This window comes from Pseudomonas brassicacearum, assembly GCF_003732265.1.
GTDB classification, from domain to species: Bacteria; Pseudomonadota; Gammaproteobacteria; order Pseudomonadales; family Pseudomonadaceae; genus Aquipseudomonas; species Aquipseudomonas brassicacearum_D.
On sequence record NZ_MOBK01000003.1, the window covers coordinates 57,672 to 115,342 of the forward strand.

Sequence of the window (57,671 nt, forward strand, 5' to 3'; positions counted from 1 at the left end):
GCTGCGTTGCTGGCACGAGGCAAGGCCTGCTGTTTCGAGATCGGCGAACTGAGTGGCACCCATCATGGCAATGCCCTGATGACGGCGGCCGGGCTGGCGGTACTCGACAGCGTGCGGGACAAGGGTTTTCTCGAGTATGTCAGGGAAACCGGGCAGCACCTGCGTGAAGGCCTCGGGCGTCTGGCTCATCGATATGGTCACGGCGAATTGCGTGGGCAAGGTCTGCTTTGGGGGCTGACGCTGTCGGACGATTCGGCCGACGCCGTAGTCAGTGCCGCGCGGTACGAAGGCCTGTTGCTCAACGCCCCGCAACCCGACTGCCTGCGCTTCACCCCCGCACTGACGGTCAGCAACGCCAACATCGACGAAATGCTCCTGCGCCTGACCCGCGCCTTCTCCCGTGTGCGCACCGCGCAATTGCGGTGCCGCAAAGGGATTGCGGTCTGATCAGACCTGTCTCACACACATTCCAGAACCGTCTCGCGGTAATAACGCATCGCCCCACGTTTGATTCTTTTCGCGTGGGGCGTTTTTTTGTGTGCAAAGCACAGCGAAGTTTTGGCTGAAGGGGGGAAGGGACTGAACCCTGACGAACGGCACAGGTCGATTAACTGTAGGGCTCACACGAGCCACTTCCAATCAGGAGCTGCCCCCATGGACTTTATTCGAATCATCATCGCCATTCTGTTGCCGCCATTGGGTGTGTTTCTGCAAGTCGGTTTCGCCGGGGCGTTCTGGCTGAATATTCTGCTGACGTTGTGCGGTTATATTCCGGGGATCGTGCATGCGGTTTATATCATCGCCAAGCGCTGAGCTTGGCGGCGTCAGGTAGATCGCTTTCGCGAGCAAGCCCGCTCTCACATTTGAAATGCATTCCAATGTGGGAGCGGGCTTGCTCGCGAAGGGGGCGCCACAATTTCCGGATTGATCTCAGACTTCAGTCCACCAACTCCATCACCCGCCGATAAAACAACCACTCCTGCTCCAGCGCATGCGCCTGATTGCTCGCCTTGCGAAAGCCATGGCGTTCGTCCGCGTAGTAATGCGCTTCAACCAGAATGCCGTTGTCCTGCAGCGCAGTAACCATATCGCGGGTCTGTTGCGGCACGACCACCGCGTCCAGTTCCCCTTGAAAGAAAATCACCGGCACGCTGATGTTGCCCGCATGCAGCAGCGGCGTGCGCGCGGCATAGCGCTCGGCGTCCTCCTGCGGATCGCCGATCAGCCAGTCCAGATAATCGCCTTCGAATTTATGCGTTGCTCGCCCCAATGCCACGGGATCGCTGACGCCATACAAACTGGCACCTGCGCGGAAAACCTTCTGAAACGCCAGCGCACACAACGTCGTATAACCGCCGGCACTGCCGCCGCGGATAAACGCTTTTTCACCGTCGACCAATCCACGTTCGGCGAGATGGGCGACCACTGCGCAGGCGTCTTCTACATCGACGTCGCCCCAACTCAAATGCAGCGCCTGCCGATAGGCCCGGCCATAGCCGCTGCTGCCTCGATAATTGAGATCGGCGACGGCAAAGCCGCGTTGCGCCCAGTATTGAATGCGTGGGTCGAGCATCGGGTAGCACGCCGACGTCGGGCCGCCGTGGATGAACACCACCAGCGGCGGTTTTGCGTCGCCGGTCATCGCTGGATAGAAGAAACCGTGGGCTTCACCTGAGCCGCTCGGGTAACGCAGGGTTTGCGGGACGCTGATCTGTGCGGCGGGCAACGGTGCAACCCCGCCGGCCAGTACCTTGACCTGGCGGCTGGTGCGGTCGATGGCGATCACCGCCGACGAACTCACCGGTGATGCGGCGATGCAGTAAATGAATTGTTCATCCAGCGCCAGATGGCGGAAGCGACTGTAGGCACCGGTGAAATTTTCGACGGTCTCACCGCAAAGGCCCAGTCGGCCAAAACCTTCTTCGGTCCAACTGGCCAAGTAGTTGTCTTCACCCAAAGGCAGCCAGGTGCAACCTCCTAGTTGCCAAGGCGCCGGCCCATGATCGGCTGCGGCACAGGGCAATGGGCGCAAACCGTCTGCAGATTCCACCCATGGCTGCCAAAAACCGCCACGGTCGGTCAGACAAAGCAGTCGACCGCTGTCATCGAATCGAGGTTGTTGCAGCGACTCTTGAACACCTTCGCCAGACACGCATCGTGGCGACGCAAATCCGCCATCGCTCTGACGTTCGGCAACCATCAGCCGCGTCGCGGTCCAGGGCTGATCCGGCCGGCTCCATTCGATCCACGCGAGGCGCTGCGAGTCCGGGCTCAAGGTCGGCGACGCGTAGAAGTCGGCACCTTCTGCCAACAGGTGACGCGTGCCGTCCTTCACATCAATCGCCACCAATCGATGCCGTTCGCGGTTCTCTTCAACCGCCAGAACCTGGCCGTTGGCGAATTGCAGATCGCCGTAACGGCAATCGCCTGAGGTCAGCCCTTCAGGCGTTTCACCCGTCAGCGATTGCCGATACAGCTGCTGGTCCGCCTCGTTGACGAAAACGATCCCGTCATCGGTCAGGCAAAACGCGCCGCCGCCGTATTCGTACACCCGGCTGCGTACGCTGAAACCCGCGGGTGTCAGGCAATGTGCCTGGCCATCGCGCCAATGCCAGATCCGGCACGCGCCGTCTTCAGGTCGGTACTCGTTCCAGAACAAGCCATTGCGACCGACCTGCAACTCGGCGAAATCGACACCGGCAGCGACGGCTTTAGCCGCGCTGAAGGGCTCAGCTTTTTGCGATGAGGCGTGAGTTTCGTTCATTGCGAAAGGCCAGTTGTTCGATGGTCTGGGTCGCGTGCTCGGCTTCTTCGCGGGCCTTGAGGATCACGCCGTGATGTTCGGATTTGCTGCACACCGGGTCGGCGTTACTCGCATCGCCCGTGAGCATGAACGCCTGGCAGCGGCAGCCGCCGAAGTCCTTTTCTTTCTCGTCGCAGGAGCGGCACGGTTCGGGCATCCAGTCGTAACCGCGAAAGCGGTTGAAGCCAAACGAGTCGTACCAGATGTGTTGCATGCTGTGGTCGCGCACGTTGGGAAACTGCACTGGCATCTGTCGGGCGCCGTGGCAGGGCAGGGCGGTGCCGTCCGGCGTGACCGTCAGAAAGATGCTGCCCCAGCCGTTCATGCAGGCTTTCGGGCGCTCTTCGTAATAGTCCGGCGTGACGAAAATCAGCTTGCACGGATGCCCTTCGGTTTCGAGCTTGGCGCGGTATTCATTGGTGATGCGTTCGGCGCGGACCAGCTGTTCCTTGGTCGGCAACAGGCCGACCCGGTTAAGCTGCGCCCAACCGTAAAACTGGCAGGTGGCGAGCTCGACGAAGTCCGCTTCAAGCGCGATGCACAGCTCGATGATGCGGTCGATCTTGTCGATGTTGTGCCGGTGGGTGACGAAATTCAGCACCATCGGATAGCCGTGAGCCTTCACCGCGCGGGCCATTTCCAGCTTCTGCGCAAAGGCCTTTTTCGAGCCGGCCAGCAGGTTGTTCACTTGCTCATCGCTGGCCTGAAAGCTGATCTGGATGTGGTCCAGGCCGGCCTTTTTGAAGTCGCTGATTTTCTGCTCGGTCAGGCCAATGCCGGAGGTGATCAGGTTGGTGTAGAAACCCAGTTTGCGCGCTTCGGCGATCAACTCGGCGAGGTCCTGGCGCACCAACGGCTCACCACCGGAAAAGCCCAACTGCGCCGCGCCCATCTCCCGCGCTTCGCGGAACACCTTGATCCACTGCTCGGTGCTCAGCTCTTTGCCTTGCTCGGCGAAGTCCAGCGGATTGGAGCAGTACGGGCATTGCAACGGGCAGCGGTAGGTCAGCTCGGCCAGCAACCACAGCGGCAGGCCGATTTCCGGTTTGGGCGGTAACGTGCCTGACACAGAATCAGGCAAGTTCGATCCAGTGCTGAGCACGGGCGACCTCCATGAATTGCTCGATGTCTTCACCGAGCTCGGGCACGCCGGGGAACTGCTCGTCCAGTTTGGCAATGATCGCCGCGACATCGCGTTTGCCGTCGATCAAACCGCCGATCAGCGCGGCGCTTTCATTGAGTTTGATCATGCCTTCCGGGTACAGCAGCACATGGCCTTTTTGCGCTGGTTCGTACTGGTAACGGTAGCCGGTACGCCAGGTCGGGGTCTTGCTGCGGTCGAAACTCATAAGGTGATTCCTTTGTGCCAGACCCGTTGCTCGGTCACGCTGTGATACGGCGGGCGTTTCAGTTCGTAGGCCATGCTCATGGCGTCGAGCATGCTCCAAAGAATGTCCAGTTTGAACTGGAGAATTTCCAGCATGCGCTCCTGGCCTTCCCGTGTCGTGTAGTGCTGCAAGGTGATCGCCAGACCGTGTTCGACATCGCGGCGCGCCTGGCCCAGGCGAGTGCGGAAATACTCGTAGCCGGCCGGGTCGATCCACGGGTAATGCTGTGGCCAGCTGTCCAGGCGCGATTGGTGGATCTGCGGTGCGAACAGTTCGGTCAGCGAGCTGCTGGCGGCTTCCTGCCAACTGGCCCGGCGGGCGAAGTTGACGTAGGCATCGACGGCGAAACGCACGCCGGGCAGGACCAGTTCCTGGGAGCGCAGTTGATCCGGGTCGAGGCCTACCGCTTGGCCCAAACGCAGCCAGGCTTCGATGCCGCCGTCTTCGCCGGGAGCGCCGTCGTGGTCGAGCAGGCGCTGGATCCACTCGCGACGGATCTCGCGGTCCGGGCAATTGGCGAGGATCGCGGCGTCTTTCAGGGGAATGTTCACCTGATAGTAGAAGCGGTTGGCGACCCAGCCCTGGATTTGCTCGCGGCTCGCCCGACCGTCATACATCGCCACGTGGTAGGGGTGATGGATGTGGTAGTAGGCGCCTTTGGCGCGCAGGGCCGCCTCGAATTCGGCGGGGGACATTGGGGTGTCAGTCATTGCAGTTCTCCGGAAAACAACCGGTGGATTCTTGGGTGTCAGGACCGGCCTCATCGCCAGCAGGCTGGCTCCCACAGTTGATCGCATTCCCCTGTGGGAGCCAGCCTGCTGGCGATAGACCGCGCAGCGGTCTCGATGTCCTACAACACAATACTCATGCCGTCATACGCCACTTCAACACTCCGCCGAACCAGCTCGGCACGCTCCGGCGAATCCTCATCCAGAATCGGATTGGTGTTGTTGATGTGGATAAGCACCTTGCGCTGCTTGGGCAATTGCTCCAGCACTTCCAGCATGCCGCCAGGTCCGTTCTGCGCCAGATGGCCCATTTCCCGACCGGTGCGGGTGCCGACGCCACGGCGCTGCATTTCGTCGTCGTCCCACATCGTGCCGTCCACCAGCAGGCAATCACTGCCGGCCATGATCTCCAGTAGCGGCGCGTCGACCTTGCCCAGCCCCGGTGCGTAGAACAGCTTGCCGCCAGTGCTCAGGTCTTCAACGATCAGGCCGATGTTGTCGCCGGGGTGCGGGTCGAAGCGGTGTGGCGAATAGGGCGGGGCGGCGCTGCGCAGGGGCAGCGGGGTGAAACGCAGGTTCGGGCAGGCCGCAATGGTGAAGCTGCGGTCGAGTTCGATCCGGTTCCAGTCCAGCCCGCCATTCCAGTGGGTCAGCATGGTGAACAGCGGAAAACCGGTGCTCAAATCTTCATGGACCATGTCAGTGCACCAGACCTGATGCGGACACCCTTCGCGCAGGCTGAGCAGGCCGGTGGTGTGGTCGATCTGGCTGTCCATCAGGATGATCGCGCTGATGCCGGTGTCGCGCAGGGCCCGGCCCGGTTGCATCGGGGCGAAACTCTGGAGTTGGGCGCGAATGTCCGGCGAAGCGTTGCACAGCACCCAATTCACGCCATCATCGGAAATGGCGATGGACGATTGGGTCCGCGCCTTGGCGTTCAGGCTGCCATCGCGAAAACCGGCGCAGTTCACGCAGTTGCAGTTCCACTGGGGGAAACCGCCGCCGGCGGCGGAACCTAGAATCTGGACAAACATGGCCGCTCCATCATTCGAAAACTGAAAATAAAAACGCCTCGGCGAGCCGAGGCGTTGGCACTGCGATACAAAAAGATTAGCGGCTTGCGAAGTACATGGTGACTTCAAAGCCGATACGCAGGTCGGTGTAAGCGGGTTTGGACCAGGACATGGGAGCGCTCCTTCAGGTGATGGGACAGTTGAGATCTATACATATAGTCCACCTCCAGCCGGAGATGTTCAGATAGTTAGGTTGCTATGTTACTCAAAATTACAGGGCGGTTGCCCGTGAAACTTTGAGAAAGCTAATTGCAGCGCCTGTAATGATCATTTTGTCACTTGCCAAACCGAGCTCGGGCTTGGGCCGCTGGCCAGGCAGCGCCATCCGCCGAGCGCTTGATTCAATCGCTGTGCGGCGCCCAATAGTGCATTGCGGTCGATCAGCAGAATTGTTTCAGGCAGGCGCTCCAGACAATCCGACGAGTGGCCAGCCAGTTTGCCCTGCCACAGCAGTTCGGCTGCCTGAGGGACGGGCAGGGTGTTCAGGTCGAATTGGTCTGCCAAAGACTGGCGTTGAGCGGTTAGCGTCGCCTCGTCCATGCCTTCGATCAATCCTGGCAAGTCGCTTAGAAAGTGTTCGATGTGTTCCAGCAAGCCTGCCGGTGCGACGCTCGGTGATTGCACGCCGAACAGTATCCCGGTCTGCCCATGGATCTGGCGCAAGGAGCTGAACACGGCATAACCCAGTTGCAAATCCACCCGCAGGCGCTGATAGAACGGCGTCTGGCACAGGTGCGCGAGCAGCCGGCAGGCGGCTTCGTCGGTGACGTCCTGCGTGGCGGTCGGACAGAACAGTAACAGCGCGTGTTCGCTGGTACCGGTGTCGACAGTTGTCCACAGGCGCTGCGCGTTGATCGAGGGCGGCGACGATGGTTGATCCGCAACACCGGGCACGCGGCTCAGCGCCAAACCCATCGCCGCTTGTGTCTGTGCCGACAGGCCAACGGCCAGGCCTTCCCAGCGCGCGCTCGACCAAATCTGCTGCCAATCCCCTGAATCAGCAGCAGGTTCAAGACAAAGACCAGGCAGTGCCTTTAGCAGTTGCTTGATCGGCATCAATGGGGCGCTTGGCGGTTCAGCCTTTGAGAGTCCGTGTGTTGTCAGCTCTTTCAAGGCGTGTTCGAGGACAGTTGGCATCGGTGCCTGTAGCCCGGTCATCTTCAGCAGCCATTCATTGCCTGAGGCGCTGAAGGAAAAGTCGACACCGGCCTGACGCGCATCTTCGCGCAAAGGCTGCAACTGGTTTTCCAGGCTCGACTGAAGACTGGCGAGAGGCGTGAAGTCGAGTCGCCAGCGCAGATATATCGCGCCTTCATCGGTATTATCTGGCAGCGCCGAACTGAACTGCATCGGGGAGTTTTCGCGACGACTGCGCGAGCGGTCCTGGGCAAACGTGCGCAGACCACGGTGTTTGCTGGTCTGGCCGCGAATCAGCCCGGCATTGGCCGCGGGCGCTTCGCTGCGTAAAAACGGATTCGGCGTCGGCAGTTGCCATTCGCCGCTGAAGTTATCCACAGCACCGATTTTCTTCAGGATGTCTTTCAGCGCTATAACGCCCTGTTCCGATAACCCTGTTTCCAGCTGCTCGGCGTCCCGCTGAGCCAGTTGCAAGGCACCGCTGACCTGCTGTTGGCGTTGCAACAGGGCGGCGTATTCTTCGCGCAAGCCGGCCCAGTCTTGATGGGAGGCAAAGAAGCCCAGCCAGTCGAGAAGCTTCTGGCGAATCACGCTTTGCGATTGAGTAGTGATGAACTCGATGTGCAGCAAGGCTTGCCCGGCGAATTGATACAGCGGCGCAGCTTTGAGGCTGTCAGCCAGGCCTTGTTCTCGCAGCGTTGCCACCAGTCCGCCGGGTTTCGCGGCGTTCAGCCAATGGCACAGAAATGCCAATGCCTCAGACGATGACTCAGGTAACGCTTCGAACGCGAACAGAAGATCCAGCCGACGCTCGCCAGTCTGTTGATAAGTCGTTTGCGAAGCGTTCATCAGCGCTTCAGGTGCGTGTTGCGGGACTCGTTGCCCGACGGGAATCCCGGTGCCAAAACCCTGAGCCATCTCACGCAGCTCATCGAGAGTTTGCGGCCCGGCCAGGCTCAGGGCCATCTGCCCGGTCTGATAAAACCGCTGATGGAAATCCTGCAGCGCTTGCTGAAACTCAGGCTGCGGCACCGGCAGGCTGTCGCGGTTGCCGGCATGAAACCCGCGCAAGGGATGCGTCGATGAAAGCCCGTCGAACAACGCCGATTGCTGTTGTGCCAGCGCATCCTGCGACCAGGCGACAAATTCCGCATGCAGCACTTCCCGCTCCCGCAACTGATCGTCCGGATTCATACGCGGATGAGCGAGCATGTCTGACAGACGCTCCAGCCCACCGGCAAACACCTGAGTCGGCAGCTCGAAAAAGAAGTCGGTCGTGCGCTCACTGGTTCGTGCGTTGACTTGACCGCCATGACCCTGAACGTAGGCCATCAGCCCTTGCCCGGCAGGAAAGCGCTCCGTCCCCAGAAACAGCAAATGCTCCAGAAAATGCGCCAGACCGGGCCACGCCAGGGGCACATCGTGACTGCCCGCCGCAACGCGCAGCACCGCCGCGCAGCGCTTCAAATTCGGGGCATGACGCAGCGTCACCCGCAAGCCATTGGCCAGGGTTTCAGTGTGGGGGCGAGGGTGATTCAGCGCAGGCATGAGCACTTCCAGTACAGAGAAGCGCTAATGCTAGCGGATTACAGGGGATCAGCGCTTGTTAAGGTCGCCGTAAAGCTCGGGACGGCGATCGATCAAGTAGCGATTGGCGGCGCGTGAGTCGGCCATCAATTGACGATCCAGTTCGCCGACAATCAGCGCTTCATCCAGCCCGGCCTGAGCGATGCGACTGCCATCCGGTGCGGCGATGCTGCTCTGGCCGCAGTAGTGGATCTCGCCTTCATGACCGCAGTAATTGGCGTAGGCCACGTAACACTGATTCTCGAAAGCGCGGGCGCGGACGGTGACGTCGGCGACAAAGTCGAAGGGAATCATGTTCGCCGTCGGCACCAGGATCAGCTCGGCACCGGCCAGGGCCAGGCGCCGGGCGTTTTCCGGGAACTCCATGTCGTAGCAAATAAGGAAGCCGAGCTTCCAGCCGTTGAGCTCCACCAGCGGAAAATCATCCTGTCCGGCGCTGAACATCGAGTGATCGAGGTCGCCGAACAAGTGTGTCTTGCGGTAGTTGCACAAGCGCTCGCCGTGGGCGTCGATCAACTGCACGGCGTTGTAGATCTGCCCGTCCTCGGTGCGCTCCGGATAGCCATACAAAATGGCAATCCCGGCTGTCTTGGCAATGCGCGCAATCTGCTGCGCCGACTCACCGTTGTGCACCTCGGCGAGGACGCTGACCGCATCGACGCCGATGTTGTAGCCGGTCAGGAACATCTCCGGCACCACCAACAGGTCGGCGCCTGTCGCTTCCTGGGCCAAATGCTGTAGGCGTTGCAGATTGCCGGCGACATCCAGGGGCAGCGGTGGACATTGGTAAAGGGCTACGCGCATTTCGGATTCCTCTTACTCGGGCAGGGCGATCGGACCGATCTCGTTGAACACATCACCTGGACCCGGGTTCTCGGCGTGAGTTTCACCGCCAAAGTGTTTCATGATGCCCCACACGGCGTTGAGCGAGGTCTGCACCGCGCCTTCAACCCAGGCCGGCGTCCATGAAACGTCGTCGCCGGCGATGAAAATCCCGCGTTGCTCGGCCGGCATGTCGTCCTGCATGAAGTGCGCGTACATGCGCTGGTTGTAACGGTAGTGGCCGGGCAGGGCGCCTTTGAAAGCGCCGAGGAAATGCGGGTCGGCTTCCCACGACACGGTGATCGGATCGCCGATGATGCGTGCGGCGATGTCGACTTTCGGGTAGATCTTCTTCAACGCGTCCAGCGCCAGTTTCACGCGTTTTTCCACCGGGTGCGGGAGCATCTTCAGCGCGTCGCTCATCCACGAGTACGACAGGCAAATCACGCCGGGCTTGTCGTCACCGTTGTCGAACAGATACGTACCACGGGTCAGGCGGTCGGTGAGGGTCATGCTCATCAGGTCGCGGCCGGTTTCCGGATCCTTGTCCTTCCAGAACGGGCGGTCGACCATCACGAAAGTCTTCGACGATTGCATGTAGCGGGTGCGGTCGAGGGCCATCCACATTTTTTGCGAGAACAGGGTTTCATCGCATTCGATCTGGGTGGTCAGCAGCCAGCTCTGGCACGTGGTCAACACCGCAGCGTATTCGCGGGTGTCGCCGTTGTTGTCGGTGACCGCGAAACGACCGTCAGCAGCGTGGGCGATTTTTTTAACCCCGGAGCGCGGCGCGCCTCGGTGCAAAGACTTGAGACTGGTGCCTTCGGGCCAGTGCACGCAGCGTTCCGGCACATGGCGCCAGATGCCTTGCGGGACTTGCTCGACGCCGCCGACGACCAGATGCTGGTGATCGTCGCAGTTGGTCATCACCACCCGGAAAATTTCCAGCATCGAGTTCGGGAAGTCAGAGTCCCAGCCGCCGGTGCCGAAGCCGACCTGACCGAACACTTCGCGGTGATGGAACGACAGTTTGGCGAAGGCTTTTGAGGTCGCGACGAAGTCGTAGAAGGTGCGGTCGTCCCACAGCGGAACCAGAGTGTTCCACAATTCTTTGAGGCGCGGCACGTCACGATCACGAATCGCTTGCTGGATATCGGCGAACTGTGAACCGGCTTCCAGTGCATCCGCCCAGGCGTCAGCCACTTCCTGGAACAGTGCAGGAAGATCCGCCAGTTTCTGTGCGTAATGGGTTTTGCCTTCGATGTCGATCACCGTGCTGCCCGACGCGGGCGTCAGCGGGTTCGGAAAAGGCTTGGTCTGCAGGCCGAGCTTGTCGACGTAGTGATAGAACGCGGTAGACGATACCGGGAAGCGCATTCCGCCCAATTCGGCGACGACTCCATCGGTTCCGTTGAACGCCTGGGAGCGCAGACGACCGCCCATCTTCGAGGCTTCGTAGACGACCGGTTTCAAGCCCAGCTTCATCAACTCGTAGGCCGCCACCAAACCGGCGATGCCCGCGCCGACGATCGCCACTTCGGCACCATGGTTGTGTGCAGGAATGCTGCCCAGGCCAGCCGGGTGTTCGATCCAGTCGTCGAAGGCGAACGGAAAGTCCGGGCCGAAAATGGTGACTGGTTTCTTACCGTCTGCAGGATGGCGATTGTTCTTGTTCATGGCTGACCTTGCTGGCGACCCGACGCAGGATGCGCGTCTGAGTATAGGAAAAGATGGCAGCCATTCTAGTGAGCGTAGAACACGTTAATAAGACGCAATGTGTCGTCGTTTTGCTAATTGTTTTATCAGAATGACGATTGAATGCTACACACCGTCAATGTGGGAGCCGAGCTTGCTCGCGATGAGGCCCTCCCAGACACCAAAGAGCTATCGGCAAAAACTCAAACCGGCTGCCCCCGATCAATCTTGCTACTCAAAATAATCGAGGTCGTCGTCTTCTCCACCCCATCGACACAGCCGATCTGATCCAGCAACTGATCCAGCTGCTCTGGCGAGTCAGTTCGCAGCCACGCCACATAATCAAATTCGCCACTCACTGCACACAGCTGCTGAACCTGCGCCATCGCACTGAGCCGACGCAGCACTTCTTTGCCCGAGCGCGGTTGCACGGTAATCCCGACGTACGCCTGCAATCCACCATCCACCACGCGCTGACCGAGGCGCACACCATAACCGGTGATGACCCGGGTCTTTTCCAGTCGTGCCAGACGCGAGGTGACGGTCGTGCGAGCGATGCCCAATTGCCGGGCCAGCATGGCCACGCTATCGCGGGCGTTGATCTGCAGGGCGGCGATCAACTGGCGGTCGATCTCGTCAAGAACGGGTGGGCGTGTGTCTGGCAAGGGGCGTCTCCGATGGCGTGGAACAATGGTTGAACATGTTACAGGGTCGTTCGACGAGACGCTTGTGGGCGATATTCGAACGAGACTGTGTACCGTTCAGAACATTTGTAGCTGCGACAAATTGCCATAAGTAACTAGGTAGTACATCATTCCGCGCTTGTCACAAATGGGGAAAATTTCCGACATGAATAATTCTGGGGCTGCCGGCGGCGGCAAATGGCTGTTGCGCGGTCTGGGTGTGCTGATTGCCTTGATCGGGCTCGGCCTGGCAGGTGGTGGCGGCTATCTGATTGCGCTGGGCGGCAGCGCTTACTTCTTGCTGATGGGCCTGGCGATGTTGGTGTCCGGGCTGATGATTGCCCGTTGCAAGCCGCAAGGCGCGTGGCTGTATGGTCTGGCGTTGATCCTGACGGCGATTTGGGCGGTGTGGGATGCCGGTTTCGACTACTGGCCGCTGGTGTCGCGCGTGTTGACGTTCGCCGTGATCGGTCTGGTCGTTGCGCTGATGTATCCGACGCTGATGCGTGCTTCAGGCGCGACGGCGGGCCGCGGTGCCTATGGCCTGGCCGGTATCCTGGGCGTTGGCGTCGTCGCAACGATGGCCTACATGTTCGTGCCGACGCATGTGGTCAAAGCCTCCACCGAGCCGGCGGTAACGCCGGTGACACCAGGCACAGAGCAGAAAGACTGGGCACATTGGGGCAACACCACCGCCGGCAATCGCTTTGCCGCGCTGGACCAGATCAACAAAGGCAATATCGACAAGCTGCAGGTCGCGTGGACCTTCCATACCGGCGACGTCCCGCAAAGCACCGGCGCCGGTGCTGAAGACCAGAACACCCCGCTGCAAATCGGTGACACGGTCTACACCTGCACCGCCTACGGCAAAGTCTTTGCCCTGGATGCCGACACCGGCGCCCAGCGCTGGAAGTTCGACCCGCAAGGCACCGCGCCGAACTGGCAGCGCTGCCGTGGGCTGGGTTATTCCGAAACTCCGCCGTCCTCGGACATCCAGCCCACTGCCTGTACGAAACGTCTGTTTCTGCCGACCGGCGACGCCCGTCTGATCGCCATCAATGCCGACACCGGCAAGCCCTGCGAAGAGTTTGGCAACCACGGCACAGTCGACCTGACAACGGATATGGGCGAAGTGAAGCCGGGTTATTACCAACAAACCTCGACCCCGTTGGTCGCCGGTAACGTGGTGATCGTCGGCGGCCGCGTGGCTGATAACTATTCCACCGGCGAGCCGCCAGGTGTGGTCCGCGCCTATGACGTGCGCAGTGGCGAACTGGTGTGGGCGTGGGATCCGGGTAACCCAAACACCACCAAGCGCCCGCCGGCCGGTGAGACCTATACCCGTGGCACGCCGAACGTTTGGTCGGCCATGTCCTATGACGCCAAGCTCGGTCTGGTGTACCTGCCAACCGGCAACGCCACCCCAGACTTCTTCGGCGGACAGCGCACGGCATTCGATGACAAATGGAACTCGTCTATCGTCGCTATCGACGTGAAGACCGGTCAGGTGCGCTGGCACTTCCAGACCACTCACCACGACCTCTGGGACTTCGACCTGCCAGCCCAGCCGCTGCTGTACGACGTGCCAGACGACAAGGGTGGCGTGCAGCCAGCCTTGGCGCAAGTGACCAAGCAGGGCGAGATTTTCCTGCTCAATCGCGAAACCGGCGTACCGATCGCCCGCGTCGAAGAGCGTCCAGTGCCGCAAGGCAATGTCCCCGGCGAACGCTATTCACCGACCCAGCCGTTCTCGGTGGACATGCCGTCAATCGGTAACAAGACATTGACCGAGTCCGACATGTGGGGCGCCACGCCGTTCGATCAACTGATGTGCCGCATCCAGTTCAAAGGCATGCGCCACAAAGGCGTCTACACCCCGCCAGGGCTTGATCGCGCACTGCAATTCCCGGGCTCGTTGGGTGGCATGAACTGGGGCAGCGTTTCGGTGGACCCGAACACGAATTACATGTTCGTCAACGACATGCGCCTTGGCCTCGCCAACTACATGATCCCGCGCAACAAGATCGCCGCCGGGGCCAGTGGTATTGAAATGGGTGTGGTGCCGCAGGAAGGCACGCCTTTTGGTGCGATGCGCGAACGTTTCCTCTCGGCAGCCGGCATTCCGTGTCAAAAACCACCCTTTGGCACCATGTCCGCCATCGACCTCAAGACCCACAAACTGATGTGGCAAGTCCCGGTTGGCACCGTGCAAGACACCGGTCCGCTGGGTATCCGCATGCATTTGCCAATCCCGATTGGCATGCCGACGCTGGGCGCGTCACTCGCGACCCAGTCGGGGCTGTTGTTCTTCGCCGGGACTCAGGATTTTTACCTGCGTGCGTTTGATACCGGCAATGGCAATGAGATCTGGAAGGCGCGTTTGCCTGTAGGTAGCCAGTCAGGGCCGATGACGTACGTTTCGCCGAAGACTGGCAAGCAGTACATCCTGCTGACGGTGGGCGGTGCGCGTCAGTCGACGGACCGTGGGGACTATGTGATTGCGTATGCGTTGCCCAGGTAGGGGCTGAATCGCAGAAACGAAAAAGCTGTGCCATTCGCACACAAAAAAGCCCGGCATTTTCGCCGGGCTTTTTCGCAGCATTCATATTCAAGCGCATGCATTGCCTTGGTTATGCCATCCGCCTTCAAACTCCAGATTCAGCTTGTAGAGGTCGTGGTCCAATTTGTTGATGGTATTGATAGCTGCCATCAAATCCGCCTCGCCAGTTTTGGCTTCGAGATAAAGCCCCCTCAAGTAGCGGTCGTTCACCATTGGGATTTTGTCGGTTTTTTCCCAGATCGCTACAGCCTGGCTCGTCAAACCAACGATTTCAGCGAGGCTTTCTTGAGACAGCCCAAGTTCTTTCCTGAGAAATCGGAACTCAGCCCCTGTCAACACAGAAGTCTTCTCGGCGATGGCCTTGCCGATGACGTCATGTAAGCCTTTCACATCGGTGATGGCGACGGACTCGCCATACGCGGTCTCTTTCACCACGAAGCCGTTGCTAAGCCATACATTTGGCAGGCCGCTCTCTACGTAGTGGTACATAAAACTCACCCCTTCTTTTGTATCGTGGTCACCCGAGAAATGTCCCGTCGTCATCAACGTCGATCGCGCCGACGACCTGGAGAGGTGACCCAGCTCTAAACCAGGAAATAGTAAACCTCCAATCACCCCCCGGTTGCTGAAACGGCCCTTCGGTGATCTGCCCCTTGCCCAGACAGTCCATCACATCCGGCATGCTCACACCTCGCTCAATCATCCTTGCCTTGGCATGCGGAGAGTAGAAGATGCGTTCCGATACCTCCGAAAGCCCGCGTATTATTTCGAGAGCTTTCTTTTTTGGCAGTGGAAAAGGCAGTAGGAGGCTCATTGGTTTTCTATAGTATTTATAGGTTGAGTCATCCTAAAGTTCAAGGCTGGTTTGTCAAATTCCGTTGTATGTCTGGGAATGTCGCTACTGCGTTGGCAAGCCCACGTGGGCGCTTTGTAGACGTGTAAGCTGGTTTTTAAAGGAAAAAACTTAGGGGCGCCTGAACGCCAGACACGAAAAAGCCGCGCATCAGCGCGGCTTTTTTATTTGGTGGGCCCACACGGACTTGAACCGTGGACCAAAGGATTATGAGTCCTCTGCTCTAACCAACTGAGCTATAGGCCCTCAGTAGGCCGCGGATTATAGCGACGGTTTCTCGGCTGTGCTATCCGAAAAATCCGATACGGCAATACGAAGAAACGTCGCGGCGAATTCGTCGGCGGGCAGAGGCGGGCTCACGATGTAACCCTGGATCTGTTCGCAGCCTTCGGCGGCGAGGAATTGCTGTTGGGCCAGGGTCTCCACACCCTCGGCGATGACAGTGAATTGCATGCTGCGGCCCAGGGCGATGATCGCGCGAACGATCGCCGCATCATGCGGATCGTCAGGCAGGCCGCGGACGAACGACTGATCGATCTTGAGAATATCCAGCGGCAGGCGCTTGAGGTAGCTCAAGGACGAGTAGCCCGTCCCGAAGTCGTCGATGGCCAACTGCACGCCCAGCTGTTTGAGTTGGTGCAGCACCGCCAGCGCTTCTTCGGCCTGGCTCATGATGAAGTTTTCGGTAATCTCCAGTTGCAGAAAACCGGGCTGGAGATGGCTGTCCTTGAGCAGTTGCTCGATCCGTCCCAGCAGGTTGGGTTGACGTAGTTGGGCGCCTGCGAGGTTGACCGAGAGCGGGCCGAGGCATTCATACACCTGATTCCACTCGTTCATTTGCCGGCAGGCGGTTTCAAGCACCCAATCGCCGATTTGCAGAATCATGCCGTTTTCTTCGGCCAGCGGAATGAAGTGTTCCGGCGGCACCATGCCGAAGGTCGGGTGATGCCAGCGAATCAGCGCCTCGGCGCCTACCAGGCGATGGTCTTCGAGGCTGATTTTCGGCTGGTAGTGCAAAAACAGTTCGTTGCGCTCGATGGCGCGGCGCAATTCATGTTCCAGCGCCACCCGTTCGCTGGCCTGTGCGGTGAGGTCGCGGGTGTAGCTTTCGACCCGGTTACGCCCCTTGGCCTTGGAGCGGTACATCGCAGCGTCGGCGTTCTTGACCAGCGTGGCGACGTCGCAGCCGTCCTTGGGATACAGGCTGGTGCCGATACTGGCGCTGATGAAGAACTCGTGTTCACCGGCCTGGAACGGCGCCCCGAAGCAATTGAGCAGCTTGGTCGCGATATTGTCGGCGTCGCTGTTCTGTTGCAGGCCCGGCAGCAGGATGATGAATTCGTCACCGCCCAGGCGCGCGACGGTATCGATGTCGCGCAACTGCTCTTTGAGGCGCACTGCGATGCCTTTTAGCAGCAAGTCGCCGACCGGGTGGCCGAGGCTGTCGTTGATGTGTTTGAAGCGGTCCAGGTCGAGGAACAGCACGGCGCCCTGGCCGCCATTTTCCTGTTGGGTGTTGAGGGCGGTCTGCAGTCGGCTCTCGAACAGTGTGCGGTTTGGCAGGCCGGTCAACGGGTCGTGATGCGCCTGATAATCGAGTTTGGCCTGCGCGTGTTTGAGGCTGGAAATGTCGGCGAACACCGCCACAAAGTGGGTGATGAACTTGTCCCGATTGCGCACGGCGCTGATGGTCAGCCAACTGGGGTAAAGCTCGCCATTCTTGCGGCGGTTAGAGATCTCGCCTTGCCAATGACCTTCTGCGGTCAGTTGGTGCCACATCGCCGCATAAAACGCGCTGTCGTGAAGGCCGGAGGCAAGCAGGCGAGGAGTGTGGCCCAGTGCTTCGCTCTCGCTATAGCCGGTGATCTCGGTAAACGCACGGTTGACCGCACTGATGTGCTGTTGGGTGTCGGTGATCAGCACCCCCTCAGCCGTGCTTTCGAACACGGTGGCGGCCTGTTGCAGCTTTTCCTGCATCAGGTGCCGCTCGGTGATGTCACGGGCAATGGTCAACATGCAGTCTTCATCGCCGATAGGTAATGGGCGGCTCGACACCTCGCAGAGACGAATCTGCCCGTCGCTGCGGCGGATATGGCAACTGAAGTCACGGACGAAACCATCCCGGTGCAGCAGGTCGAGCATCTGTTTGCGTTCGTTGAGGTTGACCCATATCCCGAGATCCAGGGCCGATCGATCAACGGACATCGCGCTGTTGAAACCGGTAATGCGGCTGAAACCTTCGTTGACCTCCAGCAGCAACCCGTCGCTCTGCCTGGACAGCAACAAACCATCCGGGGAGGCGTGGAAGGCCTTGGCAAATTTCTCTTCGGAGGTTTGCAGTTGTTGCTGGGTTTCCTTGAGCTGGCTGATATCACGCACCACCACGACCAAGGCTGGGGTGGTGTCGAGATCGAAAGGCTCGGCGGAAATCAGGCCGGTGAACACGTGGCCGTTACTGCGGCGAAAAGGCATCTCCAGGTTGCGGATGCTGCCGGCCTGCAATCGCTGCAACAAACCCGGCCCGACGCCGGGGATGCCCCAGATGTTGAGGTCGGTGGCGGTCTGGCCGATGACGTCTTCGGCCCTGAGGCCGATTTGCTCTTCGAACGCTTTGTTCACCTCCAGCAGGCAACCGTCGGACAGTCGCGCGATCACCAGGATGTCCGGGCATTGCTGGAAGACCGAAGCGAATTTTTGCTCGGACAGACTCAACGCTTCTTCTGTGCGTTTGGCATCGCTGATATCGATCATCAGCCCGCGCATGATCGGTTCGTGGCCATGCTCGATCAGGCTGACGATATCGCGCACCCACAGGCAGCGACCGTCGGCGGTGATGACCCGGTAATCGACGCTGTGATCGCGCCCGGCCAGTACTTCGTGATCGCAAAAAGACTGGGCTCGCGTCAGGTCCGCAGGATGGATGATGTTGCGCCAGAAGCCCGGAATCAGCCAATGAGACAGGGGATAGCCGAGGAGATCTTCGGCATGGGGTGAAACGTAGCTGTAGGTGAAATCACTGATTCGTGCTTCCCAGGCGATGGCCGACAAACTCTCGACCAGCCCGCGATAGTGGTACTCGCTGCTGCGCAGTTCCTGTTCCAGGTCGACCCGGCGAGCAATTTCAGAGCTCAGGCGGCGGTTGATCCGGATCACCACAGCCAACATGACCGTCAGAAACAATAGCCCCGGCAAGCCGTAAACCAGCAGATCCGACCAAAAGGTTCGATGATCGAGGACATTGCCCACCCAGTGTTCCTGAATGGCGCTGATTTCACTCGGGCTCATGTCCGCCAGCACTTTGTCCAGAATGCCGACCAGTACCTTGTTGCCGGGAGGCACGGCCATTGCCAGTTGATAGCGGTAGGGGGTTTCACCGCTGACATACAGCCCATCGAGCTTGAGCTGGCGAAGGCTCCAGACGCTGGAAGCGAGATCGCCCACCACCGCGTCCACTTCATCGGTGGCCAGTGCCTGCAAAGCCGAGCTCACATTGGGCATCGGCACCAGATTCAGGTCCGGGTGGTGGGTGCGCAACAGCTCGTGGGGCGCATAGTTTTCCACCACGGCGATCTTCAGCCCGTAAAGGTCTTCGAGTTTGTGCGGCTGGGCACCGCCGACATGGGCCAGGATGACAATGGGGAAGTCGAGGTAGGGGCGCGTAAACGACAGGTACGACTGGCGCTCCGGGGTCGACATGATGCCCGGTAAAACGTCCAGCTTGCCTTGCTTGGCCTGTTCCAGCACGACCGTCCAGCTAACCGGCTCGATGGGCGTGAGCTTGATGGCCAGCCGTTGGCGGATCACATTGATGTAGTCCGCCGCCAGACCCTGATAAAGGCCCTGTTCATCGCGGAACTCAAATGGCGGCCAGGACGCGTCAACACCCAGGCGCAAATCCGGGTGTGCGCTCAGCCAGCTACGTTCGTCGTCAGTCAGAGTCAGCGCGCCAGCCGTTGCGGTCCAGGTCATCAGCGACAGCAAAAAAAGCACGGTCGGCAGTCTGGGCATAACGGTCTCGTTATGGCTCGGGGGAATGTTTCGAGTGTAGACGGGCTAGGCGGTAGGGGGGAGGTGCGAGGAATTTAATCTGCATAAAGCAAAACCCCCGGCCTGGGCCGGGGGTTCTGTTATTACTCGTCGAGGAAGGAGCGCAAATGCTCGCTTCTCGTCGGGTGGCGCAGCTTGCGCAGTGCCTTGGCTTCGATCTGACGAATCCGTTCACGGGTCACGTCGAACTGCTTACCAACCTCCTCAAGGGTGTGGTCGGTATTCATGTCGATACCGAAGCGCATGCGCAGAACCTTGGCTTCACGGGCAGTGAGGCCGGACAGGACTTCGCGAGTCGCTTCTTTAAGGCTCTCAACGGTGGCGACATCGATTGGCGACTGCATGGTCGAGTCTTCGATGAAGTCACCCAGATGGGAGTCTTCGTCATCACCGATCGGGGTTTCCATGGAGATCGGCTCTTTAGCGATCTTCAATACCTTGCGGATCTTGTCCTCAGGCATTTCCATGCGTTCGCCCAGCTCTTCCGGGGTCGGTTCGCGACCCATTTCCTGCAACATCTGCCGGGAAATACGGTTGAGCTTGTTGATCGTCTCGATCATGTGCACCGGAATACGGATGGTGCGGGCCTGGTCGGCGATCGAGCGAGTGATCGCCTGACGGATCCACCAGGTGGCATAAGTCGAGAATTTGTAGCCGCGGCGGTATTCGAACTTGTCTACCGCTTTCATCAAACCGATGTTGCCTTCCTGGATCAGATCGAGGAATTGCAGACCGCGGTTGGTGTACTTCTTGGCGATGGAGATCACCAGACGCAAGTTCGCTTCAACCATCTCTTTCTTCGCGCGGCGGGCCTTGGCCTCACCGATCGACATGCGACGGTTGATGTCCTTGATCTCGGCGATCGTCAAACCGGTTTCGGTTTCCAGCGCGGTCAGCTTCTGCTGGCAACGAACGATGTCCGGTTGCAGGCGACCAATGGCTTCAGCGTATTTGCTTTTGCCTTTGGCCAGTGCATCGGTCCAGCTTTCGTCAACTTCGTTGCCCGGGAACTGGCGCAGGAAGTCGGCACGCGGCATGCGGGCATCACGAACGCAAAGTTGCATGATCGCGCGCTCTTGCTGACGCAGACGATCCAGGGCACTGCGAACACGCTCGACCAGGCCTTCGAATTGCTTCGGAACCAGTTTGATCGGCATGAACAGCTCAGCCAGGATCAACAGCTCGGCGATTGCCAGCTTATTGCCACGACCATGCTTTTTCAGCGCCTTGCGGGTGATTTCCATCTGATCGGAGACAGCGCCAAAACGCTGGGCTGCGATGACCGGATCCGGACCGCTTTCGGCTTCTTCTTCGTCATCCGTTGCTTCGGCGTCATCGTCGTCGGTGTCGTCATCCGCTTTCACGGCTTTCGGATCGATCGGCGGCGGCACTTCTGCAGCAGGCGGCGCAATGCCGTCGTCCGGGTCGATATAACCGCTCAGGACGTCGGACAGGCGGCCACCTTCGGTGGTGACGCGAGTGTACTCGGAGAGAATATGATCAACCGTGCCAGGGAAGTGCGCAATTGCGCCCATCACTTCACGGATGCCCTCTTCAATACGTTTGGCGATTTCGATTTCGCCTTCACGTGTGAGGAGCTCTACCGTACCCATTTCACGCATGTACATGCGCACTGGGTCGGTGGTGCGACCAATGTCGGTCTCGACCGCTGCCAACGCTGCTGCTGCCTCTTCGGCCGCGGCTTCGTCGGTATCGGCGTCGGCCAGCATAAGGGAATCCTTATCTGGCGCAACCTCGAATACGTTGATCCCCATGTCGTTGATCATGCGGATGATGTCTTCCACCTGTTCCGGATCTGAAATATCCTCCGGCAGGTGGTCGTTGACCTCCGCGTAAGTCAGGTAACCCTGCTCACGACCAAGTGTGATCAACTCTTTGATACGAGACTGCTGTTGCGCTTTTCCGGACATAACACCCTATCCACTGAAGGTCTTGGCGGGCAAAAAACAAGCCGAGGATTATACCTGAGCTATGACCTCACGCGCCAGTTGAGGTCGGGTTTGATACAGCCATATTGCGTTTTAATAGGTCGCGCATCTGATTTGCGATCTGATTTGCTTCCTCCGGGGTCAATCCCGGCTGTCTGGCTTTCCTGATAAGTACTTCCAGGCTATCCGTGTGTTGAGCGGCCGATAACCTAGTAATGGTGTCTAAAAACTGTTGTTCAAGGTTATCGCCTGCAATCAGCCATTCCTTTTCTGCCAGCGCTTTGAGCAATCGTCCCTGTTCGGTCCCGTGCCAGCGCGCCATTAGCTGAATTGAGTTTAGCTTAGGATTTTTTTGCACCGCCTCGATCAGGGCCACGAGCAGTTGTGCGTAGGTGTTGCTCTCATTGGCAAAATGGTTGGCGGTTTCTACCCGGCCAGCCAGGTCCGGATGATGAATGAGGGTGCGCAGCGCGATCAGCGTGGGCGCTTCGACAGCAATCGGTGTGCGCGGGGCGCTCGGTTGATCACGATCGCCGCGTTTACCATTCTTGTCCCACGGTTTCTTGTCCCACTTCTTGCCGCCGGCGCCGGGTTTCTTCGGCGTCCACTCCTGCTGCGGCACATACATTTCTTGTGACTGCGGCTGATGGTAGTCGCCGTAGTCCGGCATGGCGTCGTAATCCATGCCGGGGTCGTAAGCCGGCGGCGCGTCCTGAGGGGCGCTTTGCACCAGTTGGCTCACCGCTTCGCCACTGAGGCCGGTAATTTCGGTCAGGCGTTGACGCATCAGGATGCGCAGGTTTGCGCCGGGGACTTTGTCGATGAGCGGCGCGGCGAGGGTGGCCATGTGGGCCTTGCCCTCCAGCGAACGCGGGTCGGACTCTTCGGTCAGCTGCTGGAAGAAATAGTCCGCCAACGGCTGGGCGTGCTGGTTGATTCGCGCGCGGAAGGCGTCCGTGCCTTCGGAGCGGACCAGCGTATCCGGGTCTTCGCCTTCCGGCAGGAACAGAAAACGTGCGCGCCGCCCGTCTTGCAGGCAGGGCAGTGTCGCTTCCAGTGCTCGCCAGGCGGCATTGCGGCCGGCCTGGTCGCCGTCAAAACAGAACAGCACGTTGGGAACGACGCGAAACAGTCGCTTCAAGTGCTCTTCGCTGGTGGCGGTGCCCAGCGTCGCCACGGCATTGCGCAGGCCTTGCTGGGCGAGGGCGATGACGTCCATGTAGCCTTCGACGACGATGATTTCGTCGAGGTTGCGGTTGTTCTTGCGTGCTTCATAAAGGCCGTAGAGCTCCTGGCCTTTATGGAATACCGGAGTTTCCGGTGAGTTCAGGTATTTCGGCTTGTCGTCGCCCAGTACCCGGCCGCCGAAAGCGATGATGCGCCCGCGGCTGTCGCGAATCGGGAACATCACGCGATCGCGGAAGCGGTCATAGCGTTTGCCGGTTTCGGCGTTCTCGATCAGCAGGCCGGCATCGACCATGGCTTTTTGTTGCAGGGTGTCGCTGCTCAAGTGTTTGAACAGGTTGTCCCAGCCCGGCGGAGCAAAGCCGAGGCCGAAGTCGCGAGCGATCTCGCCGGTCAGTCCGCGACCTTTCAAGTAATCCACAGCGGCTTTGCGCGATGGATGGCTTTTCAGTGCCTGACGGTAAAAGTCGGCGGCGGCGGTGAGCAGCGGATACAACGGCGAATCGGTCGGTTGCCGCGGTTTGTGCGGCCGGCCGCTTTCTTCGCGGGGGATTTCCATGCCGGCGGCTTTGGCCAGTTCCTCGACGGCCTGGACGAAATCCAGGTTGTCGTGGTCCATCATGAAGCCGAGGGCGTTACCGCCAGCACCGCAACCAAAGCAGTAATAGAACTGTTTGTCTGGGCTGACGCTGAAAGACGGGGTTTTCTCTTTGTGGAACGGGCAGCAAGCGGTGTAATTCTTGCCGGCCTTTTTCATTTGCAGGCGCGAGCTGACCACATCGACGATGTCGGTGCGGTTCAGAAGGTCGTCAATGAAGCTCTGGGGAATTAGCCCGGCCATGGCGTTCTCGTCATCTGCGCTGAAAGGGACCTATAACGAAGTGCGGCCGAACGCGGGTCGTTGCTTGAGGCGCGCAAAAGATGCGGCTCGACCGGTGTCGTCTGCGTAATCGCTATCGGGGAGTGTATCTGCCGAAAATCCACTGACGTTAATACCAATCAGTAATCGACTGTTTGAAAGTGTTGCGCTGAATCCGCTGCGGCCTGTCGATGGCCTCGGATAGCTCAATAAGCGGGCACGCAAGCAGGTGCCTTGGGCTGATCGTCGTGAGAGGAATCAGTGGGTGTGCTCGTCAGTAGCCTTGGAAGGCTCGTCAGAAAAGACGTGCACCGCTGGCAAAAGAGCCAGGTCTGACGCTGTGAAGCAGATTTGTCTCGGTCGCGTCTGCGGCTTCGACGGTGAAGCATCAAGCGTTTTACGCAAATGCCATTAGCCCGGCTTGGAGCCGGGCTTGGCAGAAGCTTGCTACGATCGTCTGTGTATTAGTACAGACGAACGGCGCGGCGCTGTTCGCGCTGAACTTTCTTCGCGTGACGCTTAACAGCGGCTGCTGCTTTGCGCTTACGCTCAGAAGTTGGCTTCTCGTAAAATTCGCGGCTACGAACTTCAGCCAGTACACCGGCTTTTTCGCAGGAGCGCTTGAAACGACGCAGAGCTACGTCGAAGGGTTCGTTCTCTTTTACTTTGACGGCTGGCATCCAGAGCTACCTTCATTCATTACCGGGGTCAACATCCTCGCGGCAAAAGAGCACTTGAAGACGTCGGTTTTTAAGGGTTGCGGATGTTAACCCCTCATCGCTTGGAATGCAAAGCCTCTGATCGAAAACCGCTGGTCGGGGCATCACGTGGCGACTATTATGCGCGCCTTCGAATTCAGCCTAAACAAGGCGCAAACCCATGCTAGTACTGGGATTAGAAACCTCCTGCGACGAAACCGGTGTCGCATTATATGACAGTGAACGCGGGCTGTTGGCCGACGCACTGTTCAGCCAGATCGACCTGCACCGTGCCTATGGTGGCGTTGTGCCGGAGCTGGCCTCGCGCGACCACGTCAAACGCATGCTGCCCTTGATTCGTCAGGTGTTGGCCGAAGCTGACTGCGTGCCGACCGAGATCGACGCCATCGCGTATACCGCGGGTCCTGGCCTGGTCGGCGCGTTGCTGGTGGGCGCATCCTGTGCTCAGGCGCTGGCCTTTGCCTGGGGCATTCCGGCCTTGGGCGTGCACCACATGGAAGGCCACTTGCTGGCGCCGATGCTGGAGACACAACCACCAGAATTCCCGTTCGTCGCTTTGTTGGTGTCCGGCGGCCATACGCAGCTGGTTCAGGTCGACGGAATCGGCCAGTACACGCTGTTGGGTGAAACGCTGGACGACGCTGCCGGTGAGGCTTTCGACAAGACCGCGAAGATGATGGGGCTCAATTATCCGGGCGGCCCGGAAATCGCGCGCCTGGCCGAGCAAGGCGTTGCGGGACGATTCACGTTTCCGCGTCCGATGTGCGACCGCCCGGGCCTGGCATTCAGCTTCAGCGGCTTGAAAACCTTCGCGTTGAACACCTGGCAGCAAAGCGTCAGCGCCGGGGACGACAGCGAACAAGCCCGTTGCGACATCTCTCTGGCGTTCCAGCAGGCCGTGGTGGAGACTTTGACCATCAAGTGCAAGCGAGCCCTCAAACAAGCGGGCATGAAGCGCCTGGTCATCGCTGGGGGCGTCAGTGCCAACAAGGCACTGCGCACCTCGCTGGAAAAAATGCTCGGTGACATGAAAGGCGATGTGTTTTACGCCCGTCCGGAGTTCTGCACTGATAATGGCGCGATGATCGCGTTTGCCGGATGCCAGCGCTTGCAGGCCGGCCAGCATGAAAGCCTGGCCATCAGCGTTCAGGCACGCTGGCCGATGGAGCAATTGTCGGCGCTGTGATGAGCCGCGCGCACGTCCGGTATTTAAAAATGCCGTTCGCGCCCGGCAAACAGGTCGCGTAGATTGCCGCGATGACGCCAGACAATCAGCCCGGTGAGCACGCTCATGGGCAGCAAGGCCGCCGGTTCCTGCCAGGCAAGCAATGGCAGGGTCAGCGGTGTGGCGATCAGTGCCGCGAGTGAGCTGGTGCGGGTCAGGTAGAACGTCAGCAGCCAGGCGCAGACCGCCAGCAGTGCCGCCGGCGGGTAAAGCCCCAGCAGCATGCCGGCAGCGGTGGCGACACCTTTGCCGCCGCGAAAGCGGAAGTACACTGGAAACAGGTGGCCGATGACGGCGCAGATGCCGATCCAGGCCTGTTCTTGCAGCGAAAGACCGGCAAGAGCGGCGATCAGCACCGGCAGCAAGCCTTTGCAGACATCGCCGAGCAAGGTCAGGACGGCGAGTTTTTTGCCGGCCAGGCGCAACATGTTGGTGGCACCGGCATTGCCCGAGCCACTCATTCGCGGATCGGGATTCCCGGTCAGGCGGCTGAGCAAAATGGCGAAGGACAGAGAGCCGAGCAGGTAGGCGAGGATCGCCAATAACCAAAACATGCTAACTATTCCGGGCGAGGACGCCCTGATTCTAACGGCGCATTGCGCCCTTGTCGTGCAGCGGAGAAAAGTGCTTGGACAGAGTGTTTATCGAGGGCCTGGAAGTCGACACCGTGATTGGTGCCTACGACTGGGAGCGAGGCATCCGACAGTGCCTGCGTCTTGATCTGAGCTTCGCCTGGGACAATCGCCCAGCCGCCGCCGGTGATGACCTGACCCTGGCGCTCGATTACGCGAGCGTTTCGTCGCGCATCCAGGCGTTTGCCGAGCAGGCGCAGTATCAATTGGTCGAGACCTTCGCCGAGCGTCTGGTCGAAGTGCTGATGAGTGAATTCAAGATCACCTGGGTGCGTCTCAAGCTGACCAAGCCTGGCGCTGTCCCGGCTGCCAAGGGCGGTGTGGGCGTGGAGATCGAGCGCGGATGTCGCTGACTCAGGTGTACCTCGGGCTCGGTAGTAATATCGAGCGTGAAACCCATTTGCAGGCGGGGCTTGAGGCCTTGGCGGCGGTTTTGGTGGATATCCGCTGCTCGGCCGTGTTCGAAAGCCAGCCGGTGGGCATCAAGAGCGGGCCGTTCTTCAATTTCGTGGTGTCGGCGTACACCGATCTGCCGCTGATGGAGCTGGACCGTCGATTGAAGTTCATCGAGGCGGACAACGGTCGTTATGCGCCGGACCGCAAGGGTTTGCCACTGGACATCGACGTCCTGTTGTTTGGTGATCTGGTGGGCAATTTCGATGGCTTGATCCTGCCGCGGGCAGAGATTCTGAAGAATGCTTTTGTGTTGTGGCCTTTGTCGCTGATTGCGCCGGACCGGGTGCATCCGGGCGTAGGCAAAAGCTTTGCGACCTTGTGGGGCGAAGCGCAGATTGATCAGGTGTTGGCGCCGGTGGCTTTTGAGTGGCGCGGTGAGCAGTTGACTCCTTTGAATTTGTTGTGAGGCGGACGACGCCATCGCGAGCAGGCTCGCTCCTACAGGGTCTATGCAAAACCTGTGGGAGCGAGCCTGCTCGCGAAGCTTTTCAGGCAGACGCTGCCTCTTTGTAGGCTTTCAGCGCTTTAAGCCGTTCACGCTTGATCGCCTCACCCAACTCCGGCCCCTTGAACCCCTTTTCCAGCAACGGCTGAACCGCCACGCTCCGCGCTGCCGTCGCCGCCCCGCGCAAATAATCCGCCTGTGGATAACTTCTCTGTTCCAGCCCTTTGCGCCCGCGCGCGTCCATCTCGCACGCTGCGATAAACTCCTCAAACCGCTGCGGCCGCCGGTAAACGTCAAAGCTTTGCAGCAAGTCCAGCAAGGTCGAAGGCTTCAGCTCCAGGGCGCGATGGCCGTGGGTGTGATATTGGCCGACCAGCAGCGCCAGTTCCTGACAGTCTTTCGGCGCCTTGAAGCGCTCGTTGACCGCTTTGATCAGCTTCAGGCCCGTGTGTTCATGAGCAATATGGCGTGGCCATTCTTCCTCGGGCGTCAGTCCTTTACCGAGGTCGTGCAGCAGGCAGGCCCAGCGTACGGTCAGCGGTTGTTTGTGCTGCGCCGATTGCTCAAGCACGCTCAGCGTGTGCACGCCCGTGTCGATTTCCGGGTGGTGAGCTTCGGGCTGTGGAACGCCAAACAGCGCGTCGACTTCGGGCATCAGTACCTTCAGTGCGCCGCACTCGCGTAGCACTTCAATGAACACCTGTGGCTGATCTTCCATCAATGCCCGGGAGATTTCTTTCCAGCTGCGTTCGGCGGTCAGGGCCTCCAGTTCGCCGGATTCGCTGAGTTCGCGCATCAACTCAAGCGTCTCGGGAGCGACGGTAAACCCGAGCGCCGCATAACGCGCAGCAAAGCGGGCAACGCGCAGGACTCGGAGTGGATCTTCGGCGAATGCGGGGGAAACATGACGGAGCAGACGCGCTTCAAGATCGCGCTGGCCATGGTAGGGGTCCGTCAGGTTCTGCTGATCGTCCTCAGCCATGGCATTGATTGTCAGGTCGCGACGAATCAGGTCTTCTTCGAGGGTGACTTCGGGGCTGGCGTGAAAAGTGAAACCGCCATAACCGCGTCCGCTTTTGCGTTCGGTGCGGGCGAGGGCGTATTCCTCGCCGCTTTTCGGATGAAGAAACACCGGAAAGTCCGCACCGACCGGGCGAAAACCCTTGGCGAGCATTTCTTCGGTGGTGGCGCCCACCACCACCCAATCGATATCGGTGACAGGTTTGCCGAGCAGTCGATCACGTACTGCGCCACCGACTTTATAAATCTGCATAAAAAACCTCCGTTAGCTCGACAGAATAACCGTTGCGTCGAACTTGCGGAGGTTCAAACAGGCTCAAAGATGAATGACGGCCAGGTCCAGTCGGCCGTAATCCCCCTCGCTGTGCTCGCTTCTGGGCGGTACATGGTGGGTTTTCATCACCTGATCCCCCTGCAGGGTTTCCAGGTGAATATCGAAGCCCCACAACCGGTGCAGGTGTTTGAGCACCTCCTCGGTTGATTCGCCCAGCGGCTTGCGGTCGTGTTGCTGGTGACGCAGGGTCAGGGAACGATCGCCACGCCGGTCGATGCTGTAAATCTGCACGTTGGGCTCGCGATTGCCCAGGTTGTACTGCGCTGCCAGGGTTTCACGGATGATGCGGTAGCCTTCTTCATCGTGGATCGCGGGTACGAGCAGGTCGTCCTTTTGGTCGTCATCGAGAATGCTGAACAACTTCAGGTCGCGGATCACTTTCGGTGACAGGTACTGCAGGATAAAACTCTCATCTTTGAAGCTGCTCATGGCGAACTTGATGGTCGACAGCCAGTCGGTGCCGGCAATTTCCGGGAACCAGTGGCGATCTTCATCGGTGGGTTCCTCGCACATGCGCCGGATGTCCCGGTACATGGCAAACCCGAGGGTGTAAGGGTTGATTCCGCTGTAGTAAGGGCTGTCAAAACCGGGTTGAAACACAACGCTGGTGTGGGACGTCAGGAATTCCATCATGAAGCCGTCGGTGACCAGGCCTTCGTCGTACAGGTCGTTCATCAACGTGTAGTGCCAGAACGTGGCCCAGCCTTCGTTCATCACCTGGGTCTGACGCTGTGGATAAAAGTACTGGGCGATCTTGCGCACGATCCGCACGATTTCCCGCTGCCACGGTTCCAATAGCGGCGCGTGTTTTTCGATGAAGTACAGGATGTTTTCCTGAGGTTCGGCGGGGAAGCGTGCATTGTCCTTGTCGCTGTACTTGTCCGCTCCTTTGGGAATGGTGCGCCACAGATCGTTGATCTGTTTCTGCAGGTGCTCTTCCCGATCCTTTTGCCGACGCCGTTCTTCTTCCGCGGAAATCGGGTAAGGGCGTTTGTAGCGGTCGACGCCGTAGTTCATCAGCGCGTGGCAGGAGTCGAGCAAGTCTTCCACAGCGTCGATGCCGTGGCGTTCCTCGCATTGCATGATGTACTGCTTGGCGAATACCAGGTAATCGATGATCGAACTGGCGTCGGTCCAGGTGCGGAACAGGTAATTGCCTTTGAAAAAGCTGTTGTGCCCGTAGCAGGCGTGCGCCACGACCAGCGCTTGCATGCAGATGGTGTTTTCTTCCATCAGGTAAGCGATGCACGGGTCGGAGTTGATCACGATCTCGTAGGCCAGCCCCATCTGCCCACGGCTGTAAGATTTTTCGGTGCTGAGGAAGTGTTTGCCGTAGGACCAATGGTGATAGCCCAACGGCATGCCGACAGACGCGTAGGCGTCCATCATCTGCTCGGCGGTGATCACTTCGATCTGGTTAGGGTAAGTATCGAGGGCGTAACGGGCCGCCAGGCGACTGATTTCCTTGTCGTAGGCCTGGATCAGCTCGAACGTCCATTCGGAGCCGGTGGAAATGGGTTGGCGCTTCTGCTCTTTGGCGGTCATGTCACTAACCTGCGCTGGAAGAGTTCACGGAAGACCGGGTAGATATCCCCGGCCGAGACCAGTTGCTGCTGGGCAAAAGTGTCAGAGAAGGCTTCGGCGATGCGCTCGTACTCGAACCACAGGGCCTGATGTTCGCGCGGGGTGATCTCAACGTAAGTGTAGTACTGCACGAACGGCATGATCTGGTTGATCAGAATGTCGCGGCAGATCGGTGAATCGTCGTTCCAGTTATCGCCGTCGGACGCCTGGGCGGCATAGATGTTCCATTCGTTGCTTGGATAGCGCTCGGCCATGATCTCCTGCATCAGTTTCAAGGCGCTGGAAACGATGGTGCCGCCGGTTTCGCGCGAATAGAAGAATTCTTCTTCATCCACTTCCCGGGCGCTGGTGTGGTGGCGGATGAACACGACGTCGATCTTGTCGTAGTTACGCTTGAGAAACAGGTACAGCAGGATGAAGAAGCGCTTGGCGATGTCCTTGGTCGCCTGGGTCATGGAGCCGGACACGTCCATCAGGCAGAACATTACTGCCTTGGAACTGGGGTTGGGCTGCTTGATCAGCAGGTTGTACTTGAGGTCGAACGTATCAAGAAACGGCACGCGATGAATCCGCGCACTGAGTTTTTCGATTTCGGCTTCGATTTTCTGGATATCGCCGAAATTGTCCGGTTCTTCCTGCTTGAGTCGCAGCAGTTCCTCTTTGGCTTCACGCAGTTTTGCGCGGCTGCTGCCGGACAGGGCGATGCGCCGTGCATGGGCCGAGCGCAGGGTGCGGATGATGTTGATGCGCGACGGGTTGCCTTCGTTGCTGATCCCCGCGCGTACCGTTTTGAAGGTGTCAGTGCCAGTCAGGTTGCGTTTGACCAGGTTCGGCAGCTCGAGGTCCTCGAACATGAATTCGAGGAATTCCTCCTGGGTAATCTGGAAGACGAATTCGTCCATCCCTTCGCCCGAGTTGCCTGCCTTGCCGGGCCCTCTGCCACCGCCGCCTCCGGGTGGGCGGGCAATGTGCTCGCCGCTGGTGAACTCCTTGTTGCCGGGGTGCACGACCGTTTGTTTGCCGCCACGGCCGTGGTGAAGCACCGGCTCGTCGATATCACGGCCGGGAATGCTGATCTGCTCGCCGTGTTCCATATCGGTAATGGAGCGCCGGCTGACCGCCTCTTCGACAGCCTTTTTGATGTGATCACGGTAACGTCGCAGAAACCGCTGACGGTTCACCGTGCTCTTGTTCTTGCCATTGAGACGTCGGTCGATCACATAGCTCATAGGTGGCCCTCCGGGCAGCTTCAAGTTGAGAGCTACAAGCTGCAAGTAGAAGCTGCCCGGATATCAGGGCTTACGCGCTTTTTCTTGCCGCTTGCAGCTTATGGCTTGCCGCTGCGTCATTGCGACTTCCGGACCCGTAGGTACCATTCGGAAAGAAGCCGTACCTGTTTGTCGGTGTAGCCGCGCTCGACCATCCGTGTGACGAAGTCGTTGTGCTTCTGCTGGTCCTCTTTGCTGGCCTTGGCATTGAAGCTGATGACGGGCAGCAGATCCTCGGTGTTGGAGAACATTTTCTTCTCGATGACCACCCGCAGTTTTTCGTAACTGAGCCAGGTCGGGTTCTTGCCGTTGTTGTTGGCCCGGGCGCGCAGTACGAAGTTGACGATTTCGTTGCGGAAATCCTTCGGATTGCTGATGCCGGCCGGCTTTTCAATTTTCTCCAGTTCTTCGTTCAGGGCCACACGGTTGAGGATTTCGCCGGTTTCCGGGTCGCGGTATTCCTGGTCCTGGATCCAGAAGTCTGCGTACAGCACGTAGCGATCGAAGATGTTCTGGCCGTACTCGCTGTACGACTCGAGGTAAGCGGTCTGGATCTCCTTGCCGATGAACTCGATGTAGCGCGGTGCCAGGTATTCCTTGAGGAAGCGCAGGTAGCGTTCGCGGGTTTCGGCCTGGAACTGTTCCTGTTCGATCTGTTGTTCCAGCACGTACAGCAAGTGCACCGGGTTGGCGGCGATTTCGTGCGGATCGAAGTTGAAGACCTTCGACAGGATCTTGAACGCGAAGCGGGTCGACAGACCGTTCATGCCCTCGTCGACACCGGCGTTGTCGCGGTATTCCTGGATCGACTTGGCCTTCGGATCGGTGTCCTTGAGGTTTTCACCGTCATACACGCGCATTTTCGAGTAGATGTTCGAGTTTTCCGGCTCCTTGAGGCGCGAGAGCACGGTGAACTGGGCAAGCATTTTCAAGGTGTCGGGCGCGCAATGGGCCTTGGCCAGGGAGCTGTTGAACAGCAGTTTGTCGTAAATCTTCACTTCGTCGCTGACACGCAGGCAGTACGGCACTTTGACGATGTAGATCCGGTCGATAAACGCTTCGTTGTTCTTGTTGTTACGGAAGGTGTGCCATTCCGATTCATTGGAGTGGGCCAGCAGGATCCCGGTAAACGGAATCGCGCCGAGGCCTTCGGTACTGTTGTAGTTACCTTCCTGGGTAGCCGTCAGCAATGGGTGCAGCACCTTGATCGGCGCCTTGAACATTTCGACGAATTCCATCAGGCCCTGGTTGGCCCGGCACAGTGCGCCCGAGTAGCTATAGGCGTCGGCGTCGTTCTGTGGGTATTCCTCCAGTTTGCGGATATCGACCTTACCTACCAGTGCCGAGATGTCCTGGTTGTTCTCGTCTCCCGGCTCGGTTTTGGCCACGGCGATCTGATTGAGGATCGACGGATAGAGTTTCACCACGCGGAACTGGCTGATGTCGCCGCCGAACTCGGCCAGGCGCTTGGTGGCCCATGGCGACATGATGGTGTTGAGGTAGCGCCGCGGAATGCCGAAGTCTTCTTCGAGGATCGCGCCATCTTCAGTGGCGTTGAACAGACCCAGAGGCGACTCGAATACCGGCGAACCCTTGATTGCGTAGAAGGGCACCTTCTCGATCAGTTGTTTCAGCTTCTCGGCCAGAGACGATTTACCGCCACCGACGGGGCCGAGCAGATAGAGGATTTGTTTCTTCTCTTCCAGGCCCTGAGCGGCATGGCGGAAATACGACACGATCTGGTCGATGCATTCTTCCATCCCGTGGAAGTCTTCAAAGGCCGGATAGCGGCGGATCACCTTGTTGGAAAAGATTCGCGACAGCCTCGAGTTGGTCGAGGTGTCGAGCAGCTCCGGTTCTCCGATGGCCAGCAATAGACGCTCGGCGGCGGAGGCGTAGGCGCTGCGGTCCCCTTTGCACAGCTCAAGATACTCTTGCAGCGAGAGTTCTTCCTGGCGTGTGGACTCGAAGCGTTGTTGGAAGTGGCTAAAGATACTCATGACGTCACCTCGCTCGATACGTGGAGCCGACGCCGGATCACTCAGTCGATGCTGGCAGCAACCGAACAGGCGGTCGCTGTTTACCCCCCAGAACTCTAACGGAGCTGACTACTCCGAAAGCTACTCCCGATGACCCGCGCGCCGGTGTACCGGCTCTCCCCTGTTTTGGATGGCCTGCGCTTAAGGATAGTTGCTAATTCGGGAGGTAAAGGCGAGATACGTAATTAGTTGTGGCAGACCGTTCGTCTGCCACCGCGCGAGCCCACGGGGGGCGGGGGCTCGCAGGTTACAAAAAAATTATTCGGAGGTGCCTTGCGCGGTTTCTGCAGGGTAAGTCGTACGCCACAGCTCAAAACCGCCGTCCATGCTGTAGACGTCGGAGAAACCCTGGCTGATCAGGTACGCGGCAGCGCCCTGGCTGGAATTGCCGTGGTAGCAGACCACTACGGTCGGTGCGTCCAGGTCTGCCCCCTGAATAAAGGCATGCAGCGAGTGATTGTCCAGATGCTTCGAGCCGGCGATGTGCAACGCGGCGAAAGTTGCAGGGTCGCGGACGTCTACCACCACGGCGCCTTGTTCGCGCAGGGCCTGTGCCTGTTCCGGGGGGATACGTTTGAATTCGCTCATGGCGGGCTCCTGTGGCTCGGCTGATAGCGCAGCCTAGCGCGGGGCGCTGGCTGGGGGTTGTTCGGTAAGGGTGGGGGCGACGGCGGGTTCGCTGTGGCCCTGATCGTTGCATTGGCACTGCAGGCGCTCGAAGGTGTCGACGTTCATCAGGGTCATGGCGCCGCCCCAGACACAACCGGTGTCGAGCGCGAAGATCCCCGGTTCGTCGCAGTGGCCTTCGAGGGCCGCCCAATGGCCGAAGATGATCTTCAGGTCCTTGGTCTTGCGTTCCTTGTACGTGAACCACGGCTTGTAACCCGGTAGCGCGGTGCCGACGCCTTCCTTGCTCTTGAGGTCGAGTTTGCCCTCGCTGGTGCAGAAGCGCATGCGGGTGAAATAGTTGGTGATGACGCGCAGGCGGGTCACGCCCTTGAGGTCGTTGTCCCATTTCGCCGGATCGTTGCCGTACATGCCGTCGAGGTACGGGGCGATGCGGTTGTCGTCGCGCAAGGCTTCTTCAACTTCGGCGGCGCACTTCAAGGCTTTGCGCAGCGACCACTGTGGTGGAATGCCAGCATGCACCAGTGCGATGTCGCGCTGTTCGTCGTAGTGCATGAGTTTTTGCTGGCGCAGCCACTCCAGCAGGTCCGCACAATCCGGCGCTTCAAGGATCTCGCGCAGGGTGTCGTTTTTCTTCAGGCGTTCGATGTTACGTCCGGCGGCCAGCAAGTGCAGGTCATGGTTGCCCAGGACGCACACCAGAGATTCGCGAATGCCATACAGAAAACGCAAGGTTGCCAGCGACTGCGGGCCCCGGTTGACCAGGTCGCCCACCAGCCAGAGTCGATCCTTGGCCGGATCGAAAGCCACTCGCTCTAGCAGGCATTGCAGGGGCTCGAGGCAACCCTGCAAGTCACCCACGGCGTACGTTGCCATTAGTGCAAGGCTCCGGGTACCGCCAGGCGGAATGGAGCGATGATGGCGTCGAAATGCTTACCGTCGTCGGCAATCATCTGATAGGTGCCTTGCATGGTGCCGACCGTGGTGGTCATGACCGTGCCGCTGCTGTAGGTGTGGTTTTCGCCGACCTGGATCAGCGGTTGCAAGCCTACGACGCCCGCACCCCTGACCTCCTCGACATGCCCGTTACCGTCGGTGATTACCCAGTGCCGCGACAGCAGTTTGGCCGGTAGCGCGCCATTGTTGTGCACGGTAATGGTGTACGCGAAGGCAAAGCGGTTTTGCTCAGGTTGCGATTGTTCTGCCAGATAGCGGGTGACGACGCTGACGTCGACCTGATAACGAGGATCGGACATGCAAGAGGCCTTAAAAACGAAGCGGGACGCGGGGCGTAGCTGATGGAGTTCAGTCTAGGCCAAGTACCGGGTAGTAAACCAGACATCGCGTCTGGCGTCCTACCCGATAACGCTCGTCACCTGTCAGTCGGCGGCGGGCGGGTTCAGGACTTGTTCGCTGAGCTTGTCGGCCAGGCGCACGAAGGCGGCCAGGTCGAGTTGCTCGGGACGCAGGCTGCCATCGACGCCGGCAGCTTCGATCTCGGCATTGCTCAGCAGCAACTTGAGGGTGTTGCGCAGGGTCTTGCGGCGCTGGTTGAAGGCTTCGCGAACGACGCGCTCCAGCAATTTGTGGTCTTTGGCAGGGTGCGGCAGAACCGCGTGAGGCACCAGGCGCACAATAGCCGAATCAACCTTCGGTGGCGGATTGAACGCGCCCGGGCCGACGTTGAACAGATGCTCGACCCGGCAGTGGTACTGAACCATGATCGACAAGCGACCCCAGTCACCGCCGCCAGGACCCGCCGCCATGCGCTCGACCACTTCTTTTTGCAGCATGAAGTGCATGTCGCGGATCAGGCTGGCGTTATGCAGCAGGTGAAAAATCAGCGGTGTAGAGATGTTGTACGGCAGGTTGCCGACGACGCGCAGGCTGCCCGGCGCAGCATTCAGGCTGGTGAAGTCGAACTTCAGTGCATCGCCCTGATGCAGGCTGAAGTTGCTCCGACCGGCGAACTGTTGATTGAGGATCGGGACCAGGTCCTTGTCCAGCTCTACCACGTCCAGTTGCGCGCCGCTGTTAAGCAGGCCTTGAGTCAGGGCACCCTGGCCCGGGCCGATTTCCAGCACCCGGTCTTCAGCCTTGGCATGGATGGAGCGCAGGATTTTGTCGATAACACCTGCATCGTGCAGGAAGTTCTGGCCAAAGCGTTTGCGCGCCTTGTGTTGGTAATGCTCGGTCATAAACGGGTCTCGGCCATCTGGTAGGCGGTTTCCAGGGCGACTTGCAGGCTGCCGGTGTCGATTTTTCCGCTGCCGGCCAGATCCAGGGCGGTGCCGTGGTCGACCGAGGTGCGGATGATCGGCAAGCCGAGGGTCACATTGACTGCCGCGCCGAAGCCTTTGTATTTGAGCACGGGCAGGCCCTGGTCGTGGTACATCGCCAGCACTGCGTCGCAGTGCTCCAGATATTTGGGGGTAAACAGAGTGTCGGCGGGCAGGGGGCCACGAAGGTCCATGCCTTCACCGCGCAGGCGCTCTAATGTAGGTTCGATGATGTCGATTTCTTCATGGCCCAGGTGTCCGCCTTCACCGGCGTGCGGGTTGAGCCCGCAGACCAGGATGCGTGGCTGGGCGATGCCGAATTTTTCTTGCAGGTCGGCGTGCAGAATTCGTGTGACCCGTTCCAGGCGCTCCGGTGTGATCGCATCGGCAATCTCGCGAAGGGGCAGGTGAGTGGTGACCAGCGCCACGCGCAATCCGCGTGTGGCAAGCATCATCACCACTTGGGCGGTATGGGTCAGGTCAGCGAGGAATTCCGTGTGGCCGGAGAAGGCGATCCCGGATTCGTTGATCACACCCTTGTGCACCGGGGCGGTGATCATCCCGGCGAAGTGCCCGTCCAGGCAGCCCTGGCCCGCACGGGTCAGGGTTTCCAGGACGAAAGCCGCATTGGCCTTGTCCAAATGGCCGGCGACGACCGGCGCATTGAGCGGTGTATCCCAGACATACAAACTGTTCGCAGGCGCAGGCACATCCGGCCAACTGTCCGGCGTTACCGCCAGCAGATCGACAACCACACCCAGCTGCGCGGCCCGCTCAAGGAGCAGGTCACGGCTGGTAATGGCAATCAGGGGGTGTGGCTGGGCTTGCGAGGCGAGCAGCAGGCACAGGTCAGGACCTATGCCGGCCGGTTCGCCGGGTGTCAGCGCGAAACGCTTGGGTTTCACTGCGTTGCCTGGTCTGCACCAGGGAGTTTGATCTCTACGTACGCTTCGTCACGGATCTGACGCAGCCAGGTTTGCAGCTCTTCGTCGTATTTGCGGTTACGCAATACGGTCATAGCCTGTTGCTCGCGAGCCTGGGCAGTGCTGTCGGTAGCGCGGCGGCCCAGCACTTCCAGAACGTGCCAGCCGTACTGGGTCTTGAATGGCTTGGACAGCTGACCTTGCGGGGTCTTGGCCATCACTTCGCGGAACTCGGGCACCAGTACGTTCGGGTCGATCCAGTTCAGGTCACCGCCGTTGAGCGCAGAACCCGGGTCTTCCGAGTAGCTCTTGGCCAGTTCGCTGAAGTCTTCACCGGCTTCGATACGCGCGTAGAGCGACTCGACCAGGGCTTTGGTTTTCGCTTCGTCGCGGATCGGGCTTGGTTTGACCAGGATGTGGCGCACGTGCACCTCATCTCGCGTCTGGGTTGCACCGCCACGCTTGTCGAGGATCTTCAGGATGATGAAGCCACCCGGTGTACGCATCGGCTGGGTAACTTCGCCAACGGTCATGGTGCTCAACATGCGATCGAACGGAGGTGGCAATTGAGCTGCTTTACGCCAGCCCATGTCGCCGCCTTCCAGTGCGGTTTCGCTGGCAGATTTGGCGATGGCCAACTGACCGAAGTCAGCGCCTTGCTTGAGTTGCTGGTAAACCGCGTCAGCCTGTTTGGCCGCATTCTGAATCGCGTCGGAGTTGGCGCTTTCCGGCGTAGGAATCAGGATGTTGGCCAGACGGAACTCTTCGGACAATTGCATCTTGCCAAGGTCGGAGGCGAGGAAGTTCTTCACTTCCTGCTCGGACACCTGGATGCGCTCGGCCACACGGCGTTGACGCACACGGCTGATGACCATTTCACGGCGAATCTGTTCACGGGCGTCGTCGTAAGACAGACCGTCGTGAGCCAGCGCGGCGCGGAATTGATCCACCGACATGTTGTTGCGCTGGGCAATGGTGCCCACCGCCTGGTTCAGTTCTTCATCGGTAATGCGGATGCCCGAACGCTCGCCGATCTGCAGTTGCAGGTTTTCGACGATCAGGCGCTCAAGCACCTGCTGCTCCAGCACGCTGGCTGGAGGCACGGCAGAACCGCGCTTGGCGATCGTTGCCTGAACTTCATGAACGCGTTGGTCCAGTTGGCTCTGCATGACCACGTCGTTGTCGACGATGGCCACCACTTTGTCGATGGACTGTACGGCGGCGTTAGCCGCGGTACCCAGGAACAGCGCGCCCAGCAGCAGCGGGCGCAGACAATCAGAAAGCTTGGTCTTCACGTTCACGATAACCTTGGATGCCTTTGTCGAGGAAGCTCTCTACTTTGGCGCCGGTGAGGCCGCCGAGACCTTTCAGAACGATTTGTAGGAAGACGCCGTGGTCGCCTTTTTCGTTTTGTGGAGCTTGCTGACTGAACTCGTCATAGGAAACCCAGTAACGGTTGATCAGGCGCAATTTCCAGCAGCAGTTGTCGTACTCGAAACCACCAAAGGCTTCCAGGGTACGGTCGCGGTTGTAGTCATACTGCCAGCGGCTGATAACGTTCCATTGAGGCACGACCGGCCAGATGACCGAGAAGTCATGCTGCTGGATCTTGTAGTAATCCTTCACGAAGTCCGGCGAGCCTGGGGTGCCGTAGTCGCCGCCGAACTGCCATTGACCGGTGTTCTGGTTATAGATCACCTGGTCGTTACGATAGCGATAGCCAGCGTTGATGACCTTGTTCGGGTTGTCTTCAGGCTGGTAGTGGAACATCGCGCTACCCGAACGAGGGCTGCGGCTGTCCGGGTCCCAGTTGTAGTCGGCCGTGGTGCGCCAGTCGCGGTTCCAGCGGTATTCGTATTCCAGTGCATACGGCGAAACGTTGGCTTGAGCTTCGGCACGGGTTTTTGCATCGATACCCGGCAACTGGACTTCGCGGTCCTTGAAGTACATCGCTTGGCCCACGCTGATGCGTTGACGTTCAAAGCCGTCGTCTTCGATCCAGCGGTTGGTGATACCCAACGACAGTTTGTTCTCGTCGCCGACACGGTCGGAACCAGAGAAACGGTTGTCCCGGAACAGCGATGCATAGCTGAAGGTGTATTCGCCAGTGTCAAAAACAGGAATGTCTGTCTGGTCTTTCTCTGGCACATAGAGGTAGTACAGGCGCGGCTCAAGGGTCTGGCGATAGTTTTTGCCGAACCATTGAGTGTTGCGGTCGAAGTACAAACCACTGTCGATGCTGGCAATCGGCACGCCACGATTCTGGTTGCTGTCGAAATTACCATTGAAGTTTTCAGTCCCGGCTGCAGCGGCGGCTTGATCCTGAGCCACGATCTGGTTTTTGCCGATACTGTCCAGATCCAGTTGGTACTGGGTGTATTGGTACTTGAGCTTCGGCTTCACGAAACCATAAGTCCAGTCGAGCGGCAGGCTGACGGCTGGCGCCAGGTTGAGTCGATCGCCGTTGGCGCGGGCCAGGCCTTGAACGTTAGTGTCCAGGCGTGGGGTTACGTTGCCGTCCTCATCGCTGTACGTGCCGTTTTGCAGATCTCGATCGAACCGCACGATTTCGGTGTCGTAGGTGAAATCCAGGCCGCCTGGATGATCCGGTAGCGCACCGTTGAAGGTGATTTGCGGCAAGCGATCATACGGCGTGATGTTGGCAACGGTCGCCAGCTGATACGCCTGGGCGTTGATGCGGGCGACATAGTTGTCACCGCGATAGCTGACGGAGCCCTGCTGGTTCACGTAGTCAGCGCTTTTCACGCCAATCTGGTCGGTCTGCAGATCCTGGAAGTAGTAAGGATCGCTGATCTTGGTGTAGTCGACTTGCGTGAGGACACGCTCATCCAGACCACCCTTGTGCTGCCAGTTGTACATGTAGCGTTCTTTCTGGAAATCGGTCTGCTTGTCGCGCTCATCGCTTTCGTCGTTGAGGAACGCCGCACCGAACTGACCTTCGCTGGACTTGGTCAGGTAGCGGAATTCGCCTTCCATCAACAAGCCATGCTTTTCCATGTAACGCGGGTACAACGTGGCATCGTAGTTCGGCGCCAGGTTGAAGTAATACGGGGTGACCAGCATGAAGCCGGTATCGCTGCCGGTGCCGATGGTCGGCGGCAGGAAGCCCGACTGGCGACGGTCGTCGATCGGGAAGTAGATGTACGGCGTGTACAGGACAGGAATGTCCTTGACCCGCAGTGTCACGTTGGTCGCGGTGCCGAAGCCGGTCGCCGGGTTCAGGGTGATGTTGTTACCCTTGAGCTGCCAGGCGTTGCTGTTCGGTTCGCACGTGGTGTACGTACCATCCTTGAGGCGGATGATCGCGTTTTCAGCACGCTTGGCGTACAGCGCGTTACCGCGGATACGGGATTTGTGCATCACGTATTCGGCGTTGTCGACCTTGGCTTCACCGGTGTCGAGCTGCACGTCGGCGTGGTCGCCGACGATCAGTGCGCCGTTGTCGCGGATGCGCACGTCGCCATTGAGTTCGGCGCGGCTCTCGGCCTGATACAGGCTGGCCTCGTCGGACTCGACCTGCATGCTGCCCTGACGCAACACGACGTCACCGGCCAGCGTGCCGACCTGATCTTCGGTGTTGTAGCGCGAGGCCTTGGCGCCGATAAAGGTCGGTGCGTCACTTTTATTCGTCTTGTCATTCATGCCAGGACGAATCGGTTCGATATAGGAACCAGAGCAATAAGGACCGGTTTCGGCCAATTGCGCGGCAGTGAGGTTCTCGCGTGGAACCCAGTCGAGGTGACTGTAGTCTGCACTACGCGACTTCATGCCGCGGCCCTTGGACTCGGTAACGAGTGCAGGCTTGGCTTCGGTGCTTTCGCTGGAACCGCTCTCGGCTGCCGCTTCGCCAGTGGCAGAGACGGCGCTGCCTTCATGGACGGGGCGCGGTGGCAATGCCGCCGCCGGCGATTTTGGCGCACAGTTCCAGGCACCCGAAGCAGAGACTGAGCAGTCATACTGTTCCGCGGCGACCACGAATGAAGTGGCTAGGGGTTGCAGGGCCAGCAGACTGCCGGTAACCAACAACGGAAATTTTTTACGAAACGCGGGGGATTTCAATGCCATCTTATTAGTCCGGGCTTCCTGCGTGCCATCTGCCCGCGGTGTGGGCCGCACGCCTCTCGATGGTCTGAAAAAGATGCTGGATAATAAAGCATGACCCGCTTGACGGCTAGCGCCGTCGGAGACCCTTGCAATGCCTGACCAAGATGTACGTTTGCAACACCTGAAAGTTTGGCTCGATGAGCAGTTGGCGATTCTCTTTGCAGAACAGGGCTGGGGCGCCGTACCCCCGGCCACGTTGACCGCGGCCAGTAGCGACGCGAGTTTTCGGCGCTATTTCCGCTGGGAAGGCGAGGGCAAAAGTTTCATTGTGATGGACGCTCCACCGCCCCAGGAAAACTGCAAACCCTTCGTGGATATCGCTTTTTTGCTGGCGAAATCCGGAATAAATGTGCCGAAAATTTATGCCGAAGACCTCGAGCGCGGTTTTCTTTTGCTCAATGACCTGGGCAACAAGACTTATCTCGACGTGATCGACAGCGAAAATGCCGACGATTTGTTCAACGATGCCCTGCAAGCACTGTTGGCTTTTCAACAATTGCCGATGGTTGCGCCGCTGCCAAGTTATGACGTCGCACTGTTGCGTCGCGAACTGGAACTGTTCCCCGACTGGTACGTAAAACACGAGCTGGGCATCGAGTTCGACGCGGCGCAGAAAATGCTCTGGCAGAACGTCACCGATCTGTTGATCGATAGCGCCCTGGCCCAGCCCAAAGTCCTGGTGCACCGCGACTACATGCCACGCAACCTGATGCTTAGCGAACCGAATCCGGGTGTGCTGGATTTCCAGGACGCGGTGTACGGTCCCGTGACCTACGACGTGACCTGCCTGTTCAAGGACGCCTTCCTCAGCTGGCCTGAAGAGCGTGTGCGCGGCTGGCTCGAAACTTACTGGCAGCAAGCCGCAACCCTCGACATTCCGGTTCAACCGGACTTCGAAGAGTTTCTGCGTGCCAGCGACCTGATGGGCGTGCAGCGTCACCTGAAAGTCATCGGCATCTTTGCCCGCATCTGCCATCGCGACGGCAAGCCGCGCTACCTCGCCGACGTGCCGCGCTTCTTCGCCTATATAGAGGCTGTGATCGCCCGCCGCCCTGAACTGGCCGAGCTGGATGTATTGCTGCTGAGTCTGCGTGCCGGAGCGAATGCATGAAAGCAATGATTCTGGCGGCCGGCAAGGGCGAGCGCATGCGCCCGTTGACCCTGACCACCCCCAAACCGCTGATTCGCGCCGGCGGCGTCCCATTGATCGAGTACCACCTTCGCGCCCTGGCGGCGGCCGGGTTCACCGAGATCGTGATCAACCACGCCTGGCTCGGTCAGCAGATCGAAGACTATCTGGGCGACGGTTCGCGCTATGGCGTCAGCATTCAGTACTCGCCTGAAGGCGAGCCGCTGGAAACCGGCGGCGGGATTTTCCGCGCACTGCCGTTGCTGGGGGACGAGGCCTTTGTGGTGGTCAATGGTGACATCTGGACCGACTACGACTTCAGCGTGTTGCACCAACCCATCAACGGGCTGGCTCACCTGGTGCTGGCGGATAACCCGGCCCATCACCCGACGGGTGATTTCACCTTGCTCGACGGGCACGTGCATGACGGTCGACCGGATACCGCGACCCTGACTTACAGCGGCATCGCGGTGCTGCATCCGCAACTGTTCGACGGCTGTTCGGACGGGGCCTTCAAGCTGGCGCCGCTGTTGCGCAAAGCCATGGCCGAGGGGCAAGTCACGGGTGAGCGCTTGAAAGGCCATTGGGTGGATGTCGGTACGCACGAACGCCTGGCCGACGTTGAAACCCTGATAGAAGCGAGCCGCTGAGATGCTGTGGCCAGGGACTCTGATCGGAGCCGGAGCAGGCTTTGCCATAGCCAGCATTCCGGGGGCCATGCTCGGCGCCTTGTTGGGGCAGGCGCTGGATCGGCGCTTGCACCTGCAAAGCTTTGGGCACTTGCTGGAAAAGCTCGGCGGTCGTCCGATGCTGCGCAATGACGAACTGCTGTTCGTGTTGCTGGGGCGCTTGGCCAAGAGTGACGGGCGAGTGGTGGATGGCCACATCCAGCAGGCCCGCCAGGAAATGCGTGCTTTGGAGATGACGGATTCGGCGCAGCGGCGTGCCATTGCGGCGTTCAATCGCGGCAAGTCCGGCAATGACCGGTTACGCGGTTATCTGCGGCGTTTGAGTGCTCAACCGCATGCGGCGGAAGGTGTGTTGCGCGCCTGTTGGCGGATGGTCTGGGCCGATGGCCGTGCTGGCAGTCATGAGCGCGAGCTGATTGCCCAGTGGGGCAAGTGGCTGGGCTGGACGCCGCATCAGGTTCAGGCGCTGGCCGCCGATTACGAGCAGCACAAGCGGCCGCAGGTCAGCAGCGCGATCACTTATCAGGATGCGTTGCGGCTGTTGGGCGTGTCGGCAACCAGTGAGCCGGCGCAGATCAAGCGCGCTTATCGACGCCTGCTGAGTCGTCATCACCCGGACAAGATTGCCGGCAGTGGGGCGACGGCCTTGCAAGTGCGTGAGGCAACGGACAAGACGCGTGAATTGCATGCGGCTTATACGTTGATTCGTGAGCGGCGGGATTTTCGGTAGCTAGTAAGAGTTATTTCGCCCGGGATGCCGCCTTCGCGAGCAAGCCCGCTCCCACATTTGATCTCCGTCCCACACAGATTCTGTGCCAACTGTAGATTTAATGTGGGAGCGGGCTTGCTCGCGAATGGGGCAACTCGGTCTATCAGTCCGCCACGTTCTGCGGATTCAACCAGCCGCGCACCCGGCGCACCAGTTGCTCCTGCTCGGCCTTGGCATCCCCCGGCAGTGCCTTGAGCGCCACCTGACTGAACGCCGACGTCTTCAACCGTTTGCTGGCCTGCATGCGTTCCAGCGCCGCTTTGCGATCCAGCGGCTTATCCACATAGAAAAGGTCAGCAGTCGGCAGCTTCAATGTCGGCGTCAGTTCCGCCAGTTCAGGCTTTGCCGTCACCGGTGTCTGGGCCGCGACCATCACAAACTTTTCCACTTGCGGCGGCTGTCTCTCGCTCAGATAACGCGCCGCCCAATAAGCGCCAGTGCCATGGCCCAGCACGACAATGCTGCGAGCACTTTGCTGTTCGGCATAAGCGATGGCGGCGTCGATGCGCGCGAAGATGCGCTCGGCGTCGGCCTTGGATTGTTCTTCGGTTGTTTCGGCGATGGCCTTGTCGGCCACTTCCGCTTCGCCACCGGCGGCCTGCTCTATAGGCGCTGCGGTGGTGGAATCCTTGCTGCCGGTCTCCGGTGCTTTAGGCGCCGGCGCGACTTCGACGATGCGTGGTGCAATGGCGTCGCTTTGCAGGTCCGGCAAGGTGATACTCAGGCTGCTCCATTTGGCGTCCGGCAATTGACGGCGCAAAGGACCGATTGCTTGCGGCCAGTCAACAGTTTCACCAGCGCCGGGGATGATAATCACCGCGCCCTTGGGCTCGGCGGTGTTGGCCGGCTTCCACAAGGCGAGAAAAGTGTCAGTGCCGGCTTGCAACTGTTGCTGTTCCTGAACGGGGACTTTTCGCTCAAGTGCTGTCGCTTCTTCCTGACTACGCTCAGGCAATGGCTGGCGTTCGACCGGTTTTTCTTCTGCGGGGTTTTCTGCCGTGGCAGGGGCCGGGTCGGCGGCCTCGACGGAAAAGGCACAAGGCAGGATCAGCGACAGGCACAATGCTGGCAGTGCCAGGCGGTAGACAGGGGGCATCGGATATTCCAGGCCAGAAGTGATTCCGGCAGCCTAATGGGTTAGTCAGTGTTTGTCAGTGTGTGAGATTTCGATGATGCGTTTTCGCTGCCTGTGGGTTATCGGCTGTTTGTGGTTTCCCTTGATGGGGTGGGCGGCGTCCGCGCCACCGGGGCATGCCGCGCCCTTGTCACCTGAGCAACAACAATGGCTCGCAACCCATGACGAATTGCGCGTCGGTGTAGTGTTGCAGGCACCTTATGCTCAATACGATCGCCGTTTGCAGCGCTTGTCCGGGGTCAATGTAGAGTTGATGAAATGGCTGGCCAGTGCGCTCAAGGTCGAGCTCAGCTGGCGCAACTTCCCGGATGTCGCGCAACTGGAAGACGCTGCGCGCGAGGGTGAAATCGACATCGCCGTAGGGCTGACGCAAACCCCGGCCGGTTTGCGCCTGTGGCAATTTAGCGACCCGTACATGCGCGTTCCGCAACTGGTGGTCAGTGATGAAAAAGGCACCGGTGTCGTGGAACTGGAGAAACTCGACAGCCAGACCCGCGTCGCGGTGCGCATGCCCAGCGCGACCGCCGATTATCTGCGCAGCAACTATCCCCATCTGAACCTGCAAGGCGTACCCATCGAGCGCCAGGCGCTGCAATTGTTGCTCAGTCAGCAGGCCGGCTACGCCGTGGTCGACGAGGCGCAGCTGGGGCGTTTGTCCGCCGAACCCGAGTTCGCCGGCCTGGTCGTGGTAGGCGACATCGGCCTGCCGCAATTGCTGCGCGTGGCCACTCGCCGGGACTGGCCGGAGTTGGCCAGCATTGTCGAAAGCGCGCTGCGGGCAATCCCGGCCAAGGACCTGGAGCAACTGCACAACCAATGGCTACAACCCAAGTATCCGCGACTGACCGAGTCCCCCGGTTTCTGGCAAAACCTTTGCCTGCTGTTCGCCGTCATGTTGTTGAGCAGCATGGCCATCGTGTTTTGGCAGCGGCGGCAACAGCACAGTCTGGAGGCGCGCCTGTTAGCCGCGCGTGAAGACATAGCGTTGCGCGAAGCCAGCGAAGAGGCGTTGCGCCTGACGCAGTTTTCCATCGATCAGAGCACCGTCGGCATTCTCTGGGTCAACTGGGACAGCCATGTGCGCTACGCCAACCGCGCGGCCGAAAACATGCTCGGCTACGCCCCGGGCGGGATCCTCGATCGGCCACTGATTGACTTCGACCCTGGCCTGCACATGGACCGCTGGTTGAATCTGTGGAAACGCGCACGGGCCAGTGACGACGGACCGCAAAGCTTCGAAACCCACTGCGTGCGGGCCGATGGCAGTATTTTGCCGACGGATGTCTCGTTGAGCTTCATGCGCTTTCGTGATGGCGAATACCTGGTGGTCTACCTCAATGACGTCACCGAGCGCCGCCGCGCGTTGGCCGCGTTGCAGGAAAGCGAGGCGCGTTTGCAGGGGATCGCGGCCAACGTTCCGGGACTGGTCTTTCGCCTGGAACGCGCACCGGTGACAGGGCAGATCGACTTTGCCTACATCAGTGAAGGCAGTGAAACCCTGGTGGGGTACTCGCCGGCCACCCTGGCCCATCGCGACAAAGGCCTGCGCAGTCTGGTGCATCCGGACGACAAGGCCAGCTATCACCAGACGCAGGATCATGCGCTGGACACCGACAGTGACTGGTCGTGGCAAGGACGAATCCTCACCCGTTCAGGCGAACAGCGTTGGGCCGAGATCAAGGCCATCACCCGTAAGCTCGAAGATGGCGCTTACGTCTGGGACGGTATCGTCTGGGACATCAGCGAGAGCAAGCGCATCGAACTGGAACTGGCCAGCTCCCGCGAACAGTTGCGTGAACTGTCGGCGCACCTGGAAAGCGTGCGGGAAGAGGAGAAGGCGCGCATCGCCAGGGAAGTTCATGACGAACTGGGCCAAATGCTGACCGTGCTCAAACTGGAAACGTCCATGTGCGAATTGGCCTACGCGCAACTCGACCCGGGCCTGAACGAACGCTTGAACAGCATGAAACGCTTGATCGCCCAGTTGTTCCAGTTGGTGCGCGACGTGGCGACGGCGCTGCGACCTCCGATTCTCGACGCCGGCATCGCTTCCGCCATCGAATGGCAGGCCCGGCGTTTCGAGGCGCGCACGCAGATTCCGTGTCTGGTGCAGGTGCCGGAGAATCTGCCGGTGCTCAGCGATGCCAAGGCGATTGGTTTGTTCCGGATCCTTCAGGAAGCCCTGACCAATGTCATGCGCCATGCCCAGGCGCATACTGTTGAACTGTCACTGACGCTGGAAGGCGACGAGTTGTGTCTGACGGTCAGTGATGATGGCGTAGGATTTGTTCCCGCGACGGGCAGGCCGACCTCCTTTGGGGTGGTGGGCATGCGTGAGCGGGTGTTGATCATGGGTGGACGGTTGACGCTTGAGAGCGAGCCGGGGGAGGGCACGACCCTGAGTGTGCGGGTGCCGCTGGATGCAGCCTGATTTTTTGTAATGACTTTGCTCTCGAATGATCTTGGCTCTGACATAAGAAGAATGGAGAAGAACGTGATCCGTGTACTGGTAGCCGAAGACCACACCATCGTCCGTGAAGGCATCAAGCAATTGATCGGCCTGGCCAAGGATTTGCTGGTGGTGGGGGAGGCGAGCAATGGCGAGCAATTGCTCGAAACCTTGCGGCACGTGCCGTGTGAGGTGGTATTGCTCGACATCTCCATGCCAGGGGTGAATGGCCTGGAGGCGATTCCGCGGATTCGTGCGCTGAACAATCCGCCCGCCATCCTTGTGTTGTCGATGCACGACGAAGCGCAAATGGCCGCGCGGGCGTTGAAGGTCGGCGCAGCGGGTTACGCGACCAAGGACAGTGATCCGGCCCTGCTGCTGACTGCGATTCGTAAAGTGGCGGCAGGCGGGCGCTACATCGACCCGGACCTCGCCGACCGCATGGTCTTCGAAGTTGGCCTGACCGATTCGCGGCCGTTGCATTCATTGCTGTCGGAACGCGAGTTTTCGGTGTTCGAACGCCTGGCCCAAGGCGTCAACGTCAACGACATCGCCCAACAACTGGCCCTGAGCAGCAAAACCATCAGCACCCACAAGGCGCGGCTGATGCAGAAACTCAACATCACCTCGCTGGCGGAACTGGTGAAGTACGCGATGGAGCACAAACTCCTCTAAAACCCACCGCCGTCCACTGTGGGAGCGGCGGTGCGACGATTCGACTTGCTCGCGAAGGGGCCATGTCAGTCGACATCAATTTCGCCTGATCCACCGCTTTCGCGAGCAAGCCCGCTCCCACAGGGTTTTTGGTGGCATGTCCAATTGCGACATGCTTCCAACGCTGCTTTTGCCGGTTCTTGCGGCTTGTAGCTGACAGCTTGCCGCTGCGTTTGTCAAAACGCGCCATCCTTGTAGGGCAATCCCTACCCCAAACCTTCCATTCGGCTGAGGCGATTCTCTCCTGCGCCCCGATTTGCGTGGTCGGCAGGGTCCACTAGGCTTAGTCCACAGCAGTCATCAACAACAAAGGTGTGGGTATGAGCCAGGTCGATTCAAGCGCAGGGGCCAGTGACATTCTGGTCAGCTTTCGTGGAGTGCAGAAAAGCTACGACGGCGAGAACCTGATCGTCAAAGACCTCAACCTGGACATTCGCAAAGGCGAATTCCTCACCTTGCTCGGGCCGTCCGGCTCCGGCAAGACCACCAGCCTGATGATGCTCGCCGGTTTTGAAACACCGACCGCAGGCGAGATCCTGCTGGCCGGGCGCGCCATCAACAACGTGCCGCCACACAAGCGTGACATTGGGATGGTATTCCAGAACTACGCGTTGTTCCCGCACATGACCGTCGCCGAGAACCTCGCGTTCCCACTGACCGTGCGCGGCCTGAACAAGAGCGATGTCAGCGACAAGGTCAAGAAAGTCCTGAGCATGGTCCAGCTCGACGCCTTTGCTCAGCGCTACCCGGCACAACTGTCCGGCGGTCAGCAACAGCGTGTGGCCCTTGCCCGTGCCTTGGTGTTCGAACCGCAGCTGGTGCTGATGGACGAACCCCTCGGCGCACTCGATAAACAACTGCGCGAACACATGCAGATGGAGATCAAGCACCTGCACCAGCGCCTCGGCGTGACCGTGGTCTACGTGACCCACGACCAGGGCGAAGCCCTGACCATGTCCGACCGTGTAGCGGTGTTCCACCAGGGCGAGATCCAGCAGATCGCACCGCCGCGCACCCTTTACGAAGAACCGAAAAACACCTTCGTCGCCAACTTCATCGGTGAGAACAACCGCCTCAACGGCCGCCTGCACAGCCAGACCGGTGATCGCTGCATCGTTGAACTGAGTCGCGGCGAAAAAGTGGAAGCGCTGGCGGTCAACGTCGGCAAGACCGGTGAGCCGGTCACGCTGTCGATTCGTCCCGAGCGCATCAGCCTCAACGGTTCAAGCGAGTCATGCGTCAACCGCTTCTCAGGGAGGGTGGCGGAATTCATCTATCTGGGCGATCACGTCCGGGTTCGCCTGGAAGTCTGCGGCAAGACCGACTTCTTCGTGAAACAACCGATTGCCGAGCTCGATCCCGCGCTGGCTGTCGGCGACGTGGTACCGCTTGGCTGGCAGGTCGAACACGTTCGCGCGCTCGATCCACTTTTAGAGGCGCATTAATCGCCCCGGCAATACCAACACCAACCCTGCACGTGGAGAGAACAATAAATGTTGAGATCCCTGAAATTCACCGCCCTGGTCATGGGCATGATCGGTGCGGCACACGCGATGGCGGCGGGCCCGGACCTGACCGTGGTGTCCTTTGGCGGGGCGAACAAGGCTGCGCAGGTCAAAGCCTTCTACGCACCGTGGGAAGCGGCAGGCAACGGCAAGATCGTGGCGGGCGAGTACAACGGCGAAATGGCCAAGGTCAAAGCCATGGTCGACACCAAGAGCGTGTCCTGGGACCTGGTAGAAGTTGAATCGCCAGAACTGTCCCGTGGTTGCGACGAAGACATGTTCGAGCAGCTGGATCCGAAGCTGTTCGGCAAAACCGAAGACTACGTCAAAGGCGCTATCCAGCCGTGCGGCGTGGGTTTCTTCGTGTGGTCGACCGTGCTGGCCTACAACGCCGACAAACTGGCTTCCGCGCCAACCAGCTGGGTGGATTTCTGGGACACCAAGAAATTCCCGGGCAAGCGTGGCCTGCGTAAAGGCGCCAAGTACACCCTGGAATTCGCACTGATGGCTGACGGCGTTGCGCCCAAAGACGTCTACAAAGTGCTGGCCGGCAAGGACGGTCAGGACCGCGCGTTCAAGAAACTCGATGAGCTGAAGCCAAGCATCCAGTGGTGGGAAGCCGGCGCACAGCCGCCGCAGTACCTCGCCTCGGGTGATGTGGTCATGAGCTCGGCCTACAACGGTCGGATTGCTGCCGTGCAGAAAGAAAGCAACCTGAAAGTCGTGTGGAACGGCGGCATCTACGACTTCGACGCATGGGCGATTCCAAAAGGTCTGGACAAGGCACGTGCTGAAGCGGCGAAGAAATTCATCGCGTTCTCGGTGATGCCGCAGCAGCAGAAGACCTACTCGGAAAACATCGCTTACGGCCCGGCCAATACTCAAGCCGTACCGTTGCTGTCCAAGGACGTCCTGAAAGACATGCCGACCACTCCGGAAAACATCGCCAACCAAGTGCAGATCGACGTCAGCTTCTGGGCTGACAACGGCGAGCAACTTGAGCAGCGCTTCAACTCCTGGGCTGCGAAGTAACCAGAAGGCTCGCCCTCTTGTGAGGGCGAGCCTTTGTGGTGAGGGGGCTTGTCGGAATGCCGCATCACCCCGTTGGGTCGCGAAGCGGCCCTAAAACCTGCAACCGAGATGTATCAGGTACGCAGGATGCAATGGTTTCACGGCTGCTTCGCTGCCGAACGGGGTGATGCGGCATTCCGACAAGCGCCCTCGCCACAATTTCGCTCCCCCTTATCGATTGATCAAAGATTTCCGGAGTACGCCATGGCCACCGCCATTCCCCTGAACGCGGGCACTGACCCCACCTTGAAGCAGCGACTCAGGCACGCCGAGCGGGTCAACCGCTGGAAAGCCCAGGCCTTGATCGCGCCGCTGGTGCTGTTTCTGTTGCTGGTGTTCCTGGTGCCGATCGTGGCGCTGCTCTACAAAAGCGTGGGCAACCCGGAAGTGGTCGGCGGTATGCCGCGCACCGTGTCCGCCATCGCCAGTTGGGACGGCCGAGGCCTGCCCGCTGAACCGGTTTACAAAGCGGCCAGCGAAGACCTCGCCGAAGCCCGCAAGAATCAAACCCTGGGCGATTTGTCCAAGCGCCTGAACATGGAACTGGCCGGCTACCGCAGCCTGTTGACCAAAACCGCCCGCGCCTTGCCGTTCGCCACCGAGCCGGCCTCTTATAAAGAAGCGCTCGAAGGTCTCGACGAACGTTGGGGCGACCCGGCCTACTGGCAAGCGGTGCGCCGCAACGTCAGCAGCATCACGCCTTACTACCTGCTGGCGGCGGTCGACCATCGTATCGATGACCTCGGTGAAATTGCCCCGGCCACGCCTGACCAGGCGATCTACCTCGACATCTTCGCCCGGACCTTCTGGATGGGCCTGATCATCACTGTGATCTGCCTGCTGCTCGCGTATCCATTGGCCTACCTGCTGGCGAACCTGCCATCGCGTCAAAGCAACCTGTTGATGATTCTGGTCCTGCTGCCGTTCTGGACCTCGATCCTGGTGCGCGTCGCCGCGTGGATCGTGTTGCTGCAATCGGGCGGGCTGATCAACAGCGGCCTGATGGCCATGGGCATCATCGATAAGCCGCTGGAACTGGTGTTCAACCGCACCGGCGTCTACATCTCCATGGTGCACATCCTGCTGCCGTTCATGATCCTGCCGATCTACAGCGTCATGAAAGGCATCTCGCCGACGTACATGCGTGCTGCGATTTCCCTCGGCTGCCACCCGTTCGCCAGCTTCTGGCGGGTGTACTTCCCGCAGACCTATGCCGGTGTCGGCGCCGGTTGCCTGTTGGTGTTCATCCTCGCCATCGGCTACTACATCACCCCGGCCTTGCTGGGCAGCCCGAACGATCAGATGGTCAGCTACTTCGTCGCCTTCTACACCAACACCAGCATCAACTGGGGCATGGCGACCGCACTGGGCGGGCTGCTGTTGCTGGCGACCGTGGTGCTTTATCTGATTTACAGCTGGCTGGTGGGCGCCAGTCGCCTGCGCCTGAGCTAAGGGGAGAACGAAATGCTGAGTCCTTATATGTCGCCCGTTGAGCGGGTGTGGTTCTACAGCTTGCGGATTCTCTGCGGCTTGATCCTGTTGTTCCTGATTCTGCCGGTGCTGGTGATTATTCCGCTGTCGTTCAACTCGGGCAGTTTCCTCGTGTACCCGCTGCAAGGTTTCTCGCTGCACTGGTACCAGGATTTCTTCGCCTCGGCCGAATGGATGCGCGCCCTGAAGAACAGCATCATCGTCGCCCCGGCAGCGACGGTGCTGGCGATGGTCTTCGGCACGCTGGCTGCGATTGGCCTGACCCGCGGTGACTTTCCCGGCAAGGCGCTGGTCATGGCGCTGGTGATTTCGCCGATGGTGGTGCCGGTGGTGATCATCGGTGTGGCGAGTTACCTGTTCTTTGCCCCGCTGGGTTTGGGCAACAGCTTCTTCTCGCTGATCGTGGTGCACGCGGTGCTGGGTGTGCCGTTTGTGATCATCACGGTGTCGGCGACCTTGCAGGGCTTCAACCATAACCTGGTGCGCGCCGCGGCAAGCCTGGGTGCTTCGCCACTGACGGCATTTCGCCGGGTGACGCTGCCGTTGATTGCGCCGGGTGTGATCTCCGGTGCGTTGTTTGCCTTCGCGACGTCGTTCGATGAAGTGGTGGTGACGTTGTTCCTCGCCGGTCCCGAGCAAGCGACCTTGCCTCGGCAGATGTTCAGCGGGATCCGCGAAAACCTCAGCCCGACCATCGCCGCCGCAGCGACACTGTTGATCGCCTTCTCGGTGATCCTGCTGCTGACCCTGGAATGGCTGCGAGGGCGTAGCGAAAAACTGCGCACCGCCCAAGTCTGAAGCCACACACGGTAGAAATGTGGGGGCGGCGGTGCGGCGATCCGACTTGCTCGCGAAAGCGGTCTAACATTCAACATCAATGTTGGCTGTAAGAGCCCTTTCGCGAGCAAGCCCGCTCCCACATTAGATATATGGTGTTTTCGGGATCTGCGTTCATTCACGACCTGAATAGCAGACAAACCCCAATCCCCAGCTACTATTGTGCCCAGCTCCCCTATCTATAAGAGGCTGCGCACGATGAGTCTTTCCTCTTTCAAAATCGCTCACAAACTGATCACCGGCGCAGGTGCCATCGAGCAGCTCGCCGCTGAACTGACCCGTCTGGATGTCGACAACCCGCTGATTGTCACCGACGCTGCGCTGGTCAAGTCCGGCACGGTTGAGCTGGCGCTGGCACAGCTGGGGGACCGGTCCTACGAGATATTCGATCGGGTGCTGCCAGACCCGGAAATCGCCATCGTCGAAGACTGCATGCGGGTGTACCGCGACGGCGGGCATGACGGCTTGATCGGTCTGGGCGGCGGCAGTGCTATCGACATCGCCAAGAGCGTGGCGGCGTATGCCGGTTACCACGGCGCGCTGGAAGATTTGTTCGGCATCGATCAGGTGCCGCGCAAAGGCCCGCCGCTGATCGCGATCCCGACCACCGCCGGCACCGGTTCGGAAGTCACCAACGTGGCGATCCTTTCCGACAAGGTCGCGCAGCTGAAAAAAGGCATCGTCAGCGACTATCTGTTGCCAGACGTGGCGCTGGTCAGTCCGCAAATGACCCTGACCTGCCCGCGCAGTGTCACCGCCGCCAGTGGCGTCGACGCGCTGGTGCACGCCATTGAGTCCTACCTGTCGGTCAACGCCTCGCCGATCACCGACGCCCTGGCCATCGGCGCCATCAAGCTGATCGCCAAGGCGCTGCCCAAGGCCTACGCCAATCCATCCAACCTGCAAGCCCGCGAAGACATGGCCACCGCCAGCCTGATGGCGGGCATGGCGTTCGGCAATGCCGGGGTCGGCGCGGTGCATGCGTTGGCGTATCCACTGGGCGGACGTTTCAACATCGCCCACGGGGTCAGCAACGCCTTGTTGCTGCCCTATGTCATGACCTGGAACAAGATGGCCTGCGTCGAGCGCATGCAGGATATTGCCGAGGCCATGGGGGTGAAAACCACTCATTTAAGTGCCAACGAAGCGGCGGACAAGGCCGTGGAGGCGATGACCGAGTTGTGCGCTGCGGTGGAAATTCCGAAAGGGCTGCGCAGCTTCGGTGTTCCGGAGGACGCCATCCCGGCCATGGCCACGGAAGCGGCGGGGATCGAGCGCCTGATGCGCAACAATCCTCGCAAATTGAGCGCCGTCGATATCGAGAAGATCTACCGGGCGGCGTACTAGAGCCTGCGGTGACTTATTGATCGAAGGCAGCCCCAATCATCGCGGTCACAGTGCGCGCGCCAAACTATGAGGTATACAATGCGCGCCATCGTGATTCTGCTCAAAAAAGGTGCGTCATGCAGCCCTTCGTCATTGCTCCGTCGATTCTCTCCGCCGACTTCGCCCGCCTGGGTGAAGAAGTGGACAACGTCCTGGCCGCCGGTGCCGACTTCGTGCACTTCGATGTCATGGACAACCACTACGTGCCGAACCTGACCATCGGCCCGATGGTGTGCGCAGCACTGCGCAAGTACGGCGTGACCGCGCCGATCGACGCGCACCTGATGGTTAGCCCGGTGGACCGCATCGTCGGTGACTTCATCGAAGCCGGCGCGACCTACATCACCTTCCACCCGGAAGCCTCTCAGCACGTCGACCGTTCCCTGCAACTGATCCGCGAGGGTGGTTGCAAGTCGGGCCTGGTGTTCAACCCGGCGACCCCGCTGAGCGTGCTCGAATACGTGATGGACAAGGTCGACATGATCTTGCTGATGAGCGTCAACCCGGGTTTCGGCGGGCAGAAGTTCATCCCCGGCACCCTCGACAAACTGCGCCAAGCACGGGCCTTGATCGATGCATCCGGGCGTGACATCCGCCTGGAAATCGACGGCGGCGTGAACGTGAACAACATTCGTGAAATCGCTGCGGCGGGCGCGGACACCTTCGTGGCGGGCTCGGCGATTTTCAACGCCCCGAACTATCAGGAAGTGATCGAGAAGATGCGCGCCGAACTGGCGCTGGCTCGCCCATGAGTGGTTTTGAGCAGCTGTTCCCGGGGCGTCTGCCGCGGCTGGTGATGTTCGATCTGGATGGCACGCTGATCGATTCGGTCCCGGACCTCGCAGCGGCTGTGGATCACATGCTGCTCAAGCTGGGCCGCAAACCCGCCGGCATCGAGTCGGTACGGGAATGGGTCGGTAACGGCGCGCCGGTATTGGTGCGTCGTGCGCTGGCGGGTGGCATCGAACACTCAACGGTCGACGACGTCGAGGCTGAACACGCGCTGGAGATTTTCATGCAGGCCTATGGCGCGAGCCATGAGCTGACCGTGGTTTACCCCGGTGTGCGTGACACCCTCAAGTGGCTGAACAAGCAAGGCGTGGAAATGGCGCTGATCACCAACAAGCCGGAACGCTTCGTCGCGCCGCTGCTGGATCAGATGAAAATCGGCCGCTACTTCAAGTGGATCATCGGCGGCGATACCTTGCCGCAGAAGAAACCCGACCCGGCCGCGCTGTTTTTCGTGATGAAAATGGCCAACATCCCGGCCTCGCAATCCTTATTCGTCGGCGATTCGCGCAGCGATGTGCTGGCGGCGAAAGCGGCGGGAGTCAAGTGTGTGGCGCTCAGTTACGGCTACAACCATGGCCGGCCGATTGCCGAAGAGTCGCCGGCGCTGGTGATCGACGATCTGCGCAAGCTAATTCCCGGTTGCCTGGATCCGGCCGCTGAGATAACGTTGCCCGACGCTGTTCAACCCCCTGCTGGAAACGCCATCGTGGTGGTCACTCGCAAACTCTGGATGAAAGTCATCAAGGCCTTGGCCCGCTGGCGTTGGCGCGCCTGACTTGTTCCTGGCCGGCCTGCCGGCGCGTTTGCATACCTGACTGTTAGACCCTCAAGCCACGAGGCTACTCCATGATCCGCGAAGAATTCCTGCGTTTGGCCGCTGCCGGCTACAACCGCATCCCGCTTGCCTGCGAAACCCTGGCTGACTTCGACACGCCGCTGTCGATCTACCTGAAACTGGCCGACGAGCCGAACTCCTACCTGCTGGAATCGGTTCAGGGCGGGGAGAAGTGGGGCCGTTACTCGATCATCGGCCTGCCATGCCGCACTGTGCTACGGGTGCACGACCATCACGTCAGCGTGACCGTCGACGGCATCGAGACCGAAAGCCACGACGTGGAAGACCCGCTGGCGTTCGTCGAAACCTTCAAGGCCCGTTACAACGTGCCGACCATCGCCGGCCTGCCGCGCTTCAACGGTGGCCTGGTGGGGTATTTCGGTTATGACTGCGTGCGGTATGTGGAGAAGCGTCTGGGCAAATGCCCGAACCCGGATCCACTGGGCGTGCCGGACATTCTGCTGATGGTTTCCGATGCGGTGGTGGTGTTCGACAACCTCGCCGGCAAGATGCACGCGATAGTGCTGGCAGACCCGGCGCAAGACGGTGCTTTCGAGCAAGGACTGGAGCGTCTGGAAGAGCTGCTGGAAAAACTCCGCCAGCCAATCACGCCACGGCGTGGCCTGGATTTCAGCAAGCAGCAGTCGGCTGATCCGGTGTTCCGTTCGAGCTTCACCCAGGACGATTACGAAAAAGCCGTCGACACCATCAAGGAATACATCCTGGCCGGCGATTGCATGCAGGTCGTGCCGTCCCAGCGCATGTCGATCGACTTCAAGGCTGCGCCGATTGATCTGTACCGGGCGCTGCGCTGCTTCAACCCGACGCCATATATGTACTTCTTCAACTTTGGCGACTTCCACGTCGTGGGCAGTTCCCCGGAAGTGCTGGTGCGGGTCGAAGACAACCTGATCACCGTGCGCCCGATTGCCGGCACCCGCCCACGCGGGGCCAACGAAGAAGCTGACTTGGCGCTGGAAAAAGATCTGCTGTCCGATGACAAGGAAATCGCCGAGCACTTGATGCTGATCGACCTCGGTCGTAACGACACCGGTCGGGTCTCGGAAATCGGTTCGGTGAAACTCACCGAGAAAATGGTCATCGAGCGTTATTCCAACGTGATGCACATCGTGTCCAACGTCACCGGGCAGCTGAAGGCCGGGCTGACGGCGATGGACGCGCTGCGGGCGATCCTGCCGGCGGGCACCTTGTCTGGCGCGCCGAAGATTCGCGCGATGGAAATCATCGACGAACTGGAGCCAGTGAAACGTGGCGTCTACGGCGGTGCGGTGGGTTACTTTGCCTGGAACGGCAACATGGACACTGCCATCGCCATCCGTACCGCGGTGATCAAGAACGGCGAACTGCACGTGCAGGCCGGTGGCGGCATCGTCGCCGACTCGGTGCCCGCGCTGGAATGGGAAGAAACCCTGAACAAGCGCCGCGCAATGTTCCGTGCCGTGGCTCTGGCCGAACAAACCCCGGACGCCTGAACCTGTGGGAGCGAGCCTTTGTGGCGAGGGGGCTTGTCGGAACGCCGCATCGCCCCGTTGGGGCGCGAAGCGGTCCTGAGCTTATTCAGGTACGCCGATTCGCATCGACTTGCGACTGCTGCGCAGCCGAACGGGGCGGTGCGACGTTTCGACAAGCCCCCTCGCCACAGTTAAGTATTCAGCATAAAAAAACGCGGCGCCTGTGAGGGCGCCGCGTTTTTTATGGCCGATCGATTTAGAAGTCCAGCGCTACCCCTAAATTAATCCCTTGCTGGGTAAAGTCATCATCCTTGCGAATGTTGTAGCTGGCGCGCAGTGCCAGTTCCTTGGT

At 59.8% G+C, this 57,671-nt stretch carries 49 protein-coding genes and 1 tRNA gene (2 of these 50 cut by a window edge); 19 read left to right on the forward strand and 31 right to left on the reverse strand.

The window, feature by feature from the left end; all coding sequences use genetic code 11:
* Positions 1 to 447, forward strand: the final stretch of a protein-coding gene (locus BK660_RS09305) for an aspartate aminotransferase family protein (RefSeq protein WP_123433070.1). 789 nt of this gene lie to the left of the window's left edge; only the last 447 of its 1,236 coding nucleotides appear in the window; its start codon lies off the left edge, out of view; the stop codon is at positions 445 to 447.
* 207 nt (positions 448 to 654) lie between these two features.
* On the forward strand, positions 655 to 813 hold the full coding sequence (locus tag BK660_RS09310; RefSeq protein WP_007904205.1) for a YqaE/Pmp3 family membrane protein: 159 nt from the start codon (positions 655 to 657) through the stop codon (positions 811 to 813).
* Between the two features lie 124 nt (positions 814 to 937).
* Here BK660_RS09310 and BK660_RS09315 read toward each other — a convergent pair whose 3' ends face one another.
* The 10 genes from BK660_RS09315 to BK660_RS09360 form a co-directional block, all read right to left on the reverse strand.
* The gene (locus BK660_RS09315) at positions 938 to 2,764 is read right to left on the reverse strand and encodes a S9 family peptidase (protein ID WP_123433071.1); all 1,827 of its coding nucleotides are present in this window, start codon (positions 2,762 to 2,764) and stop codon (positions 938 to 940) included.
* A complete protein-coding gene (pqqE, locus tag BK660_RS09320; RefSeq protein WP_185045050.1) occupies positions 2,730 to 3,872 on the reverse strand; it encodes a pyrroloquinoline quinone biosynthesis protein PqqE in 1,143 nt (380 codons plus the stop codon). Before pqqE ends, BK660_RS09315 begins: the two co-directional genes overlap by 35 nt.
* A 4-nt stretch (positions 3,873 to 3,876) precedes the next feature.
* Positions 3,877 to 4,152: a pyrroloquinoline quinone biosynthesis peptide chaperone PqqD gene (gene pqqD / locus BK660_RS09325; protein ID WP_123433073.1), complete on the reverse strand. Its 276-nt coding sequence runs from the start codon at positions 4,150 to 4,152 to the stop codon at positions 3,877 to 3,879.
* Entirely contained in the window at positions 4,149 to 4,901 is a 753-nt protein-coding gene (pqqC, locus tag BK660_RS09330; protein WP_123433074.1) for a pyrroloquinoline-quinone synthase PqqC, read from the reverse strand. Before pqqC ends, pqqD begins: the two co-directional genes overlap by 4 nt.
* 140 nt (positions 4,902 to 5,041) lie before the next feature.
* Positions 5,042 to 5,953 carry a pyrroloquinoline quinone biosynthesis protein PqqB gene (pqqB, locus tag BK660_RS09335; protein ID WP_123433075.1) on the reverse strand — a complete coding sequence of 304 codons (912 nt, stop codon included), beginning with the start codon at positions 5,951 to 5,953 and terminating at the stop codon, positions 5,042 to 5,044.
* Between the two features lie 76 nt (positions 5,954 to 6,029).
* Entirely contained in the window at positions 6,030 to 6,104 is a 75-nt protein-coding gene (pqqA, locus tag BK660_RS09340) for a pyrroloquinoline quinone precursor peptide PqqA (RefSeq protein ID WP_009045898.1), read from the reverse strand.
* 155 nt (positions 6,105 to 6,259) lie between these two features.
* Positions 6,260 to 8,677 (reverse strand): pyrroloquinoline quinone biosynthesis protein PqqF, encoded by a 2,418-nt coding sequence (gene pqqF / locus BK660_RS09345; RefSeq protein ID WP_123433076.1) that lies wholly within the window; start codon positions 8,675 to 8,677, stop codon positions 6,260 to 6,262.
* A 48-nt stretch (positions 8,678 to 8,725) separates the two neighbouring features.
* Positions 8,726 to 9,520: a carbon-nitrogen hydrolase family protein gene (locus BK660_RS09350; protein WP_123433077.1), complete on the reverse strand. Its 795-nt coding sequence runs from the start codon at positions 9,518 to 9,520 to the stop codon at positions 8,726 to 8,728.
* Between the two features lie 12 nt (positions 9,521 to 9,532).
* Positions 9,533 to 11,215 carry a flavin monoamine oxidase family protein gene (locus tag BK660_RS09355; RefSeq protein WP_123433078.1) on the reverse strand — a complete coding sequence of 561 codons (1,683 nt, stop codon included), beginning with the start codon at positions 11,213 to 11,215 and terminating at the stop codon, positions 9,533 to 9,535.
* Positions 11,216 to 11,436: 221 nt separating this feature from the next.
* Positions 11,437 to 11,898 (reverse strand): Lrp/AsnC family transcriptional regulator, encoded by a 462-nt coding sequence (locus tag BK660_RS09360; protein WP_123433079.1) that lies wholly within the window; start codon positions 11,896 to 11,898, stop codon positions 11,437 to 11,439.
* Between the two features lie 184 nt (positions 11,899 to 12,082).
* On the opposite strand from BK660_RS09360, the gene BK660_RS09365 reads away from it, so the two are divergent.
* Positions 12,083 to 14,437, forward strand: a complete 2,355-nt coding sequence (locus BK660_RS09365) for a glucose/quinate/shikimate family membrane-bound PQQ-dependent dehydrogenase (protein WP_123433080.1) — start codon at positions 12,083 to 12,085, stop codon at positions 14,435 to 14,437.
* 87 nt (positions 14,438 to 14,524) lie between these two features.
* On the opposite strand, the gene BK660_RS09370 is transcribed toward BK660_RS09365, so the two are convergent.
* The 7 genes from BK660_RS09370 to rpsU form a co-directional block, all read right to left on the reverse strand.
* Positions 14,525 to 14,965, reverse strand: a complete 441-nt coding sequence (locus BK660_RS09370; protein WP_123433081.1) for a helix-turn-helix domain-containing protein — start codon at positions 14,963 to 14,965, stop codon at positions 14,525 to 14,527.
* 28 nt (positions 14,966 to 14,993) lie between these two features.
* Positions 14,994 to 15,290, reverse strand: a complete 297-nt coding sequence (locus BK660_RS33595) for a DUF4258 domain-containing protein (protein WP_123433082.1) — start codon at positions 15,288 to 15,290, stop codon at positions 14,994 to 14,996.
* Positions 15,291 to 15,498: 208 nt separating this feature from the next.
* Positions 15,499 to 15,575: transfer RNA gene (locus BK660_RS09380), tRNA-Ile, on the reverse strand.
* Positions 15,576 to 15,590: 15 nt separating this feature from the next.
* A complete protein-coding gene (locus BK660_RS09385) occupies positions 15,591 to 19,337 on the reverse strand; it encodes a bifunctional diguanylate cyclase/phosphodiesterase (protein WP_123433083.1) in 3,747 nt (1,248 codons plus the stop codon).
* Positions 19,338 to 19,459: 122 nt separating this feature from the next.
* A complete protein-coding gene (gene rpoD / locus BK660_RS09390; RefSeq protein WP_123433084.1) occupies positions 19,460 to 21,307 on the reverse strand; it encodes an RNA polymerase sigma factor RpoD in 1,848 nt (615 codons plus the stop codon).
* Between the two features lie 67 nt (positions 21,308 to 21,374).
* A complete protein-coding gene (gene dnaG / locus BK660_RS09395; protein ID WP_123433085.1) occupies positions 21,375 to 23,351 on the reverse strand; it encodes a DNA primase in 1,977 nt (658 codons plus the stop codon).
* A gap of 482 nt (positions 23,352 to 23,833) precedes the next feature.
* The gene (rpsU, locus tag BK660_RS09400; protein WP_002551877.1) at positions 23,834 to 24,049 is read right to left on the reverse strand and encodes a 30S ribosomal protein S21; all 216 of its coding nucleotides are present in this window, start codon (positions 24,047 to 24,049) and stop codon (positions 23,834 to 23,836) included.
* Positions 24,050 to 24,248: 199 nt separating this feature from the next.
* Here rpsU and tsaD point away from each other — a divergent pair, with 199 nt between their 5' ends.
* Positions 24,249 to 25,274 (forward strand): tRNA (adenosine(37)-N6)-threonylcarbamoyltransferase complex transferase subunit TsaD, encoded by a 1,026-nt coding sequence (gene tsaD / locus BK660_RS09405; RefSeq protein WP_027926719.1) that lies wholly within the window; start codon positions 24,249 to 24,251, stop codon positions 25,272 to 25,274.
* A gap of 23 nt (positions 25,275 to 25,297) precedes the next feature.
* On the opposite strand, the gene plsY is transcribed toward tsaD, so the two are convergent.
* Positions 25,298 to 25,867, reverse strand: coding sequence for a glycerol-3-phosphate 1-O-acyltransferase PlsY (plsY, locus tag BK660_RS09410; protein WP_123433086.1), 570 nt, complete (start codon positions 25,865 to 25,867; stop codon positions 25,298 to 25,300).
* 74 nt (positions 25,868 to 25,941) lie between these two features.
* Here plsY and folB point away from each other — a divergent pair, with 74 nt between their 5' ends.
* A complete protein-coding gene (gene folB / locus BK660_RS09415; protein ID WP_027926721.1) occupies positions 25,942 to 26,298 on the forward strand; it encodes a dihydroneopterin aldolase in 357 nt (118 codons plus the stop codon).
* Positions 26,289 to 26,807, forward strand: a complete 519-nt coding sequence (folK, locus tag BK660_RS09420) for a 2-amino-4-hydroxy-6-hydroxymethyldihydropteridine diphosphokinase (protein WP_123433087.1) — start codon at positions 26,289 to 26,291, stop codon at positions 26,805 to 26,807. Before folB ends, folK begins: the two co-directional genes overlap by 10 nt.
* An 82-nt stretch (positions 26,808 to 26,889) precedes the next feature.
* Here the strand turns inward: folK and BK660_RS09425 are convergent, their stop codons facing one another.
* From BK660_RS09425 to BK660_RS09475, 11 genes are all read right to left on the reverse strand, one after another.
* Positions 26,890 to 28,119: a multifunctional CCA addition/repair protein gene (locus BK660_RS09425; RefSeq protein WP_123433088.1), complete on the reverse strand. Its 1,230-nt coding sequence runs from the start codon at positions 28,117 to 28,119 to the stop codon at positions 26,890 to 26,892.
* Positions 28,120 to 28,182: 63 nt separating this feature from the next.
* Entirely contained in the window at positions 28,183 to 29,745 is a 1,563-nt protein-coding gene (locus BK660_RS09430; RefSeq protein ID WP_123433089.1) for a SpoVR family protein, read from the reverse strand.
* Positions 29,742 to 31,013 (reverse strand): YeaH/YhbH family protein, encoded by a 1,272-nt coding sequence (locus BK660_RS09435; protein WP_007947798.1) that lies wholly within the window; start codon positions 31,011 to 31,013, stop codon positions 29,742 to 29,744. The genes BK660_RS09430 and BK660_RS09435 overlap by 4 nt, the downstream gene beginning before the upstream one ends.
* 116 nt (positions 31,014 to 31,129) lie before the next feature.
* Entirely contained in the window at positions 31,130 to 33,052 is a 1,923-nt protein-coding gene (locus BK660_RS09440; protein WP_123433090.1) for a PrkA family serine protein kinase, read from the reverse strand.
* 297 nt (positions 33,053 to 33,349) lie between these two features.
* Positions 33,350 to 33,679 carry a thiosulfate sulfurtransferase GlpE gene (gene glpE, locus BK660_RS09445; protein WP_007982657.1) on the reverse strand — a complete coding sequence of 110 codons (330 nt, stop codon included), beginning with the start codon at positions 33,677 to 33,679 and terminating at the stop codon, positions 33,350 to 33,352.
* A gap of 33 nt (positions 33,680 to 33,712) precedes the next feature.
* Entirely contained in the window at positions 33,713 to 34,594 is an 882-nt protein-coding gene (locus BK660_RS09450; protein WP_123433091.1) for a symmetrical bis(5'-nucleosyl)-tetraphosphatase, read from the reverse strand.
* A complete protein-coding gene (apaG, locus tag BK660_RS09455) occupies positions 34,594 to 34,974 on the reverse strand; it encodes a Co2+/Mg2+ efflux protein ApaG (RefSeq protein WP_123433092.1) in 381 nt (126 codons plus the stop codon). The genes BK660_RS09450 and apaG overlap by 1 nt, the downstream gene beginning before the upstream one ends.
* A 123-nt stretch (positions 34,975 to 35,097) precedes the next feature.
* Positions 35,098 to 35,916 (reverse strand): 16S rRNA (adenine(1518)-N(6)/adenine(1519)-N(6))-dimethyltransferase RsmA, encoded by an 819-nt coding sequence (gene rsmA / locus BK660_RS09460; protein ID WP_123433093.1) that lies wholly within the window; start codon positions 35,914 to 35,916, stop codon positions 35,098 to 35,100.
* The gene (gene pdxA, locus BK660_RS09465) at positions 35,913 to 36,902 is read right to left on the reverse strand and encodes a 4-hydroxythreonine-4-phosphate dehydrogenase PdxA (protein ID WP_123433094.1); all 990 of its coding nucleotides are present in this window, start codon (positions 36,900 to 36,902) and stop codon (positions 35,913 to 35,915) included. Before pdxA ends, rsmA begins: the two co-directional genes overlap by 4 nt.
* Complete coding sequence (gene surA, locus BK660_RS09470) at positions 36,899 to 38,221, reverse strand: peptidylprolyl isomerase SurA (RefSeq protein ID WP_185045046.1); 1,323 nt, start codon at positions 38,219 to 38,221, stop codon at positions 36,899 to 36,901. Before surA ends, pdxA begins: the two co-directional genes overlap by 4 nt.
* Positions 38,196 to 41,006 carry an LPS-assembly protein LptD gene (locus BK660_RS09475; protein ID WP_123433095.1) on the reverse strand — a complete coding sequence of 937 codons (2,811 nt, stop codon included), beginning with the start codon at positions 41,004 to 41,006 and terminating at the stop codon, positions 38,196 to 38,198. Before BK660_RS09475 ends, surA begins: the two co-directional genes overlap by 26 nt.
* A gap of 130 nt (positions 41,007 to 41,136) precedes the next feature.
* On the opposite strand from BK660_RS09475, the gene BK660_RS09480 reads away from it, so the two are divergent.
* Genes BK660_RS09480 through BK660_RS09490 form a run of 3 tightly spaced genes read left to right on the forward strand, consistent with a single transcriptional unit; the run spans position 41,137 to position 43,593 of the window.
* Positions 41,137 to 42,156 carry an aminoglycoside phosphotransferase family protein gene (locus BK660_RS09480; RefSeq protein ID WP_123433096.1) on the forward strand — a complete coding sequence of 340 codons (1,020 nt, stop codon included), beginning with the start codon at positions 41,137 to 41,139 and terminating at the stop codon, positions 42,154 to 42,156.
* On the forward strand, positions 42,153 to 42,824 hold the full coding sequence (gene murU, locus BK660_RS09485) for an N-acetylmuramate alpha-1-phosphate uridylyltransferase MurU (protein ID WP_123433097.1): 672 nt from the start codon (positions 42,153 to 42,155) through the stop codon (positions 42,822 to 42,824). The genes BK660_RS09480 and murU overlap by 4 nt, the downstream gene beginning before the upstream one ends.
* A 1-nt stretch (position 42,825) precedes the next feature.
* Positions 42,826 to 43,593 (forward strand): TerB family tellurite resistance protein, encoded by a 768-nt coding sequence (locus tag BK660_RS09490; RefSeq protein ID WP_123433098.1) that lies wholly within the window; start codon positions 42,826 to 42,828, stop codon positions 43,591 to 43,593.
* Between the two features lie 142 nt (positions 43,594 to 43,735).
* Here BK660_RS09490 and BK660_RS09495 read toward each other — a convergent pair whose 3' ends face one another.
* Positions 43,736 to 44,728, reverse strand: coding sequence for an alpha/beta hydrolase family protein (locus BK660_RS09495; RefSeq protein ID WP_123433099.1), 993 nt, complete (start codon positions 44,726 to 44,728; stop codon positions 43,736 to 43,738).
* Between the two features lie 73 nt (positions 44,729 to 44,801).
* On the opposite strand from BK660_RS09495, the gene BK660_RS09500 reads away from it, so the two are divergent.
* The 10 genes from BK660_RS09500 to trpE all read left to right on the forward strand — a co-directional run bounded on the left by BK660_RS09500 (position 44,802) and on the right by trpE (position 57,340).
* A complete protein-coding gene (locus BK660_RS09500; RefSeq protein ID WP_123433100.1) occupies positions 44,802 to 47,198 on the forward strand; it encodes a PAS domain-containing sensor histidine kinase in 2,397 nt (798 codons plus the stop codon).
* 51 nt (positions 47,199 to 47,249) lie between these two features.
* Positions 47,250 to 47,891 carry a response regulator gene (locus tag BK660_RS09505; protein ID WP_172825925.1) on the forward strand — a complete coding sequence of 214 codons (642 nt, stop codon included), beginning with the start codon at positions 47,250 to 47,252 and terminating at the stop codon, positions 47,889 to 47,891.
* A 359-nt stretch (positions 47,892 to 48,250) separates the two neighbouring features.
* Positions 48,251 to 49,375 carry an ABC transporter ATP-binding protein gene (locus BK660_RS09510; protein ID WP_123433101.1) on the forward strand — a complete coding sequence of 375 codons (1,125 nt, stop codon included), beginning with the start codon at positions 48,251 to 48,253 and terminating at the stop codon, positions 49,373 to 49,375.
* A 48-nt stretch (positions 49,376 to 49,423) separates the two neighbouring features.
* On the forward strand, positions 49,424 to 50,467 hold the full coding sequence (locus tag BK660_RS09515) for an ABC transporter substrate-binding protein (RefSeq protein ID WP_123433102.1): 1,044 nt from the start codon (positions 49,424 to 49,426) through the stop codon (positions 50,465 to 50,467).
* A 243-nt stretch (positions 50,468 to 50,710) separates the two neighbouring features.
* Positions 50,711 to 51,958, forward strand: a complete 1,248-nt coding sequence (locus tag BK660_RS09520) for an ABC transporter permease (protein WP_123433103.1) — start codon at positions 50,711 to 50,713, stop codon at positions 51,956 to 51,958.
* Positions 51,959 to 51,970: 12 nt separating this feature from the next.
* Positions 51,971 to 52,795 carry an ABC transporter permease gene (locus tag BK660_RS09525; RefSeq protein ID WP_027926741.1) on the forward strand — a complete coding sequence of 275 codons (825 nt, stop codon included), beginning with the start codon at positions 51,971 to 51,973 and terminating at the stop codon, positions 52,793 to 52,795.
* A 237-nt stretch (positions 52,796 to 53,032) separates the two neighbouring features.
* Positions 53,033 to 54,181, forward strand: coding sequence for an iron-containing alcohol dehydrogenase (locus BK660_RS09530; protein WP_123433104.1), 1,149 nt, complete (start codon positions 53,033 to 53,035; stop codon positions 54,179 to 54,181).
* A gap of 116 nt (positions 54,182 to 54,297) precedes the next feature.
* Positions 54,298 to 54,972, forward strand: coding sequence for a ribulose-phosphate 3-epimerase (gene rpe, locus BK660_RS09535; RefSeq protein WP_027926743.1), 675 nt, complete (start codon positions 54,298 to 54,300; stop codon positions 54,970 to 54,972).
* Positions 54,969 to 55,787: a phosphoglycolate phosphatase gene (locus BK660_RS09540; RefSeq protein ID WP_123433105.1), complete on the forward strand. Its 819-nt coding sequence runs from the start codon at positions 54,969 to 54,971 to the stop codon at positions 55,785 to 55,787. Before rpe ends, BK660_RS09540 begins: the two co-directional genes overlap by 4 nt.
* 71 nt (positions 55,788 to 55,858) lie before the next feature.
* Positions 55,859 to 57,340 (forward strand): anthranilate synthase component I, encoded by a 1,482-nt coding sequence (trpE, locus tag BK660_RS09545; RefSeq protein ID WP_123433106.1) that lies wholly within the window; start codon positions 55,859 to 55,861, stop codon positions 57,338 to 57,340.
* A gap of 235 nt (positions 57,341 to 57,575) precedes the next feature.
* Here trpE and estP read toward each other — a convergent pair whose 3' ends face one another.
* Positions 57,576 to 57,671: the 3' end of an esterase EstP gene (estP, locus tag BK660_RS09550; RefSeq protein ID WP_123433107.1), read on the reverse strand. Its footprint extends 1,815 nt past the window's final position; only the last 96 of its 1,911 coding nucleotides appear in the window; its start codon lies beyond the right edge, outside the window — the gene reads right to left on this strand; the stop codon is at positions 57,576 to 57,578.

Excerpts from the sequence above, each read along its gene's own strand:
- BK660_RS09500 (WP_123433100.1), top strand. The coding sequence starts at position 44,802 with ATGATGCGTTTTCGCTGCCTGTGGGTTATCGGCTGTTTGTGGTTTCCC.
- BK660_RS09505 (WP_172825925.1), top strand. The coding sequence starts at position 47,250 with ATGGAGAAGAACGTGATCCGTGTACTGGTAGCCGAAGACCACACCATC.
- murU (WP_123433097.1), top strand. The coding sequence starts at position 42,153 with ATGAAAGCAATGATTCTGGCGGCCGGCAAGGGCGAGCGCATGCGCCCG.
- BK660_RS09315 (WP_123433071.1), bottom strand. The coding sequence starts at position 2,764 with ATGAACGAAACTCACGCCTCATCGCAAAAAGCTGAGCCCTTCAGCGCG.
- rpsU (WP_002551877.1), bottom strand. The coding sequence starts at position 24,049 with ATGCCAGCCGTCAAAGTAAAAGAGAACGAACCCTTCGACGTAGCTCTG.
- glpE (WP_007982657.1), bottom strand. The coding sequence starts at position 33,679 with ATGAGCGAATTCAAACGTATCCCCCCGGAACAGGCACAGGCCCTGCGC.
- pqqC (WP_123433074.1), bottom strand. The coding sequence starts at position 4,901 with ATGACTGACACCCCAATGTCCCCCGCCGAATTCGAGGCGGCCCTGCGC.
- BK660_RS09490 (WP_123433098.1), top strand. The coding sequence starts at position 42,826 with ATGCTGTGGCCAGGGACTCTGATCGGAGCCGGAGCAGGCTTTGCCATA.
- pqqB (WP_123433075.1), bottom strand. The coding sequence starts at position 5,953 with ATGTTTGTCCAGATTCTAGGTTCCGCCGCCGGCGGCGGTTTCCCCCAG.
- BK660_RS09520 (WP_123433103.1), top strand. The coding sequence starts at position 50,711 with ATGGCCACCGCCATTCCCCTGAACGCGGGCACTGACCCCACCTTGAAG.
- BK660_RS09540 (WP_123433105.1), top strand. The coding sequence starts at position 54,969 with ATGAGTGGTTTTGAGCAGCTGTTCCCGGGGCGTCTGCCGCGGCTGGTG.
- BK660_RS09350 (WP_123433077.1), bottom strand. The coding sequence starts at position 9,520 with ATGCGCGTAGCCCTTTACCAATGTCCACCGCTGCCCCTGGATGTCGCC.
- plsY (WP_123433086.1), bottom strand. The coding sequence starts at position 25,867 with ATGTTTTGGTTATTGGCGATCCTCGCCTACCTGCTCGGCTCTCTGTCC.
- BK660_RS09440 (WP_123433090.1), bottom strand. The coding sequence starts at position 33,052 with ATGAGTATCTTTAGCCACTTCCAACAACGCTTCGAGTCCACACGCCAG.
- tsaD (WP_027926719.1), top strand. The coding sequence starts at position 24,249 with ATGCTAGTACTGGGATTAGAAACCTCCTGCGACGAAACCGGTGTCGCA.
- BK660_RS09525 (WP_027926741.1), top strand. The coding sequence starts at position 51,971 with ATGCTGAGTCCTTATATGTCGCCCGTTGAGCGGGTGTGGTTCTACAGC.
- rsmA (WP_123433093.1), bottom strand. The coding sequence starts at position 35,916 with ATGACCGAGCATTACCAACACAAGGCGCGCAAACGCTTTGGCCAGAAC.
- BK660_RS09430 (WP_123433089.1), bottom strand. The coding sequence starts at position 29,745 with ATGACCGCCAAAGAGCAGAAGCGCCAACCCATTTCCACCGGCTCCGAA.
- BK660_RS09370 (WP_123433081.1), bottom strand. The coding sequence starts at position 14,965 with ATGTACCACTACGTAGAGAGCGGCCTGCCAAATGTATGGCTTAGCAAC.
- BK660_RS09310 (WP_007904205.1), top strand. The coding sequence starts at position 655 with ATGGACTTTATTCGAATCATCATCGCCATTCTGTTGCCGCCATTGGGT.
- BK660_RS09425 (WP_123433088.1), bottom strand. The coding sequence starts at position 28,119 with ATGCAGATTTATAAAGTCGGTGGCGCAGTACGTGATCGACTGCTCGGC.
- BK660_RS09480 (WP_123433096.1), top strand. The coding sequence starts at position 41,137 with ATGCCTGACCAAGATGTACGTTTGCAACACCTGAAAGTTTGGCTCGAT.
- folK (WP_123433087.1), top strand. The coding sequence starts at position 26,289 with ATGTCGCTGACTCAGGTGTACCTCGGGCTCGGTAGTAATATCGAGCGT.
- BK660_RS09365 (WP_123433080.1), top strand. The coding sequence starts at position 12,083 with ATGAATAATTCTGGGGCTGCCGGCGGCGGCAAATGGCTGTTGCGCGGT.
- rpoD (WP_123433084.1), bottom strand. The coding sequence starts at position 21,307 with ATGTCCGGAAAAGCGCAACAGCAGTCTCGTATCAAAGAGTTGATCACA.
- BK660_RS09495 (WP_123433099.1), bottom strand. The coding sequence starts at position 44,728 with ATGCCCCCTGTCTACCGCCTGGCACTGCCAGCATTGTGCCTGTCGCTG.
- trpE (WP_123433106.1), top strand. The coding sequence starts at position 55,859 with ATGATCCGCGAAGAATTCCTGCGTTTGGCCGCTGCCGGCTACAACCGC.
- BK660_RS09475 (WP_123433095.1), bottom strand. The coding sequence starts at position 41,006 with ATGGCATTGAAATCCCCCGCGTTTCGTAAAAAATTTCCGTTGTTGGTT.
- BK660_RS33595 (WP_123433082.1), bottom strand. The coding sequence starts at position 15,290 with ATGAGCCTCCTACTGCCTTTTCCACTGCCAAAAAAGAAAGCTCTCGAA.
- BK660_RS09515 (WP_123433102.1), top strand. The coding sequence starts at position 49,424 with ATGTTGAGATCCCTGAAATTCACCGCCCTGGTCATGGGCATGATCGGT.
- BK660_RS09385 (WP_123433083.1), bottom strand. The coding sequence starts at position 19,337 with ATGCCCAGACTGCCGACCGTGCTTTTTTTGCTGTCGCTGATGACCTGG.
- pqqF (WP_123433076.1), bottom strand. The coding sequence starts at position 8,677 with ATGCCTGCGCTGAATCACCCTCGCCCCCACACTGAAACCCTGGCCAAT.
- rpe (WP_027926743.1), top strand. The coding sequence starts at position 54,298 with ATGCAGCCCTTCGTCATTGCTCCGTCGATTCTCTCCGCCGACTTCGCC.
- BK660_RS09355 (WP_123433078.1), bottom strand. The coding sequence starts at position 11,215 with ATGAACAAGAACAATCGCCATCCTGCAGACGGTAAGAAACCAGTCACC.
- BK660_RS09435 (WP_007947798.1), bottom strand. The coding sequence starts at position 31,013 with ATGAGCTATGTGATCGACCGACGTCTCAATGGCAAGAACAAGAGCACG.
- apaG (WP_123433092.1), bottom strand. The coding sequence starts at position 34,974 with ATGTCCGATCCTCGTTATCAGGTCGACGTCAGCGTCGTCACCCGCTAT.
- BK660_RS09450 (WP_123433091.1), bottom strand. The coding sequence starts at position 34,594 with ATGGCAACGTACGCCGTGGGTGACTTGCAGGGTTGCCTCGAGCCCCTG.
- dnaG (WP_123433085.1), bottom strand. The coding sequence starts at position 23,351 with ATGGCCGGGCTAATTCCCCAGAGCTTCATTGACGACCTTCTGAACCGC.
- pqqD (WP_123433073.1), bottom strand. The coding sequence starts at position 4,152 with ATGAGTTTCGACCGCAGCAAGACCCCGACCTGGCGTACCGGCTACCGT.
- BK660_RS09530 (WP_123433104.1), top strand. The coding sequence starts at position 53,033 with ATGAGTCTTTCCTCTTTCAAAATCGCTCACAAACTGATCACCGGCGCA.
- BK660_RS09510 (WP_123433101.1), top strand. The coding sequence starts at position 48,251 with ATGAGCCAGGTCGATTCAAGCGCAGGGGCCAGTGACATTCTGGTCAGC.